The organism is Tsuneonella sp. HG094, assembly GCF_053819285.1.
In genome coordinates this window covers 505609-561621 of sequence record NZ_JBSORA010000001.1, presented here as the reverse complement: position 1 = coordinate 561621, position 56013 = coordinate 505609, and the positions used below count along the sequence as shown (strand labels likewise).

The window sequence follows — 56013 nt, the reverse complement described above, 5'->3', positions numbered from 1 at the left end:
CAGTCGGTCACGGTGTCGCCGTACATGCGCAGACCGAGACGGATGATCCCGAGCGCGCGACGAGCGTGCGCACTGTCGTGATGCCGCAATACGAAGTCCCGGTTACCGAAACACCTGGCCTCCGTCCCGAAGACCGTCCGGCGATGCGCAAAATGGTCGAAGACGGCTATCTCGACATGGAAGCGCTAGCGGCCATGGAGCGTGACGATCTCGTCGCCGCGCTCTCTATTCTCGCCGACGATTATGGCGAATGGATAAAGGAACAAGCCGCACGCATCGGGGCAGACGTCGTCGGGCATGACGAACAAGCCAAGACCGCGCTGAAGCGCTGCGACGAAATCAAGAAGCGTTTGGAAGAAGGGATTGCGGTCCTTGCGGATACTTCCGACGATAGGGCGCTCAAAGCGTTCCGTTTTGCCAACACGGCCATGGCAAAGCAGCGCATTCACAGCCTTTACGCGCTTTCGCGGCGTCGAGGTGAAGGCAAAGACCTCGCCGAATTCGAGGTGCGCAAAAACCGTTCTTGGAGGCCGTTCCAGCTTGCCTTCATCTTGCTTTCCTTGCCCTCGCTCGCCGACCCGACCCACAAGGACCGCTCCAAGCCTGTCGAAGCTTGTGCAGACTTGCTTTGGTTCCCTACGGGCGGCGGTAAGACCGAAGCCTATTTGGGAGTCGCCGCCTTCGCGATGGCGATCAGGCGTCTTCAAGGAAAACTCGGCGGTTTCGATGGAAGTCGCGGGCTTGGCGTCATCATGCGCTACACTTTGCGGCTATTGACGCTTCAACAATTCCAGCGTGCATCGACGCTGATTTGCGCCATGGAGCTTCTGCGCCAGGAAGCGATCGAAAGCGGAGACGAGTCCCTCGGGCAGACACCGTTCACGATCGGACTGTGGGTCGGAAACAAGGTCACACCCGGTACGACCAGCGACAGTCATCGTGCGATCAAGGACATCCGTGATCCCGACAAGTTCGATGCCGGCGGCACTTCACCGGCCCAGCTCACGAGTTGCCCTTGGTGTGGCTGTGAGGTGTCGGATAAGCGAGACATCGAAGTCGACACGTTCCTCAAACGCACCTCAATCTATTGCGGTGACAAGAAGGGCCGCTGCGAATTCTCCCGCGGCAAGTCGAGCAAGAAGGCTCACCCCGGCATTCCCGTCGTCGTAGTCGACGAAGAAATTTACCACTGGCCGCCATCAATGATGATCGCGACGGTCGACAAATTCGCTTTGATGGCATGGCGCGGCGAGGTCCGGACACTTTTCGGGCGCGCTACGATTGAATGTCCGCGTCACGGTTTGTTGTGGCCCGAGTCTGATTGCACCGGCAGACACCCGGCAAGCAAAGGTACGCCGCGATCGGAGCCGCGGCCGATCATGCCGCTCAGGCCACCCGATCTGATTATTCAGGACGAATTCCATCTGATAAGCGGGCCTCTCGGAACGATGGTCGGTCTTTACGAGACTGCGATCGACGAACTCTCGGGTTGGAAGTTCGATGACCTCACCATCAAGCCCAAAATCGTTGCTTCGACGGCGACCGTGCGCAAAGCACCTGAGCAGGTAAACAATGTTTTCATGCGCCGTGTCGCGGTGTTCCCGCCACATGGTTTGGATGTCGCCGACAATTTCTTTTCGATGCAAAGGCCGATCGAGCAAATTCCAGGGCGACGATATCTGGGCGTCTGTTCGCCTGGAAGTTCGCGACCAGCCATGCTCATCCGCGTCTACACGGCGTTTTTGACCGCTTCCCAAGCCTTGTTCGATCGGTTCGGCCAGGCTGCCGATCCTTATCTGACGGCCGTCGGCTATTTCAATTCACTCCGCGAGCTAGGCGGTATGAAGCGCCTCGCCGAAGACGACGTTCAGACACGATCCTATCGTGTGCAGATGAGCCTCGTCGATCGGCCCGGGCTCGCACAACGCAGCGTAAGCAATATCCGAGAGCTGACCTCACGCGTTTCGAGCCGAGATATCCCGAAATACCTCGATCAGCTTGAGGTCAAATTCAAAGCCAAGTTCGACCCTGCAAAAGGCAAATACGTCACCGAATGGGAGGAAGGCGAGGCGCGTGCGATCGATGTCGTTCTTGCCACCAACATGCTTTCGGTCGGTGTCGACGTAAACCGGCTGGGTCTCATGGTCGTCAACGGCCAGCCCAAGGGCACAGCCGAATATATTCAGGCCACGAGCCGCGTCGGTCGTTCTTCACCCGGCCTCGTCTGCACGGTGCTTACATGGGCGCGTCCGCGTGACCTATCGCACTATGAAACGTTCGAGCACTACCACGCGACTTTCTACAAGCACGTCGAGGCACAGTCGGTAACGCCGTTCTCCCCTCGCGCTATGGACCGCGGCTTGACCGGAGCGCTTCTGAGTCTCGTGAGGCTCGAAAACGACGTCTTCAATCCGAACGTGGGTGCCGGAGCCCTCGACAAGCCAGGAAAACCGGAGATCGTTCGTGCTGCTGACATAATCGGCGACCGTGCATGGAGCGTGTCACAGGAAGCGGCGATCAAAACCTTGGCATCGGACGAGCTCAAGGAACGGATCGACGAATGGGCCGACGAGGCCGGCAAGGGCGGCAGAACTCTCGCATACGAGAAGAAGGGGCCGAAGAAGGACACGATGGTCGCCCTGCTCCGTAAGCCGGGCATTCAAGCTTGGGACAACTTCACGGTCCCGATGTCGATGCGTGAGGTGGAACCGGGCGTTAGGCTCGTCATGAATACCAGTCGCTATGGGGGGGGTAGTCCGGCCTGGACTCCGCCACCGATTGGCGGCGACGACCCTGAAGAGGGGGACGCATGACGGGCGACAAAACCCCCATAGGCCAAGTTCGGCCATCGCAGCTCCTCTGGACCTATGGGCCTGGCGCACTGATCGACATGCCCAGCCTTTCTGTCGTGACGCTGGGCATCGACAGATGGGAAAAGAGCCGCTGCCAACCGATAGAAGAGGCTAGGCTTTTAGCGGCGGTTAGGAAGGAATTGGGTCCGCAAGTCGAGAGCCTGCGCATTCCGCCCTTCCAAAAGAGCGACGACATCGATGTCTGGTCCGCCGAAGCCTATATCGGCGTTCCCGTTCGCCCGTTTCCTCGCTGGCTTCGCTGCGTGAAATGCGGGCTCTTGTCCGAGTACGACCTCGGGCTCTTCGAGTGCAAAGAAAACCGATATCGCCCGGAGCAAACGCGTTTCGTTCACAAAGATTGCAAAGGCTCCAAGGGCGATCAACCTCCCAAGGATGCCGACGCCGTGCCGGCCCGTTTCTTGCTCGCGTGTCGCGCTGGGCATCTCGACGATTTTCCCTGGCACTATTTCGTCCATAGCGGACCCTCGACCTGCAAAGGGACGCTGCGCTTTTTCGAGAGCGGCGCTTCGCTCCAGACCGAAAACCTATGGGTCAAGTGTGACGAGTGCAGCGCATCGCGCAACATGGCTCACGCCTTCGGCAAGGCGGGGAAAGAGAATCTTCCCAAGTGTCGTGGTCGCCACCCCCACATGGATCAGTACGACGCCGACTGTATGGAACAGGCTCGCGGGGTTTTGCTTGGCGCTACGAACAGTTGGTTTCCGATCACGCTATCGGCGCTCGCGATCCCTCTCGCCCGCGATCCGATATCTCAGCTCGTGCAAGATGGCTGGGATTATTTCGCAGACCTGGAATCCGAAGCAGAGGTCGCGATCACGGTAAAGACTCTAAAGAAGACCGGCGCCTTGCCCGGGATTGACAAACACACGCCGAAGGCGATCTGGGAGATCGTCCAGCAATTCAAGAGCGGCGGAACGGGTGCGGGCGTTACCGAAGCCGACATAAAAGGTCCCGAGTGGGAGGTGCTGACCGATCCCAATCCGCCGACCGACTGGCCCCATTTCCTAAGCAAACCGGCCACTGTCCCGAAGGGCTTCGAAAAGCAGATGGCGAGCGTTTTGCTCCTAGAGAGACTGCGAGAAGTGAACGCACTGCTCGGGTTCACCCGCGTCGAAGCGCCAGAGGAATCGGGCAATCCCGACGAGCGACCAGCGCGTGCCGATCTATGCAAGGAGCCGCCCGATTGGGTGCCGGCAACTCAAGTTCATGGCGAAGGGATTTTCATCCGTTTCGACGACGAGGCACTCGAGGAGTGGGAAGCTCTGCCGAGCGTGCAAGAGCGGCACCAAAAGCTTCTGGCCGGGCATCGCGGATGGAGAAATTCACGCAAGCTCGACCCCGACGAGGGCTATCCAGGAATACGCTATGCGATGCTGCACACGCTATCGCATTTGCTCATTCGCGAGCTCGCGCTGGAGTGTGGCTATAATTCCGCAAGCATTCGCGAACGCATATACGCAGATGTCGATGGTGAGACGCCGCAAGCCGGCATACTCATTTACACCGCGGCGGCGGACTCGGATGGCACGCTTGGGGGACTCGTCGATCTCGGGAAACCTGAAAATCTCGGACGGCTTCTGAGCCAGGCTTTAAGCCGCGCGCAAATCTGCTCTTCGGACCCGCTGTGCTCCGAGCACGAACCGGAGAAAGATAGATCGCTCCACGCGGCCGCTTGTCACGCATGTTCCTTCGTCTCCGAGACTTCGTGTGAATTCGGGAATCGTTACATCGACAGAACTCTGCTTGTGCCCACACTTGAAGTCGCCGACGCGGCGTTCTTCGATTGAGGGTGAGACGTGGAAGAACTGCTCGACGCCATAATCGCTCTCGTGGCCAACAGTCCGCCAGCCAAGGTGGACCAGCTTGCCAAGATGATACAGGAAAGCTCCGCCGGCTCGTTGAAGTCGAGCGTTGCGGGGTGGGCAAACACGCCCGCATCGAAAACGCGCCTCGGCAAGTTGATCGTTGCGATTGATGCCTACGACGTACCCCGTCCGGAGCTTGCCGGTATGCTAATCGGCTCCAGCTACGCTTATCACAAAGCCAAGACCGAGGAGGTCGTTGATCTCGTATGGACGGGGCCATCGAGTGAGCTCGTGGCGACCAGGAAGACCGAACAAGCGTTGTTACAGGTCATCAGGGCTGCCCATACGAAGCTCTTCTTGACCAGTTTCGTTGCATACGAGGTCAAATTGATAATCAAGGCCCTAGGGCAGGCGATCGAGAACGGTGTGGAGCTCTCCATGCTGCTCGAATCCGACGGCAGTCATGGCGGAGGAGTGTCCTTCGATGTCATCGGCAAAATGAAGTCGGTTCTGCCGTCCGCCAAAATCTATTTCTGGTCGGACAAGGCCGACGCCTTTACCGGCGGTAAGGTTCACGCCAAGGTCGCTGTGGCGGATGAAAGGCTTTGCTTCATTTCCAGTGCCAACCTCACGGGCCATGCGATGGAAAAGAACATGGAGGCTGGCGTGCTCGTCCAAGGCGGAGCCCTACCGAGCAAGCTTCATCGTCATCTCGAAGCGCTCGTCACCACCAAGCAGTTGAAGCGGGTTTGAATGGATACGGTCGACCAGAAGACACGCTCACGGATCATGTCGTCGGTCGGCCAGAAGAACACCGCGCCGGAGAAATTGCTGCGAAGCGCACTCCACAGGCGAGGACTGCGGTTTCGCTTGCATGATCGCAAACTTCCAGGGAGCCCCGATCTCGTCTTTCCGAAATATCGCGCGGCGGTCTTCGTGCATGGATGTTTTTGGCACGCGCACGGTTGCTATCGTTCGACCAAGCCCAAGACCCGCGCGAAATTTTGGCAATCGAAATTCGAAGCGAACCGGCAGCGGGATTCACGAATTGTCGCTCGTCTCCGCGACAAGGGGTGGCGCGTCTTGACCGTTTGGGAATGTATCCTGAAAGGCAAAACCGCCCGACCTGTCGATGCGGTTGCCGAAGAGGTCGACCGCTGGCTGAATTCCGGCAACGCGATGGCCGAGTTGTCAGCCGCCGCCTATCCATCGGGAAATTTCAAGGTGGCGATATGACGATAGTTTGTCTTGGATGGGGGTCGCTTCTGTGGGACCCGCGCGAATTGCCGCTCGCATCGGAATGGCGGCATGACGGACCTGAATTGCCGATAGAGTTCGCCCGACAGTCTTCCGACGGACGGATTACGTTAGTGATCGAGCCGCAGGCGTCGCCGTTGAGAGTTTTTAGCGCCGAGCTTGACGTCACGTCGATGGATGACGCCCGAACGGCCCTCGCTGCCCGCGAGAAGATTACTTCTCGATATATCCATCGGTCGGTGGGCCACTGGAGCCCGCACGGGTCATCAGGTCACAAGGAATGCGAAGTCGTCGGAATGTGGGCATCGCAGAGCGATTATGCCGGTGTCGTCTGGACGGCTCTCAACCCGAAATTCCGTGACGCATTCGTCACTCCGACCTGTGCGCAGATCGTTACTTATCTCGAAGGTCTGGAAGCGGAAACGCTCAGCGACGCAGAGCGATACATTCGCCGGACGCCGTGCCCGATCCGTACTGCTTACCGCGACGAAATAGAGCGGGTCTTAGGCTGGACGCCGATAGAATGAACGAAGAAGCGCACAAGGTCATATTGGAGTTGTTTTGTGCGAGGCGGCGCTTGTCGCCCGATGATTTGCCGTCGGGGCTTGCCGATACGATCTGTGCCGTAAGTGCGCCTTATTTGCTGATGATCGAATGTCTTGACGAGCTGGGGGACGATCCGTCGCACGGGCTTTTGATCAAGCTGATCGACCGCTCTTATGAAACCGCAGCAGGAGCGCTGGCACTCATGGTAATCGGACACTTGCGGGAAGCCGAGATTCTGTCCCGCTCGGTCTTCGAGAGTTCGGTGACAACGGCCTATATCGAGCGAGAGACGCCGTCGTTGCGCCTCGCACAATTCTTCCGCTCCTATGTGCGGGAAGAGCGGGAGCAAAACCGCAAGTGGGCAAGAGAAGCCGCGAGTGCTCCGCCTGAAATCCGGAAAGATCACGAGCAGAGGATCGTTCAAAAGAACGAGGCGATGGATATCTACGAGCAGTTCATTGATGGCTTTGTCGCGCATTGCGGGATTGATCCCGAGAAGACGAAGAAATGGCCGGGGCTCATCGACAGGCTTACGGCCTTGGGGCGGCGGATCGATCACAGGACGATCTATGCCGCCATGTGCTCGCAGGCCCATCATGATGCCGAGGATGTCTTGAATTACTTCTTTGCCTTGAGTGTGGAAGGCGTGGACGGACTGGCCGAACGCATGGCGAGGGAGGCGGACACATTCAGCGTCTTCATGGTGCTTTGCGGGTTGCGCTCGTTTGTCGAAGCCATTCTCGCCGTGTCCCGCCAATTGAAGTTCCCGACCGTGACGCAGGAGGCCGTGAATTCGCTGAAGAGAATCACGGACGAACTTCAGGTCGTTGCGCCGCATCTCGATAAGGGCGGGTTTCCGGAGAACTGGATGGTGAAGGGAGCCTGACTATATGGGCGCGTCCCTGTCGGGTGCAGGCTCTCGTGAACCGAGCCTGCAGTCTCGGCCATCTGGCTTCGATCCCTCGCGCAAGAATCCTATTCATCGGTAGGGTGCCGATAATCTGTACGTTGTCGGGCCTCGGGCATTTGCAAATTTCGGATACTGAGTAGCCTATATGCTAATTTTCGGGACCTTCTTTGTCGTCCTTGAACAGGATTGCGGTGATCTTGTCACCAAAGGATTTCCCGAATGTCTTGTCGATTTTGTCTATTGATATCAGAAGCTTGGCTGGCTCGAAAAGGCGGCCATGATATTGCGGAAGTCTTGAACGGCTATCGTCCATCCTCTCCCGATATCGTTTCGCAACTGAAAGAAAGGCTTCTTTCAGCCGCTTGTCGGCCACCCGCTTCCGGTACTCGTGAACATAGCCCGTGAATGAATGATAGTCGGGCACAATGCCCGCACTCATCGCAGATGCGGAATAGATGATATCCGCCTCGACTTCTTCTGGCTGAAAGCTCTTCGGCCAGAGACCCGTTTCTCCCATGTCAAACGATTGCTTTAGAAAGTCGAGGCTCCGGCGAGACGTAACATGCCAGGATTCAAAGCTGTCACATCGTTCCTGCGCCAATGCGAGCAGAAGATCAGTGATATCCCGCACTTCAATTTCAGAATTGGGTGCGTGCACCCCGTCCATGCGGAGGTCCACATAGAACCCCGATTGTTTGAACGCATCCAGGCGCTCGAACAAACCTTCTGGCGCGGAGAAACGGTATAGCCAGCGATTAAAGGGCCCGTCAGCTTCGATGCGCTCCTTGAGCAGCGACCCATAGCACAGAATGTGTTTCTGTTTGTCGCGATGCTTGCCCAGAGCCTTCCAAAAGTCCTTCCACGCATCCGTCACGCCGCCATACTCATGTTGCAAGTAAGCGTTCGCGAGCATCGGAACTTTTGCCAATTCTTCCAGAGAAAGAACAGCGATAGAGGCTGCACGACTCCACCTGCCGTTAGCCACCATGAAACGCGCGTCATCGATCAGCGCCCGTCCGTTGCGGAAGTACGATGTCAGGGCTTCGGCCACTTCATTTTCGGGCAACGCGCCATCGCGCCGGATTGGTGAACGGTCTCGGGAAAGCCAGTTCAGAATTTCATCGTCAGTCATGATTTGCTTCGTTCCACCGTGAATCCCAACCATCAATGCCCATTGCGCACTTTCATCGCCACCTAGTCACGGAAATTGCCGCTGGAAATTCATGGTACCGTGCTTGCCCCCTTTCAGGCGTCATCCTGCCAACGTGGTTGAGTTGCCCTTAGCCCAACCGAGGAACAGTGGTCGGCATGTGGCGGTGGTTGCCCGGCACAATTTTCCGGGCTGAGGGTCGACGCCGAGGAGCGCGCAAAACGACCCAAAAGCATCGAACCACTTGGCCGTAGGCGAGAACGAATGGACGATCATCGCAGCCGCATCAGCCTTGAACCTCTCGGCCTCGATCAGGGCAGAGACTGTGCGATGCAAAAGCTGATAGTGAACTGTCCTAGGGATATCCTGCATGCCCAAACCGAGCATGTTGGCCAAGTAATCCAGCCGTTTGAGCTTGCCCGGCGAGGCATTCTCCAACCAATCACCTAACCTGCGGTCGAAGGACTCGTCGACCTTTCCCTCGATCATGACGGCTACGGTCATGGATCCGGCCCGGACGAATGCGAAGATGTCGTTCTGGCTAGCACCGCGTGATGCACCCGGTAACGGAACCTTGTGCTCGGGAAACGCGAACAAGAGGCCTGGGTCCGGTGCTATATCCTCAAGCAGGCTCCTTACCTCGCGGGGTATCCCATCCGCCGCTTCCCAGCAGTCGGCTAGCATCTTGGCAGAGTACCCATCCCGCCAATGAAGCTCCGGCTCGGCCAGCAATCGCTGCCAGTCGCTTGTCCCGCTTGTCGGTACGTAGATCGTCACTTGCCAGCCCTCTCCGTTACTTGCTCACCCCAACTCATTACCAGGGACGCTTGCGAAGCCTAACGCGTGCTCGAACCCTGCCCTCTTTGGTTCGCTCCGTCAGGATCCAATTCCAGTTGCGCATCTGAAACAGCACGAACTGGCTGAAGCTGTCAGCCTGGTCGTCATACTTTCCGTCGGGAAACGCCTGCAACTCGCGGCGAAAGTCATCAAGCCAAGGCGCTGCGCGTGGAAGCAGGAAATACCCGGCCTCGACCTCGGCGAGACAGCCGTTGAATCGTTCTTCCTTGCTCGAGACCGGCGGGATCATGAGCAGTCGCAATTTTCCGGTGGCGCGCAGATCCTGGTAAAGCGCGTAGCCGCTGCCCGCCTCTTCCATGATCACCTTGTCGGCGCGGTAGCGATTGCGCAGGTCAAGCACAGCGCGCTTGAGATCAGGAAAGTCGAGGCGCTTGCGGAAGACGTCGAGCAGGTACCATTTGCGCTCCTCGAGCTCGAAGCCCCAGGTCGTGCAGACCGAGTAATCACTGGTTGGCGCTGCAGTCATGCCCGTATCCCAGCTCTGCACCACCTTGATGAAGCGGTGGCGGGGTGGCGGCTCTTCATAGGTGCCGAACCAATCGAGGCGGATCATATTGCCTTCCGCCGTGATCGGATCCTGCTGATACTGGGCCGCGAAGGCCAGGGGCCCGAGATCGCGGCGGAGCTGCTCGAGTGTAGCCCTGTCTTCCCGGTCGGGATTGAGGAGGTCGCCAACCTGGCGATGGTGGAACCGGCCCGGACCAATTGGGATCATTTCGTCCTTCGTGGCAATCGCCGGCAGGTTCAGGTGGTGATACCCCTTCTCGAGCAGATAGGCGGGCAGATCGTCTTCGTGGAGGCGCTGCTGGATCGAGATGATGGAACCGGCCGCCTTGTCGTTGAGACGGCTGAGCAGGGTGTTGTCGAACCAGTTGCGCAACTCCTGCCGAATGGTCGGACTGCGTGCCTCGTCGGCCTTCATGCAATCATCGACGATGATGATGTCGGCGCCGAAGCCGGTGATCGAACCGCCGACCGACACGGCTTTGCGCACGCCGCCTGCGGTGGTTTCCAGTTCCAGTGCGCGGTTGCCGCGGTCGCTGATGCGCGTGGCGGGAAAGTCGCGGGCATACCACTCGCTTTCCATAATCATGCGGGTCTGGTTCGAGTGATGACGGGCCAGGTCCTGGCTGTAGCTCGCGACCATGATCCGCGCCGTGGGATCATGCCCGAGCACCCAGGCGACAAAGGCGACCGACGCGGTAATCGACTTCAAGTGGCGCGGTGGCTTGGTGATCACGAGCCGCCGGTCGGCCCCACGGTGAACCTCCATCAACGCGTGGCAAGTGGCGTGAAGGTACCATGCCATGTGCAGCGGTGGATCGCCCGGATGGAGTGTTTCGAAACATTTCATCAGGAAGGCGGGAAAGTGCTGACGCCGAGCCGCTGACAGCATGTTTGGATTGAGCTTCATTCGCCTTGCTCCTGCTCGGCCGTGAGCATCAGCCGCAGCTCCTCAAGCATCGCGAGATCGGTCGCGGTCAGGTCCTGATCGGGAGTCTGCTGATCGACACTGGCCTTCGCGTCAGGGACGGCATCGCCATACAACTTGATCAACTGCGCAAGCGCCCTTGGATTGCCCTTCATCGCCAGCTCGATCGTCTTGTGCAGGGCGGCCTCGATCCGGCTGATGCGCCGTTCGCCATTCGCTGTCCGGACCGCTACCTTCTGGGTCAGGGTGTCGCGAACGATTGTGCTGAGACCTTTGGCTGCCTTTGGACGACCCTTGGGGTTGCCAGACCTACCCGGCTTGAACCGGGTGGCGACGGGCGGTTTGCCATAGCCGACCGAATAGTCAGATCCTTCCTTCGACTGCGCCGGCTCGGTCAGCTCGGGCTCGGGGATATCGCCTTTTTCTTGTAAGACTGGACGGGACCGCGAGCGCACGGGCGGCAGAGTTGGTTGCGCTGCAGGTGAGATCTCGGGTTTGATGGGGCGGATCGGCACGGGATGTGTCCTTGCGATGGAACTGCAGGCCGCCCAGCGCGCGCAGCTGCGCACCGGGCGCCATACTCACTGGTCGATGGTGGCTTCGTCGCTGGCGCAGACTTGCTCGGCTGCGCGGACGTCGGTTTCCGCACGCTCCGCCGCGACCTCCGCAAAGCTCTGCCCGGTGCTGGCCAACACGGCCTGTTGTCCGGTCAAGTTCTGCCAGCGGCGGATCGCGACATCGACGTAGCCAGGATCGATCTCGACGCCAAAGCCGCGCCGCTTGGTCCGCTCCGCCGCCAGAATGGTCGTGCCAGACCCCATGAAGGCATCGAGCACGATCTCGCCGGGCTTGCTGACATCGCGGATCGCGTCGGCTACCAGGGCGACCGGTTTGACTGTCGGATGGTCGGCGAGGTCGGCCATCCGGTTACGTCCGAAGGTGTTGACCCCGGCATAGTCCCAGACATTGGTCCGGTAACGCCCGTGCTTACCCAGTTCGACATTGTTGGTGTGGGGTGCCTTGCCCTTCTTGGCGATCAAGACCAGTTCGTGCTTGGAGCGGTAGAGCGAACCCATCCCGCCGTTGGTCTTGTTCCAGACACACGTGTTGAGCAGCGCCAGGGCATTGGCGTCGAGTGCGGCCTGAAGTTCAGCGAGGTGCCGCCAGTCCATGCACAGGTCGAGCACCGCACCGTCCTTGAGGTACGGCAGCATCACCTTGAGGAAGCCCGTAAGGAAGGCGATGAACTCGGGGCTAGACATTTCGCCAGAGGCCATGGCGAACTCGGCGTGGCTCGTCTTCCCGAGACCACACACGTGCCCCGAGACCGGCACATTGTAGGGCGGATCGGTGAAAGCCATCGCGGCGATTTCGCCCGCAAGTAGTTCATCCCAGCTCGCCGTCTCGAGGCTGGAGGCGCAAAGCAGCCGGTGCTTGCCCAGCATCCACAGGTCACCAGGGCGGGTGACCGGATTGACGGGCACATCGAGCTGTTCGTCGGCCTCGTCTTCGGACGTCTCCGCCTTGCGGTTGTCATCGAGGAGCAAATCAACTTCCGCGGTCTCGAAACCGAGAATCTCGATCGGGGTCTCGTCCATCTCGATGATCGCGGCAATCTCCATGGCGAGCACTTCCGCGTCCCAGTTCGCCAATTCAGCCAACTTGTTGTCGGCCAGCCGGTAGGCGCGCACCTGCGCCTTGCTCCACTGGTGGGCGATGATCACCGGAACTTCGGCCATGCCAATACGCTTGGCAGCCGCTATGCGGGCTTCGCCGGCGATGATGACATCGTCCTCATCGATAAGTGCCGGCATCACAAAGCCGAACTCGTTCATCGAGGCACCCAGTTTGACCAACTGGTGCTCGGGATGCTTGCGCGGGTTGTCCTTGTAAGTGGTGAGGCTGTCGATCGCTCGGTACTCGATCGGTCCAAAGCGCTGCTCGAGAGCATCGCTCCTGTTGGACAGGACGGAGCGTTTCGTCGCTGCTGGTTTTGGCATGGTCTCTACTTTCTTGCTGGCCAGCAAGGAGGCAGAATGGGAGCAGCAGCAGATTTGCGGACAACCACCATCCGGCCCCGCAATTGCGTGGCTGATGAAGTTGTCTCCTATGCTGCTGCGTAGCGCCGGAGCGCGGTGCCAATCTGCTTCGAGAGACGCCGCAATTGTTATTGTCGAAGGCCCCTAAGTCAAGCGGGGTTTTGGCTTGCACTTCAGCGGACAGCGCAGGTCATCATGCTGACTGTCCGTATAAATTCCCTGTTATCGGTGTGAGAATTCCCTGTTCCGAAATCTCGAATTTTTCTTCTCGAACAGGGATCCATCGTGACCTGCTTTGCCTCACGCGACGTCAGATCCCTTGTCGATGCGGGCCTAGTTAGTTCACCTTTCCAGCGGAAACTTTGCCGGTCGACCCGTTCGTAGATATGGGCCATCTTCAGCGCATCCTTTGCGGAGATTACAGCAATAATCTCCGCAAACGATGCGGTGATAGATCTTGCATCTTTCCGCAATGACTGGGCTTACCACAGGGCAGGTCGAGGAGCAGCGGCGAATGGCGGTCCCTCAGGAAAGCAAGATTGCATTGCATGAAATAGGTATCAACCTCACCGCAATGGCCATCAGACAAGACAGTAGTGCGCGTCAGCCGGCCGTCGGCTGACGCGCACGAAGAACGGGGATCTCGTGATCCCCGGGTGGGCTTCATGCGGGTTCGCCGCCATTCCCACCGCCGCGCTCGATCCGCCCCATAGTGCGGCGTCTCCCGCGGTCCCCGCGCTTATCGGGTCCGGGTCCCCATCATGCCGCCTTCTGCATTTCGGCGATCTTCTGGAATTCGTGCAGTAAGTTAGCGTGCTCCTGCGCCAGGTGACGCACGACCCGAGCGTTATCCAGTAGGCTGGCGACGTATGCCGTGGCCAGCACCAGGTCGAGGTGATCGGCGCCATAGCTTTGCTCGATGAGTTTGAACTCTCGGTCGAGCCGTTCGGCTTCCTGGGTCATGAGATCGACCTGCTCGGGTGAGAGGCCACGAACAGTCTGCTGCTTGCCTTCGACCAGCTGATCGGCAGGTGTCGCGGCGACGATCGATTTCACATAGCCGAGCGAGTATTTGTTCATCGCGATCATCATTTCGGCAGCCGCGATCTGGCGCATTGGCTTCAATCGCCTCAGCTCGGTGAAGGCATTGAGCGGAACATGCTTGTCTCGCAGCAGGTCGGCAGCTTCCGGGCAGATGCCGACGAGCAGATTGCGCTTCTTGCGGATGCTGTGAATGTTGAGGTTGAGCGCGCGGGCGAGCCGCTCTTCCGAAACACCGCGCTTCACCGCCTGCAAAATCATGCGGTGTTCCTGGATAATCGCGATCCGGCTCACCCGGCGGTTGTAGGTGAAGGCTTCATCCTCGGTGGCGACGAGGCACACTACCTCCTGAACGCCCTGGGCAACCAGAATATCGATCCGCAAATGTCCATCGAGCAGGCGGAAGCGCCCTTTGGTGAGCGGATCACGAACGACAACGGGCGGCTCTATAATGCCGACTTCCGCGATCGATGCGGCGATCTGCCTATACTTCACTGATTTGCGAACGTCCGGGCGAAACTCACGCAGTGGAACGATATCCGCGATGGGAATACGCAGCGTCGAATCCTCGAACGCATGTGGCAACGATGGCTGGCGCGAGCGTGTCATGCGCCAGGTCCTGACTCTGGATGAATTCTCGCCATGAGGTTCTGTGGGAGGGTGGCCAGGTCCTCATCTTCAAGCAGGACGACATAGCGTTCGTCCTGAGCAAGGCGCCGCAGCGCTTCGATTATGATAAGCAGGCGATCCCGCGTAGCATTGGCGCGCTGGATGAGAGATCGTTTGCGATCGGTGTCCTCCTGGTAGGCCTTGACCAGAGCTTCTGCCGAGACGCGATCGTTCCTTTGCCGGTCGCTAGTGGCAAGGCCCTTTCCTCGGCGCCGGCGGGTCTCGATGATCTTGCGCGCCATGAGTAGCTTGCGACCCTTGAGCAAGCCGCGCTCGTAGGCGCTGGAAAGCGCAGCCTGTACTTCGTGGTCTTCGGACTCGGCGATCTCGACAGCAACACTCAAAGGGATGAACCCGCTCTCGACGGATCGCAGGAGGCGCTGCTCGCCCTTTTCGATGAGGCGCGAGACGCCGTGGACGTATTCGGCCGTGAGACCAGTCTTGCGCGCGATCTCCGCTTGCGAATATCCGCGCTCCTCCATTCCGCGAATATCCTGCAGCAGATCGATTGCCCGATGCTGCCTGCGGGCGCAGTTTTCGACCAGGCTGGCGATCAGACTGTCTTCAGGATCTGCGGTAACGACGAGCGCCGGCACCTCGGATTGGCCAAGCTCGACATAGGCTTCGAGACGGCCTTGGCCGCAGACGAGGTCATAGAAGGGACCACCAGCTTCGGCGCGCCTGGTGACGGTGATCGGCTTCTTGAGACCGATCTTCGCAATGTTGTCGACGATCTCCTTGAAATTGCGCTTATTGCGTATGCGCGGGTTGACCACAGTGATGCGGTCAATGGGGATCATCTCGACGCGCTGGGCAGGCAGGGCTGACATCAGGCCGCCTCCTTGAAGCGCGAACGTGCTGCCATTTGGTAGAAGGGCGCCAGCGTATCGAAGCGATAGGCATCGAGCGAGAGGCCATTGTATTCAGCAAGCCGCAGGACGGCATCGCGCATATCAAGCCGTGGCAGCAGGTAATAGTCCTTGGGGCTTTCGTTTCCGTCCTCCATCCGGATGGCGACGGTGAGGTTGGGTTTGAGCGCGGTGTCGAGGCGCAACTTCCAGCGCAGGCTGCCAGCTGATGTCTGGAAGCAACGGACAATGACCAGCGAGGCCGTGAATTCCCGGTTGATCGTCAGGAGATCGGTTGAGGGATCCCGTGTGGCAAACCCACCGGCCTTGGCGATGCCGTCGAGAACGGACTGGATGATGCTGGGATACATTTCCCGCAACCTCCGGTTGGTCTCGAGGTAGCGGTAGTCATGGTCCGGCGCGAAGCCGACCAAGGCATAGGCCCTCAGTAAACTGCCGAAGCGGGTGCGGAAGGAGCTGCTCGAGGGGCAGTCCTCTGCCTCGTCGATGATCAGGCCTGACAGGTAGCCATTGTGCTTGAGGATCGTTTCCAGGAGCTTGAGCATCTCATCGTCGGTCAACCGCGCACTTCGTTGTCGGATGATGGCCTGCGCAGCATTGAACAGGTCGGCAGAGACTATGCCTTCGAAGGCTCCGTCCGCCCGGATCCATTCTTCGGGCTCGTTGCGAACATGTGCGCCTTTGAGCTTACAGGATGTGCGGCCCCAGACATTGTTACCGATGTACTTCTCGTTGATCAGCAATTGATGGACCGAGCCGCGGGTCCAGGGACGACCGAGATCGGTTGCAATGCCATGCTGGTTGAGATCGTCGGCGATCTCCCGTTCGGTAAGGCCATCTTTGACGAATTGGCGGTAGACATCGCGAACGACTGAGATCTCATCTTGCGGTCCCGGCACCAGGACGACCCGGTCGGTGGTAATACTCTTGTGCTCGCCGTGATCGAGAAGGCCCTTCTCGGCGCCAGACTGGTCGACGAGCATGCGCCTGAGTCCAAAACCGGCTGGACCGCCTTGCCGGAAGCCGAGCCGGATCAGGTTCGCCTGGCCAGCAAAGACCTTGACCGACAGTTCACGGCTGTATTCGCCGGCCATCGCTCGCTTGACCGTCTTGATGATCGAGGAGCCGATGCTGCCATCGTTCTCGAACTGCTCTGCACAGTAATGGACCTGAACGCCGGCCCTTCGGCAACGAAGCTCGTAAGATGCTGCCTCGTCTGGATCCTGGAAGCGGCCCCACCGGCTCACGTCATAGACGAGCAATGCTGTGAAGTCCGCTTGGCCGGATTCCACGTCCTCGAGCAGCTTTTGCAGGCCTAGGCGTCCGCCGATATTGAGGCCGCTCTTTCCTTCATCGGCATAGGTCCGGACGATCTCATAGCCGCGCTGCTCGGCATATTTGCAGATCGCGGCTGACTGGTTGTCGGTCGAATATTTCTGATGTTCGGTCGACATGCGGACATATTCCGCCGCGCGCTGCTTAGGCGGTTCGCCAGGCGGTCCTAACCCATTTGTGTCCAGCCATTTGATGACCATCGCTGCCCCACAATGAGCCTGCTGCGAAAAGAGCCTTTTACAATAGGAAAGGGCGAAGCGTGGTTCTTAAAAGCGGAACTCAAGTTCCGAATTCACGGTTTGTACTGACGGATTCCGAACTAGCAGTGCATATTGGGCAAGCTCTCAAGGCTGAACTTGGAGCGACTCGCAGGGCAACAAAAACGGTGATGCGCTGGACCCACGTCAGCGATCGTACCGCGAGAAAATGGCTCCACGGCGATGCCTGCCCAGGCGGGCTACACATACTGGCGCTGGCCTCAAACTCGCCCGCGATCATGAGTTTGATCTTGGAACTTACCGGTCACGAAGGCCTTCAACTGGCCCTGGAATTGAAAGCCGTCGAACGCGGTCTTGAAGACGCGTTGACCAAGGTCCGGGCATCCATTCATGTCTTAGGAAACCAAGGCGATCACAACCGGAGCTAGAGATTTCCGGTGTCCGGTCTCACACGCTCAGTTCGCGGAAATCGATTTCCCTCTAACACCAACCAATTCCGTGTTCTGATCGATACGTTCGCTGATAACGGTGAGGGAATTCCCTGTTCGGAGTTTAGGGAAATGGGTATGAAAACTGGCGGGATTCCGGGCTTTTTGGGTTGAACAGACTACTCTGAATGGCTCTCATTTTTCGCGAATTCCCTGTAAATTCCCGCAGAACAGGGTAACTCGGTGTCCGAGACTGGTTCGCTCGGAACTGCGTCCACCACCAGTTTTCGCTGGACGAAACAGTCCGGGGGACTGTTTCGCGCGAAAACTCCCGAGCGACAGCGAAGGGTCGACTGCATGAAATCATCCGGTGGATGATTTCAGGTCGAAACTCCCGAGCGGCAGCGAAGGGCGCTGGACGAAACAGTCCGGGGGACTGTTTCGCGCGAAAACTCCCGAGCGGCAGCGAAGGGTCGACTGCATGAAATCATCCGGGGAATGATTTCAGGTCGAAACTCCCGAGCGACAGCGAAGGGCGAAGCGAGGCTCCTCATCCGCAAGGCGGGTATCGGATCGATCGGCTCGAAACCGGACTTTCCGTTAACGACCCCAAAGGGGTCAATCATCTCATAGTCATGTTGCACCTTACTTTCAGAGGCCTCAATCATTCCGCTGTCGTCCGAGGACAGACCTCGGTTCATCGAAAAACAAAATGCTTGTTCATGCCGTGATGACGGAACCACCTTTTTTGGATCACGTTTCGAAACTGCGATAAGCATTATGGAGTTCTCGAGATGCGCGTAAAGCGCGGTCGTCTTACAGATCATATCCACCTCCACGCCGAGGACATCACAGCGACTTAGGCCTTTTATGTCGCTATCTTGAATGTTCTGGACGTCGATGTTCAAACCGACGACGCGCACCTTTCCGCTGACGAACTTTGGATCGGCGGCGAAGCGGGCAGCACAAACGTCCACCTCGCTTTCCAAGCAAAGGATCGGGATACGGTGCAACGCTTCCATGCCGCCGGTCTTGCCGCCGGCGGTCGCGACAATGGGCCTCCGGGATTACGGGCTTATCACCCAGGCTATTATGCGGCATTTCTGCTCGACCCCGACGGCAATAACATCGAAGCCGTCTATCACGGCCCGGCGGAACGGTCGGCCGTTAGCGTCGAAATCACTGTCGGACAGTAAGGATGGCAAAGCGACCGCGACACCCGATTCCCGAGGATGTCCGGACAGAGCTTAAGCGGCATCGGCTCGTGACAGCTTACGAGCGAAGACCGGCCTACCAGCGCAACGATTACATTGGGTGGATCGGGCAGGCCAAGCGCGACGAAATCCGGGAAAAAGGAATTGACCAAATGATCGATGAAGATCGCCGCGGCGACGTATACATGAAATGCCCTGGAGGACCGCTGACTGATCAGAGTAACTCCTTATTGGATACCAACGGCTTTCCTGAGTTCAGCGATGTCGATTTTCGTCATCCGGAACAAGGCGACGTTCATGCGAGCCGACCGTGCGCGGTCCTCACTTTCCTCAATGTCCCATACAAAGCTCGGCACGATTTGCCATGAAATGCCGTAACGATCTTTAATCCAGCCACATGGCTGCTCTTCTAGGCAATCACGGGAGAGGTCCGCCCACAACTCGTCGATTTGGCCCTGCGTTTCGCAAGAAACATAGATTGAGGTGCTCTCATTGAATTTTCCAAAGAAGGCACCGCCGTTGACGGCATAGAACTGCTGCCGGTCCAATACGAACCTGATCGACTTCACACCCTCCGTGGGCATGATTTCGACGGATATCTCTGGCAACTTCCGCAATTCCGCGAGTTCATATGCGTCGAAGTGATTGATGCTTTCGATTCTGGACGCTCCGAACACGGAATTGAATAATCGCACGTATCGCTCGACAGCAATCTCCGCCGAACGGGCAAAGGTAAGACACGTAGTGGGCTGGGCACTTGCGGTCACTGTGGCGGCTCATCGAATGGATCAGCAGATGAGTGGTGTTCGTGCGCGATAACCCAGTGATCACCCTCCTTGCGAAGACCGAGAGTTAGTCGACAAATGGGTTCAGCAGACCCGCCGATCCGCAGAAGACCTGTCGCGAAGGCTACATCGTCTCCCGCCGTGACAGCCAACTCCTCGATTACGAACAAATCCTCAGCTGGTTCACCGAACTTGAAAAAATACTCCCATGTTTTCCGATATTCATCGAGCCCTTGCCACTGCAGAGGGCCATTGACGTCAAACATGAGTACGTCGTCAGGGTGGTTTGCGACGATTTCACTGATCTTCCCGCGCTGGACCGCGAGCGTCCAGCGCTCGATCGTGCGCGTTACTTCCGCGGTGTTTGCGTCGTCTGGCATGATGAAAAAGAATGCTGATTAGCAGGCAGGGTTCCCGCTGGCCCAGGTCACACAGCGCGGCCGGAATGCATTGAGAATCGGTACGCGCTTCTTTCAGTCTGAATAATGTAAACAGACGAGGGAGCTAAAATCTGCAATGGGTTGCCTGCGGGAGAGCTGCTTTCCCGCCTCACGAAGCGCCCACCACACTGCTGGCGGCCCAAAACGGACAGCTCGAATCTGCTAGTGGAGATGTCAGCTTACCACCCCAAAAGCGGTCGGTCACGCCAATGACCGACATCCCCGAAAGCGGCCATCCTAGCGCGCCCCTCATCTGCGCCCTGCGCGGCGAACCGGGGCTGACGCTGCCCGCCGACGAAGCCCTCAGCCCCCCACCGCCTCATCAACCAGCGCCTTCGCATCCGCGCTCTGCCAGTCGAAACCGCCGACCACGCGGGCGATCTCTTCTCCGCTCGCCGAATAGAGCACCGTCGTCGGCAGCACGCCGTCGCCGCCGAGCGCGGTGGACAAGGCATTCTCCCGGTCGAGCCACGGTTCGAGGTGGGCGAATTTCGCCTTGTCGAAGAACGGCACGACCTTTTCCGCGCCTTGCAGGTCCTGGCTGGCGACGATCACGCGCAGTTTGTCGCCATAATCGCCCGCGAGCCCATCGAGCGTGGGCATTTCCTCCACGCACGGCCCGCACCACGTCGCCCACAGGTTGAGCAGCACCGGCTTGCCGCCGAGCGCGCCGGTGTTGAGCGCCTTGCCGTCGGGGTCGGTCAGGGCGACGGCGGGCAGCAGGTCGCCCGCATGGCTGCGGTCGATCGTGCCGGTCAGCGCGCCCGTGGCGGCAGGCGACGCCTGTTCTTGCGGCTCGGCAGGCTCTTCCCTACTGCACGCGCCGAGCAGGGCGACCGAGGCGAAAAGCGTGAGCGACAGTCGGAACGACAATGACGGCAAGGGGGCGAACTCCATGTGGGGCGGGCGCTTCGCCGAGGGGCCTAGCGCGATCATGCGCGAAATCAACGCCTCGATCCCGTTCGACAAGGCGCTGTGGCGGCAGGACATCGCCGCGTCGAAGGCCCATGTCGCCATGCTGGGTGCGCAGGGTATCGTATCGGCCGCCGATGCCATCGCGATCGCCGAGGGCCTCGATCGCGTCGCCGCCGAATACGAGGCGAGCGGCGTTCCCGAGAACTGGGACCTCGAGGACATCCACATGGTCACCGAAAGCCGCCTCGCCGAGCTGATCGGCGCCCCCGCCGGCCGTCTCCACACGGGGCGCAGCCGCAACGACCAGGTCGCGACCGACTTTCGCCTGTGGGTGCGCGACGCGATCGACCAGGTCGACGCGGGTCTGCTCGGCCTCCAGCGCGCGCTGGTGACGCGGGCGGGCGAGCACGCGGACAGCATCATGCCCGGATTCACCCACTTGCAGACCGCCCAGCCGGTGACGCTCGGCCATCACCTCATGGCCTATTACGAGATGCTGCGGCGCGACCGTTCGCGCTTCGCCGATGCGCGGGCGCGGGGGAACGAGTGCCCGCTCGGCTCGGCCGCGCTGGCCGGGACCGGTTTTCCGCTCGATCGCGATGCGACCGCCACCGCGCTCGGCTTCGACCGGCCGACCGGCAACAGCCTCGATGCGGTGAGCGATCGCGACTTCGCGCTCGACTATCTGCAGGCCGCTGCCCAATGCGCGCTGCACCTCAGCCGCCTTGCCGAAGAGCTGATCCTGTGGGCGAGCCAGCCGTTCGGCTTCGTGCGCCTGCCCGATACGCTCAGCACCGGCAGTTCGATCATGCCGCAGAAGAAGAACCCCGACGCGGCGGAACTGGTGCGCGGCCATTCGGGCCGCATCGTCGGCTGCCTGACGAGCCTGATGGTGACGATGAAGGGCCTCCCGCTCGCCTATTCGAAGGACATGCAGGACGACAAGCCGCCGGTGTTCGAGGCGCATAGCCTGCTCGGGCTCAGCATCGCGGCGATGACCGGGATGATCGCCGATTCGACCTTTCGCACCGATCGGATGCGGCAGGCGGCGGAGCTTGGCTATGCCACCGCCACCGACCTTGCCGACTGGCTCGTGCGCGAGGCCGACGTGCCGTTCCGCGAGGCGCACCACATCACCGGCGCGGCCGTCAAACTCGCCGAAAGCCGCGGTGTGGCACTCGATCAACTGTCATTGGCGGACTTTCAAGCGCTTCATTTGCACATCGACGAACGCGTGTTCGCCGCGCTGTCGGTGGATGCCTCGGTCGCAGCCCGCGCCAGCTATGGCGGGACCGCGCCCGAGCGGGTAAGGCAACAGGTAGCCGCGGCGCGCGCCGCGCTCGGGATGGAGTGACGATGAAGGTCGCAGTTATCATCGGTGCAAGCTTGCTGCTCGCCGCGTGCGGGCAGAAGGCTGACCTCGAACCGCTTCCCGGACGCTCGCTGCCGCCCGCACCCTATGGCGCCAAGATCCAGCCCACGCCCGAGACGCTTCTCAAGCCCGATCCCATCGCCGCGCCCGAACGCACGGTCGAACTGCGCAAGCGGTCCGAGGAGCGCACCGACGATCCGTTCGACCTGCCGCCCGAATAGGCTGGCGGCAATAACCTGCGGCCATGCCCGCCCAAGCAAGGCTTGCTTGGCCGCCTCGCCGAACCTGGGCTAAGCGCACCGCCGATGGACTATTTCGAGCTTCGTGATGGCGTCCTCCATGTCGAGGACGTGCCCCTGCCCGCCATCGCGGAAGGGGTCGGCACCCCCGTCTACGTTTATTCGCGCGCCACGCTGGTGCGCCACGCGCGCGTATTCCGCGACGGCCTCTCGGGACTGAAGGACCCGCACATCGCCTTCGCGGTCAAGGCCAACCCGAACCTCGCGGTTCTCAAGGTGCTGGCGAAGGAGGGCTTCGGCGCCGACGTCGTCAGCGGCGGCGAACTGACCCGTGCGCTCGCGGCGGGAATCCTGCCCCGGGACGTGGTGTTCTCGGGCGTCGGCAAGACCCATGCCGAGCTGATCCAGGGGATCGCTGCGGGCATCGGTCAGTTCAATCTCGAAAGCGAGGAAGAAGGCCACGAGTTGTCGCGCATCGCTCAGGAACGCGGTGTGCAGGTGGCCTGCGCGCTGCGCGTGAACCCGGACGTCGATGCGCGGACCCACGAGAAGATCTCGACCGGCAAGCGCGAGAACAAGTTCGGCGTTCCGCTCGACCGGGCGGCGGCGATCTACGCCGCGCTCGCCGCACTGCCGGGCCTCGATATGCGCGGGGTGGCGGTCCACATCGGCAGCCAGCTCGCCGAGCTGGAACCGCTCGAAACCGCCTTCCTCAAGCTCGGCGAGCTGATCGGCGAACTGCGCGCGAACGGCCAGTCGGTCACCCATGCCGACCTCGGCGGCGGCATCGGCGTGCCCTATCGCAAGGGTGAAGTATTCCCGACCCCTGCCGAATACGGTGCGATGGTCGCGCGCGTGACTGCCGGTTGGGACGTGCGCCTGATGTTCGAGCCCGGCCGCGTGATCGCGGGCAACGCGGGCGTGCTGCTCACCCGCGTAATCCGCTCCAAGCGCAGCGGCAACGGTCCGCCGTTCGTGATCGTCGATGCGGCGATGAACGACCTCGCCCGCCCCGCGATGTACGGCGCATGGCACGATTTCGACGGCGTGACGCCGACGGGAGAGCGGATGACCGCGCACATCGTCGGCCCGATCTGCGAGACCGGCGACACCTTCGCGATGGACCGCGAGATCGACTCGCTGGCGGCGGGCGACCTCGCGGTTTTCCGCACCGCGGGCGCGTACGGCGCGACGATGGCGTCGAGCTACAACAGCCGCGGATACGTTGCCGAAGTGTTGGTGGACGGCGACAGGTTCGCGGTGGTTGCGGACCGCATCATGCCGCATTCGATCATGGACGCCGAGCGGGTACCCGAATGGCTCTGAGCAGCCTCCCGCTGTTCCACAGGATCGGCGGGCAGCGGGTGGTGGTGCTGGGCGACGGTGACGCCGCGGATGCCAAGCGGCGGCTCGTCGAGCGCGCCGGCGGGACCTGCTGCGGCGAGCCCGAGGCGCACCATGCGCGGCTCGCGTTCGTGGCGATCGACGATCGCAAGCAGGCGGAGGCGGCGGCAATTCGGCTGCGCTGCAAGGGCTTGCTGGTCAACGTGACCGACCGGCCCGAGCTGTGCGATTTTACAGTGCCGAGTGTGCTCGACCGCAATCCGGTGCTGATTGCGGTCGGCACCGGGGGCGCCTCGGCAGGACTCGCGAAGCAGGTGCGTCTGCGGCTCGAGGCGATCCTTCCCCCGACGCTGGGGACCCTGGCTGACGCCCTGTACCGCGCGCGCGACGCCCTGCGAACTCGCTGGCCCGACCCGGCCGAGCGACGCCGCGCCATCGATGGAGCGCTGACGACCGGCGGCCCGCTCGATCCGCTGCGCAGAGATTCCGCCGCGCGCCTGGACGCGTGGCTGGAAGCCGAACCGCTTCAAGCCAATGACGACGAAGTGCTCGCCATCGTGCTCACCAGCAACGACCCCGACGATCTCACTTTGCGGCAGGCGCGCTGGCTGGGAGAGGCCGACACGGTGCTGCACGATGCCGGCGTGCCGGCGGCGATCCTCGACCGCGCCCGCGCCGACGCCGTGCGCGGTCCCAGCGACGGAACTCCCGCCGGTCGGACGGTGGTGATCCGCTCGCGTGACTGAATGCTACGCCGCGCCGATCGCCTGCAGGCGGCTGATCAGCGAGGCATCGTCGAACGGCTTGATGACGTACTCGTCGGCACCGGCGGCAATGCCCTTGTGGATGTCGCGCGCGCCCGAATTGGTCGTGCAGAAAACCACGCGCGGCGGGCGCTGGGTCGGAATGGCGCGCAGGGCGGTGACGAATTCGATCCCACTCATGACCGGCATGTTCCAGTCGGTGATGACGAGGTGCGGCATCGCGGCACGGCATCGGGCAAGGCCCTCTTCGCCATTCTCCGCCTCGATCACTGCATAGCCGATGCCTTCGACGATGCGCCGGGCGACCTTGCGGATCATCCGCGAATCGTCGACCAGCAGGCAGGTGCGCTGCGCCGGCTGCGGTGCTTCGGGCGCGCGCGGCTCGGCTGCGACGACACGCGGCGGCGGTGCCCCGTCGGTGGGGCCGAGGCGCTTGATCAACCCGTGAATGACACGAACTCCTCTTCGCCATAGACGGGCCGGTCATCCTCGGTGAATTCGGTGTCGCCGATCGGCTGCTGAGCTGGGGCGGGCGCGAGATTGGCTTTCTCGCTCGGCGTCATGCAGACGTGGAGGTAGGGCACCCAGACGTCGCCGAAATCGGCCTTCTGATACCACAGGTCGAGCACGTCATAGCTTGCCCAGCAGCCATCCGGCTCGAGCAGGCGGATGCCTTCACCGATACGGGGAACGGCGGCAAACCTGATTCGATGCTGGGACTGGTGGGTCTCGTTCTGGATTTCGACTTCGATCACCGGCTCGGTACCTCTTGCGACTGAGGCACCCTAGGACGAATTGGTTGCCGAATTCCCAACGAGCATTGGCGAGTTAACCACCCGCGGAAACCCTGGCGTTCGCCCTAGACCAGCGATTTGGCGTCCTTGCCGAGTTCCGCGAAGTAGCGCGCCAGAGCATCGGCCGCCTTATCGCTGAGCTGGATAAAGGCCGGGCGGCGGTCGCTGTCGTCCTCTACCCGCTCGAGCAGGCCCGCCTCGGTCATCTGCGCGATCCACCGAAGCGCCGTGGTCGGCGGCACGCCGCTGGCGATGCACAGCGAAGTGACCGATACGCGGGTGTGCTCTGCCCGCGCAGCGGTCAGGTCGAGCAGGATGTCCCACGCGGGATCGGCGAACAGGTCGGTGCCGAGGAACTGCGCGCGGAGCTTGCGCTGGCGGATAATCTTCCGGACGAGACGCGGATCGGGCAGCGGCGGCCGCGGCGCCCGGATGAGTTTGCGCTCCGCCTCGCCCTGCGCTCGGAATTCGTCGGCCGGCGATTCGAGCCGGAAGGCAGGCGGACCATCGGACAGGCGATCGATCTGAGCGGCGATCTGGGCAACCTGCTCGGTAAGGCGGAAAAGCGTCAGCCGATCACCCTCGTCAAGTTCGCGAACCCTCATTCGCGGCATCTTGGTCAAGGACCGGGCAAGGGCCAATACGCGTTCCCCCTTAGTGGGTTCGACCAGAAGTTCCGACTTCGACATCTCGAGACACGCGAAAACGGCTTCCAATGCGTCGAGCGTAGTGCTGACCACCACCGGCGTACCGCTCGCAGCCGCGCGCAAGTCGAGATGGACCAGCGCGGCCAGCGTGGCCCCGTCCTGCACCGGGCAATCGACCAGCATCACGTCTGCGGCAAGCGTCGGGGGCGATCCATCCAGTTCGGCGAGCAGGTCATAATCCGCGACCCCGAACCCGGCAGTCCGCGCATCGTCGCGCAGGTCCGCAGCCGAGGAGGCGCGGACCGAATAAACCCCTGCAACGCACGCGAGTGCGTCGCCGCCGAACGCGGGCGAAGCCGCCGCGCCGGCGGAACCGTAGGCGAAATCCGCCTGCCTCATCCGGACATCTCCATAGCAACCCAGGCGAACAAGAGTAGAACAAACTCCGCCCAAGTCAACCGCGCCTACGGCCGGATGGTGATCGGTGTTCCGTTGGGTATCGCCTGCCAGAGCACCTCGATCTCGTCGTTCGAGACCGCGATACAGCCGTCGGTCCAGTCCCCCGGCACCCGCCCGGGCGGCAGCGCGTTGGGCTGGCCGTGGATGAAGATCGCCCCGCCCGGCGAGCGACCCCGCTCGCTGGCATAGGCACGATCGGCGGCGTTGGGGTACGATATGTGCAGGCTCAGATGATACGCGCTCTGCGGATTACCGTAATCGATGATGTAGCGCCCCTCAGGCGTGCGCTCGTCGCCCTCGAACTGTTTGTGACCCTCGGGCGCATCGCCAAGCTGGATGCCTTCGACCGTCCACGTGGGCCGCCCGTCGCGGTAGAGCGTCAGCGTGCGATCGGACTTGTCGACCAGCACCATGTCGGCGACCGGGATCGTCGCTTCCTGCGCCTGCGCGCAGGCGGTGGTCAGCAGCAAGACGGCGGCGATGCGAGCCGCGCGCATGATCAGTCGATGAACGGATCGCGCACGAGGATAGTATCCTCGCGCTCGGGGCTGGTGGAAACCAGCGAAACGGGCGTCTCGATCAGTTCCTGCACGCGGCTGATATACTTGATCGCCTGGGCCGGCAGGTCTGCCCACGAGCGCGCGCCCGCGGTCGTTTCGTGCCAGCCATCCATCTCCTCGTAGATAGGCTCGACCGCGGCCTGGTCCGCGGAGTGGCTCGGGAAATAGTCGAGGATACGGCTCTTTCCGTCCTGGTCGCGCAGGCGATAGCCGGTGCAGATCTTCACGGTGTCGAAGCCGTCGAGCACATCGAGCTTGGTGAGCGCGATGCCGGTCACGCCCGAGATCGCGCAGCTTTGCCGCACGAGCACTGCATCGAACCAGCCGCAGCGGCGCTTGCGCCCGGTGACAGTCCCGAACTCATGGCCCCGCTCGCCCAGCTTCTGGCCGGTTTCGTCTTCGAGTTCGGTCGGGAACGGGCCGCTGCCGACGCGGGTGGTGTAGGCTTTGACGATGCCGAGCACGAAGCCGGTGCTCGACGGTCCCAGACCGCTCCCGCTCGCCGCGGTGCCGCTGACGGTGTTGCTGCTCGTGACGAACGGATAAGTCCCGTGATCGACGTCGAGCAGCACGCCCTGCGCGCCCTCGAACAGGATCTTCGCGCCCGCCTTGCGCACCTTCTTCAGGCGCTTCCACACCGGCTGCGCATACTGCAGCACGTAAGGCGCGATTTCGGCGAGGTCGGCGAGCAAGCGGGCACGGTCGACCGGCGGCTCGCCGAAGCCCGCCCGCAGCGCATCGTGGTGCGCGCAGAGGCGATCGAGCTGTGGGTCGAGCTGGTCGAGGTGGGCAAGGTCGCACACGCGGATCGCGCGGCGGCCGACCTTGTCCTCGTAGGCGGGGCCAATGCCGCGCCCTGTGGTACCGATCTTGCCCGAGCCCGCCGCCGTTTCGCGCAAGCCGTCGAGATCACGGTGGATCGGCAGGATCAACGGACAGTTGTCGGCGATCGCGAAGTTGTCGGGGTTTATCGTGACGCCCTGCCCCTCGAGCTTTTCGATCTCGCTCATGAGGTGCCAGGGATCGAGCACGACGCCGTTGCCGATGATCGACAGCGTTCCGGTGACGATGCCGCTCGGCAGCAAGCTCAGCTTGTAAGTGGTGTTGCCGACAACCAGTGTGTGGCCGGCGTTGTGTCCGCCCTGGAAACGGACGACCGCGTCGGCGCGGCTGGCGAGCCAGTCGACGATCTTGCCCTTGCCCTCATCGCCCCACTGGGCGCCGATTACGGTGACGTTGGCCACGATTGCTCCTGCAGCGGGAAACCCGCGCGGCCCTAGGCAAACGGCGGGCGCGAGGCAATGGCAAGCGGCGCGACACTGCGCGACAATCCGTTGCTCGACAGATAGCCGGGCTAGGTGTCACTTTCCTTTCCCGAGCCGGGTCGCATCGGATCGAGGACGAAATTCATGCGGGCGATGTCGATCATTAAGGCCATCGCGATCAGCGGAGCGATGGGCGGACTGGGTCTCGCGGCAATCGCCCAAGCACAGGCGCAGGGACGCATGTCACCCGAATGCCGGCGCGAGATCGTCCGGATGTGCGGGCGCGACCGGGGCGCGATCCGCGAATGCCTACGCGACAAGGCCGCGAGCCTTTCCGAGGACTGCCGCGCCGAATTGCGCGAGCGTATGGGCGCGACGCGCGAACCGGGTGCGCGGTCAGGCCATCGGGCGAACGGCGAGCAGGAAATCGCCTATGGCAGCGATCCGCTCCAGCGACTCGATTTCCATGCCGCAAAGGCGACCGGCGCGGCGCCGCTGGTCCTGTTCGTCCACGGCGGCGGCTGGAAGCGCGGCGACAAGGACAACGCCACCGGCACCTTCAAGGCGCCGCATTATACCGGCCTCGGCTATCATTTCGCGTCGACCAACTATCGCCTCGTGCCCGCGGCAACAGTAGAGCAGCAGGCTGCCGACGTCGCTGCGGCGCTGGCGGCATTGCTGAAACGGGCCGATTCGCTCGGTATCGACCGGCGCAGGGTCGTGCTCATGGGCCACAGCGCCGGGGCGCACCTCGTTGCGCTGGTCGGCACCGACCCGCAATACCTGCGCGCGGTGGGGCTTTCGCCCACTGACGTGGCCGGGATCATCCCGCTCGACGGCGCCGGGTACGATGTGCCGGCGCAGATGGGCGAGAATGCCGTGCTGCTGGGCGATACTTACGAGCAGGCCTTCGGCACCGACCCTGCCCGCCAGCGCGCCGTATCGCCGACTTTCAACGCGGCTGCACCGAACGTGAGCGAATGGCTGATCGCCCACGTCGAGCGTGCAGATGCCAAGCGCCAGAGCGATGGCCTCGCCGCCGCCCTGCGGTCGTCCGGCGCGAAGGCAGAGGTGCGCGCCTTCGCCGGTCGCGGGCTGCAGGGCCACGCGGACATCAACCGCCGGATGGGCGACCCGTCCTATCCTGCGACACCGGTCGTCGACGCGTGGCTAAAGGATCTGTTCGGTTAGCCCAGGGTAGGGCCTTTGACGCCTCGTTAGGCATCAACCACAAATCGGGACGGCGTCTTCGAGTTCTCGGGGCGCTATCCAGATGCTCTGTAGCGCGGCGAACGGTTCTGCTTTTCACTTCCGCCCGGCTCGCTCGAGCTCGAAGCGGCCTGATCCGGGGTCAAAGGGGCCGCGGCCCCTCGCCCGAAAGGCGGTGCGTGCAACCGAGCGCGCAGGGGTCTTCGTCGTGGCCGAGCGCGGCGACCGTCCGCCAACCGATCGCCCGCAGCCGCGCGGCAGCGCCTGGATCGTGGCCCAGCGGCAGGTAGAGCAGGTCGCCCGCAGCCTTGTCGCCGAGCGCATCGACCAGCGGGTCGATGTAGAGCGAGAAGCCGGTCGCAGGCTCTTCCGACCCGCCAAGCAGGTAGGTCCCGCCACGGCCGAGCGTACCGCGCACCCCTTCGGCATAAAGCGTAAAGCCGAACCAGCTCTGGTACTGGAACCCGTGGCGTTCGGCCGGGTCCAGAGTGACCCGCGCCAGTCCGCCGACCCGCGCGGCGATCGCCCTCAAGCCATCGAGACGACTGGCCAGCACTCCGCCCACGTCGATCGCGGCAAGGCGCGCGACGGCATCCTCGAAGGGACCGGCGGCGTAGAGCAGCGGCAGGTACGCCTCGCCGCCCGCATCCTTGAGCGCGCCCGCGTCCTTCGCGTCGAGTTCGCGGCGCACGTCGTCGATCCGATCGGACGGGAGCGGCAGGGCATTGCTCGACAGCACGTCAACGAGGTCGGGCAAGGTGAAGTCGACCGAAATCCCCTTGGCCCCTGCCGCGGCGAGCGCCTCGATCGCCAGCACGACCACCTCCGCCGCAGCCGAAGCGCTGTCGCTGCCGATCAGCTCTGCGCCGAGTTGCAGGCGCTGTCGCGCAGGGTCGAGCTGATCGCTCGCAATGACAGCCACCTCGCCCGCGTAGCACAACCGCAGCGGGCGCGGAGCGGCGGCAAGACTGGTCGCGGCGATGCGCCCTACCTGCACCGTGATGTCGCTGCGCACCGCGAGTGTGCGGAGCGAGGCAGGATCGGTGAAGCGGACCATGCGCCGGGTCGCGACCCCGCTCATGCGGGTCGCCATCGAGCGTTCGAACTCGATCAGCGGCGGGATCACCCGGTCGTAACCGTGGGCATCCATCGCATCGAGTGCAGCCCGCCGCGCCGCCGTAAGCGCGCGCGCCGAGGCCGGCAGGCGATCCTCGAGCCCCACGGGCAGCAGGTCGGCGGTTGGGTCGGTCAAGTTCGTCACCCCGGCAGCATCACCCCCGCCATTGCGGGGGTGATGCGGATTTGCAAGACGGCGTGGCCTAGAACGCCAGCGCGCGAACGGTCTTCACGCCCTGGAGTTGGCAGGCCTTGTCGATCACCTCCTTCGGGATCGCCTGGTCGACGCTGAGCAGCAGCACGGCTTCCCCGCCCGCATCGCGGCGGCCGAGGTGGAAGGTGCCGATGTTGATGCCACTTTCGCCGAGCAGGGTACCGATCCGGCCGATAAAGCCAGGCGCGTCTTCGTTGACAATGTAGAGCATGTGGCCCGACAGCTCGGCCTCGATCCCGATGCCGAAGATCTCGACCAGCCGCGGCGCGTCGGTACCGAACAGCGTGCCCGCAACCGAGCGGTCGCCCTGGCTGGTGCCCACGGTCACGCGCAGCAGCGTGTTGTACGCCCCCTCGCGTTCGTGCCGGATCGAGCGCACGTCCAGTCCGCGTTCCTTGGCGAGGAACGGCGCGTTGACCATGTTCACGCTGTCCGAATACTGCTTCATGAATCCGGCGAGCACCGCCGCCTCGAGCGGCTTACCCGCCAGTTCCGCTGCGGCACCCTCGCGCTCGATCGAGATCTGCGTGAGGTTGCCGTGCGCCAGTTGGCCGACGAGGCTGCCGAGGTTCTCTGCGAGCTTCATGTAGGGCCGCAGCTTGGGCGCTTCCTCTGCACTGAGCGACGGCATGTTGAGCGCGTTGGTCACGCCGCCGTTGACGAGATAGTCGGCCATCTGCTCGGCCACCTGCAGCGCGACGTTGACCTGCGCTTCGGTTGTCGATGCGCCGAGGTGCGGGGTGCAGATGAAGTTCTTGGTGCCGAACAGCGGCGATTCCTTCGCCGGCTCGGTCGCGAACACGTCGAGCGCGGCACCGGCAACCTGCCCGCTGTCGAGCGCGTCCTTCAGCGCCGCTTCGTCGATCAGACCGCCGCGTGCGCAGTTGATGATGCGCACACCTTTCTTGGTCTTCTCGAGCCTTTCGCGGCTGAGGATGTTGCGGGTCTGGTCGGTCAGCGGCGTGTGGAGCGTGATGAAGTCGGCTTTGGCCAGCAGCGTTTCGAGGTCGGCCTTCTCGACCCCCATCTCGATCGCGCGGTCCTCGGTCAGGAACGGATCGTAGGCGACGACTTTCATGCGCAGTCCCAGCGCGCGGCTGGCGACGATCGAGCCGATGTTGCCTGCACCGATAAGCCCGAGCGTCTTGCCGGTCACCTCGACGCCCATGAACCCGTTCTTGGGCCATTCGCCTTGCTGCGTCAGTTCGTTCGCCTCGGGAATCTGGCGGGCGAGCGCGAACATCAGCGCAATGGCGTGCTCGGCGGTCGTGATCGAGTTGCCGAACGGGGTGTTCATCACGACCACGCCCTTACCGCTCGCATAGGGAATATCGACGTTGTCGACACCGATGCCGGCGCGGCCGATAACCTTGAGGTTGGTCGCCGCGTCGAGGATTTCGCGGGTGACCTTGGTCGAGGAGCGGATCGCGAGGCCATCGTACTCGCCGATGCGGGCGATGAGTTGTTCTGGCGTTTCGCCGGTGATCACGTCGACATCGCAGCCGCGCTCTTCGAAAATCTTGGCGGCGTTGGGGTCCATCTTGTCGGAAATGAGGACTTTGGGCTTGGTCATTTCAATTCTCCGTCATCCCAGCTCAAGCTGGGATCGCTGTCGGCTAAGTCGTACCTTGCGGCACGCGGTCCCAGAGTTCGCTGGGACGACGAGTCAGGCAGTCGCCGCGTAGGCCCAGTCGAGCCACGGGCCGAGCGCCTCAATATCGGCGGTCTCGACCGTCGCGCCGCACCAGATGCGCAGGCCCGGCGGAGCATCGCGGTACCCCGCGACGTCGTAGGCCGCGTCGTGCTCCTCGAGCAGCTTGGCCATGGCCTTGATGCGCGCCTCGTCGGCACCCTCGACCGTCAGGCAGACGCTGGTGTTCGAGCGGCTCGCCGGATCGGCAGCCAAGTGGCCCAGCCAGTCGCGACCTTGCACGATTGCATCGAGCGCCGCCGCATTGGCGTTTGCTCGCGCTTTCAGGGCGGACAGGCCGCCCAATGACTTGCCCCATTCGAGCGCGAAGATGGCATCTTCCACCGCAAGCATCGACGGGGTGTTGATCGTCTCGCCCTTGAACACGCCCTCGGCGAGCTTGCCCTTGGAAACCAGGCGGAACACCTTCGGCAGCGGCCACGCGGGCGTATAAGTTTCCAGCCGCTCGACTGCGCGCGGGCCGAGGATCAGCACGCCATGCGCGCCCTCGCCGCCGAGCACTTTCTGCCAGCTGAAGGTCAGAACATCGACCTTGTCCCACCCGATGTCCTGCGCGAACACCGCGCTGGTCGCGTCTGCGATGGTCAGGCCCTCGCGGTCGGCGGCGATCCAGTCAGCGTCCGGCACGCGCACACCGCTGGTGGTTCCGTTCCAGGTAAAGATCACGTCGTCCGCGAAGTTCACCTGCGACAGGTCGGGAAGCGCGCCGTAGTCTGCGCGAATCACCGTCGGATCGATCTTGAGCTGCTTGACCGCGTCGGTCACCCAGCCCTCGCCGAAGCTCTCCCACGCCAGCGTGGTAACACCTCGCGCACCGAGCATGGTCCACATCGCCATCTCGACCGCACCGGTGTCTGAACCGGGCACAATGCCGATGCGATGCGTATCAGGCACCTCGAGCACTTCGCGGATCAGGTCGATGCAGTACTGCAGGCGCGCCTTGCCGATCTTCGAGCGATGCGAACGCCCGAGCGATTCGGTGGCCAGCTTGTCGGGGGACCAGCCCGGCGGCTTTGCGCAGGGACCGGAAGAAAAGAACGGACGCGCAGGTTTGCGCGCCGGAAGCGTAAGCTCAGTCATGTAGTCTCTCCTTGCAGAGAGCTCGCGCGGCGTTGGGACCGCGTGGCCCGTCGGCCGCACTAATGTTGCGGCGCAACGAGTCAAGCACGCAATGGTATTATGCGGCGGGGCGGTGCCGTGCGCGGCCCGTTGCCGCCTCTCGCCAAACGCGTGTGACGCTCATATGGCCGCGCGATGCAGGTATCGGGCCTCCGCATCGCGCTTTTGAGCGGCAATTACGCCATGACGGTGGACGGTGCCAACAAGGCGCTGAACCGGCTGGTCGACTATCTGCAGCGCCACGGAGCCGAGGTGCGTGTCTATTCTCCGACGATCGAGCATCCGCCGTTCGAGCCCAAGGGCACACTCGTCAGCCTGCCTTCGATCGCAATTCCGGGGCGCAGCGAATACCGCGTACCGACCTGGCTCGGCCAGCGCGTCCGCGCCGACCTCGCCGCGTTCGATCCGCACCTCGTCCATATCTCATCGCCCGACTTCGCCGCGCGTGAGGCCGCAAAGTGGGCGCGTGACCGAAAGCTGCCGGTGGTCGCCAGCGTCCACACGCGGTTTGAGACATACCCGCGCTATTACGGCCTGGGCTTCCTGGAGCCGATGCTCGAGGCGTGGTTGCGCAAGCTCTATCGCCGCTGTGACGTGCTCCTGACGCCGAGCCCGAGCATGATCGACACGCTCCGCGAGCAGAAGATGAACGACGACATCGCCCTGTGGTCGCGCGGGGTCGAACACACGGTGTTCAATTCCAGGCGACGCGATGAGGCGTGGCGCAACGAGCTCGGTTTCTCGCCGGACGATCTCGTCGTCGGCTTCCTCGGCCGTCTCGTGCTGGAAAAAGGCCTCGACGTGTTTTCCGACGTCATCGGCGAACTCGACCGTCGCGGTGTGCCGCACAAGGTGCTCGTGATCGGCGAGGGACCGGCACGCGCAACCTTCGAGGACAAGATGCGCGGCGCCGTCTTCGTCGGCTTCCAGGGCGGTGAGAACCTTGGCCGTGCGGTCGCTTCGATGGACGTACTGCTCAACCCCAGCGTCACCGAGACGTTCGGCAACGTCACGCTGGAGGCGATGGCCTGCGGCGTGCCCGTCATCGCAGCCGACGCGACCGGTGCGGCGAGCCTCGTCGAGGATGGGGTCAACGGCTACCTCGTCGGCCCGCGCGACATCGCCGCATATGCGGACCGCATCTCAGGCTACGCCGACGACCCCGCCCTGCGCCGAGCGCACGGCGCAGCAGGCGAATCCCGCGCACAGGCGTTCGAATGGGACACGATCAACCGTGCGGTGGCGGATACCTACCTGCGGGTGCTTTCGGCCCGGCGACGCTAGTTCAGCGCAACACGCCCGTCGCGGCCTGCCGCCGGGCGTACCACCATTGCAGGACGATCGCGACGATGATCACGATCGGCATGTACTTGCCCATCGGGTCGGCCGCCATTTGCGGAGGCAGGTCGATGGTGAACTGGTAGGCAAAGCTCAGAACCGCGCCGACGAGCGAGACCAGGAACGCCGTGACCGCATGGCGCGACCGTATCAGAAGCAGGATCGAGCCGAGGACCGAACCCCACACGCCGATCGCCCATAGCGCACCCGCCCATGCGGGAAAGCTGTCGAAGAAAGCGAGCAGTTCAGGCAGCGGCATGTTCATCTGCTCCGCGACCATCCCGAGATACCCCGGATCGCGCAGCATGGTCATCGTGTAGTCGTAGCCGCCAAAAGCATTCCACAACAGCGACAGCAATCCGACCGCCCACAAGTGCCATGGTGTCCCCGCCCGCGCCGGCACCGTATCGATCGCGTCTTCCATATGCCCCTCCACGTTTGCGACCCCCGGGCGCAATCATACTCTCGCGCACGGGTGGTCGCAATCGCGGCGAGGAATCAGCCGTCGTGCCAGTCGAACGCGAGCGGTGCCTCGCGAAATGCGAAGCGGTCGAGATGCCGGGCGAGCGCGCCCTTGAGACCTTCGAGCTGACCGGGTTCGCTGGCATCGATCGAGCATTCGAGCGTACCGGCGGCGGCGACCATCGTCACCGTCCCGTCACCAGCCCAGTTCGCCCCGCGGGCATCGCGCGGAAACACGATGGTGCCGCGGGTCTTGTCGAACTCAACCGCAAGGTTGTGCTGCCAGTGCTTGCATAGCTGCTGGAGATATTTCGACGCGTTGTCCGTGAGTACGGAGGCTTTGCTCGAAACACTCACAGTCGTTCGATCCGCTTGGCCATCTCGTCGATCATGTCGACGATCTGGTTGATGGCGTCCTCTCCCAACTCACCTGCGCGTGCCTTGTGCTTCAGCACCTGCGCGAGGTTGCCCATCGCGCGGGCGAGGTGCGGCGAGCGGCCGCGATGCTGGCGCTCGCCGTGGTCCGATAGGCGCGCGAACAGCGCGGCTACTTCGTCTGCCTTGTCGGCCAGTTCCTGCTCGCCCGCCCCCGTGATCGCGAACGGCTTGCGCGCGCTGGCGTCGTCGGCCTTTTCCTCGATCACGCCTTCGTCGGCGAGGAGTTGCAGCGTCGGGTAAACCGCACCGGGGCTCGGGGCGTAACCGCCGCCGGTCAACTCCTCGATCGCCTTGATCAGCTCGTAGCCGTGGCGCGGCTGGTCCGCGATCAGCTTGAGCAGCGCGAGGCGCAGCTCGCCCTGGCCGAACATCCGGCCGCGCCGTCCACGGGGACCGCCGCCGTCACCGCCCCAAGGGCCGTTGGGACCGAACGGACCGCCGGGTCCCCACGGACCATTCGCCCCGAACGGACCGTTCTCACCGAACGGGCCGTGATCGCCCCATCCTCCGCCAGCGCCTCGAGCCGCCATCTTGGCGGCCATCGCCGCCTTCATCGCGCGCTTCACGTCGTGCTGAAATCCATGTCGCATCTAAAATCCTTTCTTACGATGCCTCACGATATATCTTAGATGCATCGAAATTCAAGACCCCTCGCGGTCCGCCCCTGTATTTCCTACATGGAGAGTCGATGGCCGACCTGTTCCCCGACACCGTTGCCGCGACCGCGCCCGGCCCCGACGAGCCGCGCGAGGATGCCCCGCTCGCCGACCGGCTGCGCCCCCGCGCGCTCGATGAAGTGGTCGGGCAGGAACACCTTACCGGCCCAGAGGGTGCGATCGGGCGGATGGTGGCCGCGGGTAAGCTCTCCAGCATGATCCTGTGGGGCCCGCCGGGCACCGGCAAGACCAGCATCGCCCGCCTGCTCGCCGACGCCGTGGGCATGCGCTTCGCCGCGATCAGCGCGGTATTCAGCGGTGTAGCCGACCTCAAGAAGGCATTCGCCGAGGCCGATCGCGCGGCCGAGATGGGCCAGCGAACCCTGCTGTTCGTGGACGAGATCCACCGCTTCAACCGCGCGCAGCAGGACGGTTTCCTGCCCTTCGTCGAACGCGGCACCGTCACCCTGGTCGGCGCGACGACCGAAAACCCGAGCTTCGAGCTCAATGCCGCGCTGCTCAGCCGCGCGCAGGTGCTCATCCTCCATCGGCTCGACGCGGCGGCGCTGGGCCGGTTGCTCGACAAGGCGGAGGCGCTCGAAGGCCCGCTCCCCCTCACGCCCGAGGCGCGCGAGGCGCTGGTTGCGAGCGCCGACGGCGACGGGCGGTTCCTGCTCAACCAAGCCGAAACGCTCTACGCCGCCAAGATCGCCGCTCCGCTCGATCCGTCCGAACTCGGCACATTCCTCCAGCGCCGCGTTGCGGTCTACGACAAGGACCGCGAAGGGCACTACAATCTCATTTCCGCGTGGCACAAGGCGCTGCGCGGGTCCGACCCGGACGCCGCGCTCTACTACATGGCGCGGATGCTGGTTGCGGGCGAGGAGCCGCTGTTCGTACTCCGCCGCCTCGTTCGCGCGGCGAGCGAGGACATCGGCCTTGCCGACCCGCAGGCGCTCGTCCAGTGCCTCGCCGCCAAGGATGCCTACGAGTTCCTCGGCAGCCCCGAGGGCGAGCTCGCGATCGTGCAGGCGTGCCTCTATTGCGCGACCGCGCCCAAGTCGAACGCCGCCTACATGGCGTTCAAATCGTCGTGGCGCAGCGCGAAAGAGACCGGCAGCCTGATGCCGCCGCAGAACATCCTCAATGCGCCGACGAAGCTGATGAAGAACATCGGCTACGGCAAGGGCTACGCCTACGACCATGACGCCGAGGACGGCTTCTCGGGCGCGAACTACTGGCCCGACGAGATGGAGCGGCAGACGTTCTACGCCCCAGTCGAACGCGGGTTCGAACGCGAGGTGCGGAAGCGCCTCGACTACTGGGCCAAGCTGCGCGCCGAGCGCGGGGAATGAGGGCCGACAGGTTCCGACACTTCCTCGCGATTGATTGGTCGGGTGCGGCGGGCGAGCGGCAGAAGGGCATCGCGCTGGCACTGGCCGACGGCGACGGCGGGCCGCCGGTGCTGGTCGATCCCGGTCGCGGCTGGTCGCGCGGCGAGGTGCTCGATATCCTGCGCGATCACCTCCCCCCAGATACGCTCGTCGGCTTGGACCTCGGCATCGCCCTGCCCTTCGCCGATGCTCGCGCATACTTTCCCGGTTGGGAGGCAAGCCCGCCCGACGCGCGCGGACTTTGGCGGCTGATCGACGAGATCTGCACCGCCGACGAGCATCTTGCGGCATCGTCGTTCTGCGCGCACGGCGACGCGGCGCGGTATTTCCGCCACTCCGCCGAGAACGTCGGCGACCGCTTCCATCTTGCCGGTGCCCTAACCCGTGAAGGCCGCTTTAGGCGCAGCGAGCACGCCCAGCGCGCACAGGGCGTCCGCCCGGTCAGCAACTTCAACCTCGTCGGCGCGGCGCAGGTCGGCAAGTCGAGCCTGACTGGGATGCGGATGCTCCATCGGCTCGGTGACTGCATCCCGGTCTGGCCGGTCGACCCGCTGCCCGAAAGCGGCTCGGTCATCGTCGAGATGTACACCTCGATCGCCGCCCGCGGTGCGGGGGTGCGCAAGGGTGCGAGCAAGATCCGCACCTACGAAGACCTCGCCGACCGCCTCGGCGAACTCGGATCGCCACCGGTCGCCGGCAGCGGCCCGATCGACGATCATTCGTCCGACGCGCTGGTCACCGCGGCCTGGCTCCGCACGGTCGCGCATCGACCCGAATACTGGCACCCCGAAGGCCTCACCCCCGAAATCGCACGCACCGAAGGCTGGACTTTCGGCGCGGTCTGAACGAATGCGCGAGCCGGAGCCGGCTTAGCTCAGTTGGTAGAGCACCTGATTTGTAATCAGGGGGCCGCGGGTTCGAATCCTGCAGCCGGCACCATTCCTTCTTGAATTTTGGTCCTACCGCTCCGCTACTTGAGGACCCAAAATTCAGACCATGTCCTCCGGCCGCACCAGCCGGTCGAAATCCGCTTCGCTCACCCCCGCCGCCAGCGCCGCTTCGCGCAGGGTGCTGCCCGACTTGTGCGCCGCCTTGGCGATCGCTGCCGCCTTGTCGTAACCGATCTCGGGCGCGAGCGCGGTCACGAGCATGAGGCTGTTCTCCACCCCGCGCGCGATAGTGTCGCGGCGCGGCTCCAATCCGCCAAGCAGGTGATCGGTAAAGCTCGCCGCCGCATCGCCGAGCAGCCGGACCGAGCGCAGGAAGTTCCACGCCATCACCGGACGATAGACGTTGAGTTCGAACTGCCCCTGCGACCCGGCGAAGGTGATCGCGGCGTGGTTGCCGAACACCTCGATGCAGACCTGCGTCAGCGCCTCGACCTGCGTGGGGTTGACCTTGCCCGGCATGATCGAGCTGCCCGGCTCGTTTTCGGGCAGCGCCAGTTCGCCCAGCCCCGCCCTCGGCCCCGAGCCGAGCAGGCGGATGTCGCTGGCGATCTTGTAGAGGCTCGCCGCCGCCGCATTGAGCGCGCCGTGGGCGAACACCAGCGCATCCTGCGCGGCGAGCGCTGCGAACTTGTTGGGCGCGGTCACGAACGGCAAGCCCGTGATCGCGGCGACCTTCGCCGCCACGAGCTCGGCGAACCCGTCGGGCGCGTTGAGCCCGGTGCCCACGGCGGTGCCGCCCTGCGCCAGTTCGTAGAGGCCGGGCAGCGTCAGCTCGATCCGCTCGATCGCGGCGGCGACTTGCGCCGCGTAGCCCGAGAACTCCTGCCCCAGCGTCAGCGGGGTTGCGTCCTGCGTGTGCGTGCGGCCGATCTTCACGATGCCGTCCCATTGCGCCGTCTTTGCCGCGAGGTCGGCGTGCATCGCGCGCAGCGCCGGAAGCAGGTGCCGCGTCACCTCGCCCGCCGCCGCGATCGTGATCGCGCTCGGGAACGTGTCGTTCGAGCTCTGGCTCATGTTGACGTGATCGTTCGGATGCACCGGCGTCTTCGACCCGATCTCGCCGCCGAGCATCTGTATCGCGCGGTTGGCGATCACCTCGTTGGCATTCATTTTCGACTGGGTGCCCGACCCAGTCTGCCACACGACCAGCGGGAATTCGTCGTCCAGCTTTCCTTCGATGACTTCCTGCGCCGCGCCGACGATCGCATCCGCCAGTTTCGGATCGAGCACACCGAGCTCCCGATTGGCTTCCGCCGCCGCGCGCTTGATCGTGCCGAGCGCGCGGACCAGCGGCAGCGGCATCCGTTCGCCGCCGATGCGAAAGTTCTGCAGGCTGCGCTGCGTCTGCGCGCCCCAGAGATGGTCGGCCGGAACCTCGATCGATCCGAATGTGTCGGTTTCGGTGCGGGTGGTCATGGGCGGGACTTGGGCCTCGCGGTCGTCCGGCGCAAGGCGATGCGTGTCACCCGGCAGGTGACGCGCGGGTGACGGTCGAAGCGCCGGGGCTGCGTCGCGCCTCCGCGGCGCGGGTGACACCGGGGTGACGGCGTCACCCGTTTTCGGTTGTCCACGCGCCAGGTCGGCGAGGAGCGCGCGCGCATCGGCCGCCTTCGCTTCGCGCTGGGCAGCGTCCCATTGCCGCGCAAATCCCGCCTCCCGGTCAAGCAGGCGATAGGCACTCTGCCGCGACATGCCCACGCGGCGGCAGGCGAGCCGTACGTCGGCCCCCGTACCGAGGCTGTCGAGAAACGCCTGCCGCCGAAATGCCGTCCAACCGCCCGCGCGTTGCTGGGAGCCGAGGCCGGTCGAGGTAGTCGAAACCATGATCCGCTGCTCCGTTCGGAAAAAGGCGAACCGGGATCGGTATGCATGGATGGGCGTGTAGGAAAAGGGATTCCAACATGGAAAGCAGACTGTCAGCAAACGACCCCTTTGCGGACTTTCCGATCTACTGGTCCACGAATTTCCCCTGCTCACAAGCGGCCAGAGCCTCACGGGCGAGATTGTCCAGAAAATCGTCCTCTGAGGGTTCGGTCCAAGGTCGCAATAGCTCCACCAAAGATGGATCAGCGATCAGCGTCACAGCTTCAAAGACAGGCATAGTGACATGATCGCTCATCAGCGCAATTCTTGCGAACGGAAGAGCAAGCGCCGGGTTTCGCTGCGCAAGTCCTAACAGAGCCTCTGCTCTGACAGAATCGTCTTCGTCCTGTGCAGCGGCGATAAGCGCATCTCGAACCTGCGGCGTGTCTACTTCTTGCTGTGAAAGCAGAAGAGTTGCCCAATCTCGGTTTGTTCGATCGTCATCCCGAGTCATAGCTATCAATCGCTGAAAATTTGCGTCTGCAAATGAGCTGCCGAATAGCGGCACTTCTTCGGCCGCTACCGCCTCTAGAAAATCGGATGTTGGGCGATAAAGCTCGGCCATGAACTAACCAATACGTTCGATTCCGAATGGCGGCTAGCCACCCCAAATGCAGACATTCGACCCCAACGAACTCGAAGCCTGAATGCGGACAGTCTGCTTTCAGCCAAACTGGCAAAAAAGCTGCCTGTCAGCAAACGACCCCATTGCGGACATCTCCGCCTTGCTGGGCCTTCGGGAATGTGCACACCGCCTGTTGGTTTTCTAGCATGACTCGACGGGTCGCAATATATAGCAAACGCTTATGGCTCGGGAATTCGCAAAAGACGTCAGCATGGTCAGTGCGATCTCTATCGTCCCGCCGATCTTGGAAGTGATCTGCCAAGCGACAGGCATGGGGTTTGCTGCAGTGGCTCGCGTTACCGAAGATCGGTGGATCGCCTGTAGTGTCCGCGATGAAATCGGTTTCGGAATCGAGCCCGGAGGCGAACTTCAGATCGAAACTACGATTTGCAACGAAATCCGCACCCACAGGGAGCCGGTCCTTATCGACGACGCCGATTGTGACCCGCAGTATTGCGATCATCACACACCGAGAATCTACAGTTTGAGAAGCTATATTTCCGTCCCGATCATCCTGTCCGACGACAGCTTTTTCGGCACGCTTTGTGCAATCTCTCCAAAACCTGCCCAAGTGAGCAAGCCCGAGATTGTCGGGATGTTCAAGCTCTTCGCCCAGATGATCGGCGACCACATCGAAGCCAGCCAGTCGCTCGTCGAAAGCAAGACGGCGCTCCTTACGGAACAGGAGACATCGGCCCTGCGGGAACAGTTCATCGCGGTGCTGGGTCACGATCTGCGCAATCCGCTTGCCGCCATAAAGGGCGGGATGCGGATGCTCGAAGGCGAGACACTGAGCGAAAGGGGCAGGAACGTCGTGGGATTGGTCAATGCTACCGTCAGTCGGATGGCGGGCCTGATCGATAACGTCATGGACTTCGCACGCGGGCGGCTTGGCGGCGGTATTACCCTCGATTCAACACAACAGCGAATCGATGCCACAGTGCAGCAGGTCGTCGATGAATTGCGGGCGACCTATCCGGACCGGGAGATCGCCATCGATCTCAGGCTCGAAACGGAAGTTCGCGCCGACCATGGTCGGCTTGGGCAATTGTTTTCCAATTTGCTGGGCAATGCGCTCATGCATGGAGATCCGGTTGCACCGATCCGGGCCGTTCTGGATCGTGAGGGTGATCACCTCACATTCGAAACGATGAACTTCGGCAAGCCGATCCCCGCCGCCGCGATGGAGAACCTTTTTTCACCGTTCGAACGGGGGGAAGCTCGATCAAGCCTTCAGGGACTGGGTCTCGGCCTCTACATTTCTTCGCAGATCGCTAAGGCGCATGAGGGTAGTCTGACTGCAAAATCCGAAGGTCAGGAAACTACGTTCACATTTCGGATGCCCATCGGCTGAGGCGAACACTTACGTGAAGAGAGGTTCAGTGGAGCAACCGCACCCAAGGAAGTCCGCTTCCCACCCCAATTGCAGACATTACACCGCCTGAGCACGAACTCCGAAAGCTGCCGCTCAGGGAGCCTCACCCCCGTCCGCGATACCCTGCGACGCCTTGATCCGGCACCCACAGCCCCTCGGGCGGAGCGCCGGTCTGCCAGAACACGTCGATCGGGATGCCGCCGCGCGGGTACCAGTAGCCGCCGATGCGGAGCCAGCGGGACTTCATCTCGTCCACGAGACGCTGGCCGATGCCGACGGTCACGTCCTCGTGGAACCCGCAGTGGTTGCGGAAACTGCCGAGGAACAGCTTGAGGCTTTTCGATTCGACGATTGTGTCGCCCGGCGCATAATCGATCACCAGGTGCGCGAAATCGGGCTGGCCGGTCACCGGACAGAGCGAGGTGAATTCGGGCGCGGCGAAGCGCACCAGGTAGAGCGTGCCCACGCGTGGGTTCGGTACGTAATCGAGCACCGCCTCTTCTGGGGACGCGGGCAGAGTGCTCGTCTGGCCGAGGTGGCGCGGGACAGGTGTGTCGCTCATGCCGCGCATCTGGCGCGAATCGCCACGTGACACAAGGCGGTGGTGGACTTGCGCAATTCAGTGCCTATTCAGCGCTTCCGACGCTTTGGGAGCGTCGAGCCGAAACCATGAAGAATCGCGCCCTAACCAGTCTGTTCGCCCTTGCCATCGGTGCCGCTGCCGCGCCGGGGCTGGGCCAGGAGTCCGCCGCGCCGGGCGGTTTTCGCTTGCCGACAGCGACGCCGACGCCGACCGACGTGCAGGGCCCGGTCGATCCCGACGCGCCGATCCTCACGCGGCCCCGCGCGCCGACCCCTACGCCGACGCCGCGCGCCACCGCCGCGCCCGCTCCCACGCCGACGCCGGTCGCCACGCCCACCCCGCGCGCGGTGCTGCCGCCGCGCAACAGTTCGCTGCCGCCGCGCTTCACCCCGCCCGCTGCCCCGACCGCGCTGGAATCGGAAGCGGTGGTCGACGGCGCGACGCCGTTCCCCTCCACCGCTGCGCCCGCACCCGGTCTTGATCTTCCGCTGCCGTCGGTCGAGCCAAGCACGCCCACCGTTGCCGAGACGCCCGCCGCGAGCGAGGACGGCCTGCCCGGTTGGCTCTACGCGCTAGGCGGCCTGCTCGTCGCGGGTGCAATCGGCGGTGCTTACATCGTCCTGCGTCGCCGACGGGAGGGCGCAATCGACGAGGCGCCGGTGATCGAGCGACCGCCGCTCGGCGCTTCCCCCGCAGCCGCATCGCCTGCCGCAGCATCGCCTCCTGCAGCCGCGATCCAGGCGGGTCCACCGCTGGTGATCGAGGCGCAGGTCCAGCAACTTGCGCGCAGCATGATGTTTGCGACCCTGACCTACGAACTGCGCGTGACCAACCGCGGCCCGGTTCCGCTCGAGAACGTGAGCTTCGGCGGCGACCTCGTCACCGCGCACGCACGTGTGCCGACCGAGCAGCAGCTCGCCGACCCCGCCATGCCGCTCACCCCGGTGCAGTCGCTCACCCGGCTCGATCCGGGCGAGAGCGCCTCGTTCGCGGGCGAATTCCGCCTGCCGGTCAATGAGATTCGCCCGATCCCGCACGGCAAGGCGGTCGTCTATGTCCCGCTGCTGCGGGTCCGCGCCGATGCCGACGGGATGGACCCGATCGCGCGGACATTCATCGTCGGATTGAAGACCCCGGGCAGCGGCCAGCGGCTGCAACCGTTCCGGCTCGACGAGATGCCGCAGACCTACCACGCGGTCGGCCAGAAGGCGTTGGACTAAGGCGCTCGACTGACCGCTGGCAATGGCGGTGCGCGGCGGCTAGCGTCGCGCCTATGGACAGCCTCGTTTCCACCCACTGGCTTGCGGACGCGCTCGGCGACGACGACCTCGTCGTGCTCGACGCGACCGCCCACGCCACCGAGCCGGGCCGCGATGCCCGCGCGGAGTTCGCCGCTGGACACATTCCCGGCGCGCGGTTCCTCGACCTCCCCAGCTTCAAAGACGACGCTTCGTCCGTGCCCAACGCGCTGCCGACCGCGCCTCAGGTAGCCGAGCGAATGGCGGCGCTGGGCGTGTCGCGAGACAGCCGCGTCGTGCTCTACGACGACAGCGCGGTAAAGACGTCCGCCCGCGCGTGGTTCATCCTGCGCATGAACGGGTTCCCGAACGTCGCCATACTCGACGGCGGGCTCGCGAAATGGAACGCCGAAGGCCGCGCGATCGAGACCGGCGAGGCGACCGCACCGGCGGCTCCGCTCGAACAGCTCGATGCAGACTGGTCGCGGGTCAGGTCGAAGGCGGAAGTCCACGCCAACATCGACACCCGCGCCGAGCAGGTCATCGATGCGCGCGACGACGGGCGCTTCACCGGCGCGACGATCGACACGGTGCACAACCTTCCCGGCGGCCACATCCCCGGCGCGCGCAACCTGTTCTACAAGGACCTCTATCACGACGACGGGACCTTCCGCTCCGAAGCGGACCTGCGGGCGGCCTTTGCCGCAGCGGGGGTCGACATCGCGCGTCCGATCGTCACCTCGTGCGGCAGCGGCGTGACTGCGGCGATACTGCTCTTCGCGCTCCATCGGCTCGGCGTGGAGGACGCGGCGCTCTATGACGGGAGCTGGAGCGAGTGGGCCGCCGACCCCGCCAGCCCGATCGAAACCGGAGCAGCGGCCTGACCATGGCAAAAGGCACGTCGGATAAGTCGCCGGCGACCAGGCTCGTTACCGCCGGAAGGCGCAGCGAATGGACCGGGGCCGCGGTCAACCCGCCGGTCTGGCGCACCAGTACGCACCTCTACGCCGACAGCGCGGACCTTGCCGTAGGCCGACCCAATGCCGACGGGCACTTCTACTACGGTCGGCGCGGCACGCCGACGCAGTGGGCGCTGGCCGAAGCCCTGACCGAGCTCGAGCCGGGGGCGACGGGCACGATCCTCTACCCGAGCGGCGTGGCGGCGATCGCGGGGGCATTACTGACGGTGCTCTCGCCGGGCGATGTGCTGCTCGTCACCGACAACGCCTACGAACCGACGCGGACACTGGCGAATTCGCTGCTCAAGCGGATGGGCATCGAGGCGCGCTTCTTCGACCCGCTCGACCTTGCCGCCTACGAGGCATTGTTCTGCGAGCGGACGAAAGCGGTCATGCTGGAGGCGCCCGGCAGCCTGTCGATGGAGGTGTGCGACGTGCCCGCCCTCGCCCGCATTGCGCGGGAGAGTGGCGCGGTGAGCGTGATGGACAACACCTGGGCCTCCCCGCTCGGGTTCCGGCCGCTGGCGCATGGCTGCGACATCTCGGTGATGAGCCTGACCAAGCATGTCGGCGGCCATTCGGACCTGATGATGGGCTCCGCGAGCGCGGGCCGCGAGCTGTACGCGAAGCTTCGGCTGAACGCGCAGGTGCTCGGCACCGTGGTCTCGCCCGACGACGCCGCACTCGCTTTGCGCGGCCTGCGCACGATGGGCGCACGACTGAACCAGTCGACTGCCGCCGCTCTCGAAATCGCCCGCTGGATAGAGGGTCGGCCCGAGGTCGCGAGCGTCCTTTGCCCGATGCTCCCCGGCGCCTCCGGCCACGACCTGTGGATGCGCGACTTCACCGGCGGCTGCGGCCTGTTCAGCGTGATCCTTGCAGACGCCGACGAAGCTGCCCGCGCGCGCTTCATCGACGCGCTCGAGCTGTTCGGCATCGGCTATAGCTGGGGCGGGTTCGAGAGCCTCGTCGTGCCCGCCGATCCTGCGCGCATCCGCACCGCGAGCGCCTGGCCTCCCACCGATTTGCCTTCCGGTGTTGCCCTTGGCGTAAGGTTCTCGATCGGGCTCGAGGACCCCACGGACCTTATCGCCGATCTCAAACGCGGGTTCGCGGCGATATGACCGCCGGGCAAGCGAACACCGCCGGGGCCGCCGACGACCTGCGCCGCGCCGTCGGAGGCGAGAGCGTGACCGTGGGCCAAGTCGTCGACACGCTCGATAGCTGGGGCACCGACATCGGTTCGTGGCACGTCTCGGTGTGGAGCGCGCTGGTCTTCGTGGCCGTGCTCGTCGGGCTCTATTTCGCAGCATGGTTCCTCGGAAAGGCGGCGCGGCGCGTGCTGCGCCGGCTGACGAAGTTCGACGAGACCCAGCGCCTGCTCGCGGAAAAGATCGTCACGATTCTCGTCTGGGCGATCGCGATCCTGCTGGGGATCGACATCCTCGGCATCGACCTCACCGCGCTCGCGGTGTTCTCGGGCGCGTTCGGCCTTGCCATCGGTTTCGGCCTGCAGAAGACCTTCGGCAACCTGATCGCGGGGATCATCCTGCTGATGGACCGCTCGATCAAGCCGGGAGACGTGATCGCGATCGCCGACGCGGCGGGCAATTCCACCTTCGGACAGATCCGCAAGATCGGGATCCGCGCGGTCTCGCTGACAACGCGCGACCAGAAGGAATACCTGATCCCGAACGAGAACCTGATGATCAACCAGGTCGAGAACTGGTCCTATTCGTCGAAGAACGTGCGGGTGCAGGTGCCGGTCGGCATCGGCTATGGCTGCGATATCGAAGCGGTCGAGAAGCTCATGCTCGAGGCGGCGAAGAGCGCGACCCGCGTCCTCACCACACCGCCGCCGGTCGTCTGGCTCGACAGCTTCGGCGAGAGCGCGATCCAGTTCAAGATCCATTGCTGGATCAACGACCCCGAAGAGGGCGTGGGCAACGTGCGATCGGACGTGCTCAAACGGCTCTGGGCGCTGTTCAGGGAGCACGGCATCGAAGTGCCGTTCCCCCAGCGCGACCTCAACCTCAAGGACAATGCCCAGTTCCGTGCTTTGGTCGAAGCCATTGGCGCGCGGGAGAAAACGCCGGAAGCATAGCTTCTTGGCTGCCAATCCCTGATTTCAAAATCGCGCCTTCCCGCTCTGACAGGCAATCTGGCTGGAAGGTGGCGCAGGCCGGGCGCATTTCGCCGCCATGGCAAGAACCGGAACCGTTTACCTCGTCGGCGCTGGGCCGGGTGATCCCGACCTGCTGACGCTGCGCGCCGCCCGCCTGATCGGGCAGGCGGACCTCATCGTGCACGACGGGCTCGTCGACCCCGCGATCCTCGCGCTCGCCCCGCCGGGCGCAGAGCTGGTCTCGGTCGCCAAGAGCCGGGCACGCCACACCCTGCCGCAAGGCGCGATCAACGCGCTGCTGGTGCGCGAGGCACTGGCCGGGCGGGACGTCGTCCGGCTGAAGGGCGGCGATCCGCTGGTCTTCGGTCGCGGCGGCGAAGAGGCGGAGGATTGCCGCGCCGCGGGCGTGCCGGTCGAGATCGTCCCCGGCATTTCGGCCGCGAACGGTGCCGCCGCCGCCGCGCAGATCGCCCTCACCCACCGCGACGCATCGAGCGTAGTCAGCTTCGTCGCGGGCCAGTGCAAAGGGCTGTCCGAACAGGACTGGGCGGGCCTTGCCGGCAAGGGCCGCACGCTGGTGATCTACATGGGCGTCAAGACCGCCCCGCAGATCGCCGAGAAGCTGATGGCCGATGGCCTTGCCCCCGACATGCCGCTGGCGGTAATCGAGAACGCCTGCCGCCCGCAGATGCGCGTGCTCCGCGGCCCGCTTGCTGCCCTGCCCGACCTGGTGGAGCGAGAGCAGGTGCAAAGCCCGGCCCTGATCGTGATCGGCGAAGTGACCGCGCGCGAGGATGCGGCGGTGGCCCGGCTTGCGGAGGCTGTGCTGTGAAGATCCTCACCGGTAACGACCTCAAGTCCGGCGCGGTCACCTGGTGGACCGGCTACGACTGGTCGCTTCACGTCGAGGACGCGGTCGACGCGGGCCCCGAAGCCGAAGCGATCCTCGCCCGCGAGGAAGCCGCCCGCCGCGTCAACGCGCCCTACCTGATCGACGGCGAGAAAACCGAAGGCGGCGTGCGCCCCGCGCACATCAAGGACCGCATTCGCGCGCTCGGCCCGACCGTGCGGCCCGACCTGACCCTCAAGCCCGCCGACCCGAAGGCCGGCAACTGGGTGATCTGAAACATGTATAAGTACGACCAGTGGGACCAGCAGATGGTCGACACCCGCGTCGCGGAATTCCGCGACCAGGTGGAACGCCGCCTCGCGGGCAAAATCACCGAGGACCAGTTCAAGCCACTGCGGCTGCAGAACGGGCTCTACCTGCAGCTCCATGCCTACATGCTGCGCGTCGCGGTGCCCTATGGCACGCTCGACAGCAGGCAGATGCACGCGCTGGCCGACATCGCGGACAAGTACGACCGCGGATACGGCCATTTCACCACGCGGCAGAACATCCAGTACAACTGGATCAAGCTGGACGAGACGCCCGACCTGCTGGCCGATCTCGCGGCGGTCGAGATGCACGCCATCCAGACCAGCGGCAACTGCATCCGCAACATCAGCTCGGACCATTTCGCCGGCGCCGCGGCGGACGAGGTCGTCGACCCGCGTCCCTATGCCGAACTGCTGCGCCAGTGGTCGAGCTTCCACCCGGAATTCCTGACCCTGCCGCGCAAGTTCAAGATCGCGGTCATCGCCTCCACCACCGACCGCGCGGCGATGAAGCTGCACGACATCGGTATCCGCATCGTGAAGAATGACGCGGGCGAAATCGGCGCCGCGTTCTACGTCGGCGGCGGCATGGGCCGCACTCCGATGATCGCGCCGTGCATCAACCCGTTCGTGCCGATCGACAGCCTAGTCACCTATTCGGAGGCGTGCCTGCGGGTCTACAATCGCTACGGACGCCGCGACAACAAGTACAAGGCGCGGATCAAGATCCTCGTCCACGAGCTCGGCGCGGAGGAATACACCCGCCAAGTCGAGGAGGAATTCGCCCACCTCCAGACGCTCGGCATCGAGCCACCCGCGGCCGAGCTCGAACGGATTATCCCGTTCTTCGCCGACCCGCCATTCGAGAGCGGCCTGTCGGACGAGATCGACCGGTCGGACCCCGACTTCGCGCTGTGGGTCGATACCAACACCCATCCGCACAAGCAGGCGGGCTATGTCGCGGCGGTCATCAGCCTCAAGCCCGTCGGCGGCATCCCGGGCGATGCCAGCGCGGCGCAGATGCACCTGATGGGCGACCTTGCGAAGCAGTACTCGTTCGACGAGATGCGCGTGACGCACACGCAGAACATCGTCCTGCCGCACGTCCGCAAGGCCGACCTCCATGCTCTGTGGACCGCACTCGACGAAGCGGGCCTCGGCGTCGCCAATTTGGACCGCGCGGGCGACATCATCGCCTGCCCCGGCCTCGACTATTGCAGCCTCGCCAACGCGCGCTCGATCCCGGTCGCGCAAAAGCTCTCCGAGCGGCTCGCGCCGGTCTCGCAGGAACTGGGCGAGCTGAAGATCAAGATCTCGGGCTGCATCAACGCCTGCGGGCATCACCATGCAGGCCACATCGGTATCCTCGGCGTCGATCGGAAGGGGACCGAGAACTACCAGCTGCTTTTCGGCGGCAGCGAGGCGGACGACACCTCGCTCGCCAAGATTGTCGGCCCCGGCTTCGACGAGGCGGGTATCGTCGACGCTGTCGAAACCGCGACCGGTGTCTACCTCGCCAAGCGGACCGAGGGCGAACGCTTCCTCGACACCTATCGCCGCATCGGCATCGAACCGTTCAAGGAGGCGCTCTATGGCTGATCTCATTCGCCTGCGCGACGACGAGGCGGTCGACCATCCGGCCGTCACCGTCGACTCCTATCTCGACCAGACCAATGCCGCCGCAGTCCGCATCGAACCGGGCGACGACGCCCGCGCGTTGCTGCCGCATCTCGACGGCCTCAAGCTGATCGAAGTCAACTTTCCGAGCTTCACCGATGGGCGCGGCTACAGCTCCGCCCGCCTCCTCCGCGAAGCGGGCTACACCGGCGAATTGCGCGCGGTGGGCGATGTGCTGGTCGACCAGGTCGGCCTGATGCGCCGGTGCGGGTTCGACGCATTCGAGGCGGACAAGGCGCTCGACCGCACCGATTTCGAGACCGCGTTGACCCGCTGGGACAACGTCTACCAGCCCGCCGCCGACTCTTTGGGTGATGGGGGCCGCGCCCCGATCTGGGCGCTGCGGCACTCGGGCCTTCGTGGCTGACTTGGGCATCGCGCGCATCGTCGACCGGATCGACCCGGCCCCGCGCTTCACCGCGGCCGATGCCGCGCGCCTGAACGCCGAGTTCGCCGATGCCGACACCGCAAGCGTCCTCCACGCTGTCCTGCGCGATGGAATCGCCGGGCGCGTTGCCACCGTCTCCAGCTTCGGCGCGGAAAGCGCGGTGCTGCTGCATTTCGTGGCGCAGGTCGCGCCCGACACGCCAGTGCTGTTCCTCGACACCGGCAAGCATTTTGCCGAAACGCTTGCCTACTGCGACGAGCTGGTCGCGCATCTCGGCCTCGCCAACCTCGTCGTGCTGGAGCCCGATGCCGACGACCTCGCGAAGCGCGACGAGACCGGGCTGCGCTGGTCATACGACCCGGATGGTTGCTGCGAGATCCGTAAGGTCCGTCCGCTCGCCAAGGCGCTCGCTGCGTTCGATGCCTCGCTGACGGGGCGCAAGGCCTTCCAGTCGAGCACCCGCGCGCACCTGCCCCGCTTCGAACTCGACACCACAGACCCGATCGGTCGGCTCAAGATCAACCCGCTGATCGACTGGAGCGCGGCCGACATCGCCGATTTCATGGCCGCCGCCAAATTGCCGGCGCACCCGCTGGTGGCGGCCGGCTTCCCCTCGATCGGCTGCTCGCCCTGCACCAGCCAGGTCGCCGAGGGCGAAGACCCCCGCGCCGGACGGTGGAAGGGCTGGGACAAGACCGAGTGCGGCATCCACACCCCGGTCCCGCTCGGCCCCGACGGCGAACTGCCGCCCGGCTACGAACCGTTCCTGTAGGATAGACGCAAGAAAGGCCCCGGAGCGAACCCCGGAGCCCTCCATTGTCTCGCACGAATCAGGCCGGGACGCGTTCGACGGTCGCGGTCTTGCCTTCGGGGTTGGTCGAGGTCCACACGCCCTTGGCGTCGACCGCCTCTTGGTTGCAGACTTCCTTCGCGCCTTCGCCGTCCTTGGTGTAGCAGTACTCGCTCTGCGACTTCTGCACCCACTTGCCGGTTTCGACGACCTTGCCGTCGACCGTATCGACGTAGGTGCCGTCGGCCTTCACCTCTTCCATCACGACCTTGCCGTCGGCGGTGGTGATCTTGAAGTTGCCAGGGGTCGGCTTGCCGTCGGCGGCCATCGGCTCGGCGACCGCTGCGGTTGTCGGCTCCGCGGTGGCCGTCGCCTCGGGCGCGGGCGCTTCGGACTTGCACCCCGCGAGCGCGACGACGGCGGCAGCGATAAGCAGTTTCTTCATGTGATTTCCTTCCCTTGAACTATGGATGCGGCCGTTCAGCCTTCGATGCGGACGACCGTCGCTGTTTCGCCGGTCACCGGGTTCTTCGAGGTATAGACCCCGTCGACCATTTTCTCCTCGTAGCAGACCTCTTTCGAGCCGGGTTTGTCGGAGGTTTCGCAATATTGCTCGGGCGACTTCTGCACCCACTTGCCTGTGTCCGTTACCTTGCCGTCGGGGGCAGTGATCGCAAAGGTGCCGTCGGGCTTGACCTCGGCGTTGAACTTCTCGCCATTGGCCGAGGTGACTTCGAACTTGCCGGTCGAAGGCTTGCCGTCGGCGGCCATCGTGGTCACCGTCTCGGTGGTCATTGCCGTCGGCTCTTCGGTGGCGGCGGTTTCGGGTTCGGGTGCAGGCTTCGAGCACGCGGCCAGAGCGGCGATCGCGGCTACCGTCACGAACTTCTTCATAAGGCTATCCTTTCGCGATGGATCGGGGCGGGCTTTCCCGTCCTCCGACTCGCGACCCCCGGGCGCGGAGCTTAGGCCTAAGCGCCCGCGAGACAAGCGAACTTACAGCCAGCCCCTCTCGCGGTACCAGCGCGCGGTCGCCTTCAGGCCATCGCGGGTGTTGATCCGGGGCCGCCACACCTCGGCGGGGACGTGCAGCGACGGACGCGCGACCCAGTCGGGATGCGTCATATAGCCGACCCGGTCCGCAGTCAGCCGCGCGCGCGAGCGGCGCACAAGCCGATCCGCGCGCGAGGCGTGCGCAAGCACGCCGCGCGGCAGGTGGACCACCCACGGCCTGCGACCGACCGCCCAGCCGATGAGCCGCGCGAGTTCGCGATGGCTCCATCCGCCTGCGTGCCCGTCGTCGGGCTCGAAAGTCTGATGCGTCACCGCATCACCCGAGGGCAGCAGCGCGACCAGCAACTCGGCAAGGTCCTGCACGTGGATCAGCGAGCTGCGGCCCGGAGGCGGCACCGGCACGATCCCGCGCCCCGCAAGCTTGAACATCTCGAGATAGTCGCGGTCCCACGGGCCGTAGACGCCGGGCGGACGCACGATCGTCCAGTCCAGCCCGCTGGCCGCGACCAGCCGCTCCGCCCGCTCCTTCGATGCGCCGTATGCCGACAGCGCCGGTTCGCGCGCCGCGAGCGAGGATACGCACACGAAGCGCGGCACGCCCGCCTCGGCTGCGGCCTTCACGACCGCCATGGTGCCCGCGACGTTCGCCGCTTCGAAGGCGGCGGCATCGGGCGCGGTGGTCAGCCCTGCGACGTGGATCACCGCCTCGGTGCCCGCGACGAGCTGCGCCAGCGCCATGTGGTCTGCAAGGTCACCCGCGATCCACTCGGTGCTGCCTCGCTCCTGCGGCACCTTGCGCGCGAGTGCGCGCACGCCGATGCCCGCACGCCCCAGCGCCGCGAGCGTCGCCTTGCCGACGAAGCCCGTGCCGCCCGTCAGTGCGACGAGACGCTCGCTCACAGCAGGACCATGTGATCTCGGTGGACGACGGCAGCGCGGGGCGCGTAGCCGAGAAGCCCCGCCTGCTCGCCTGCTTTGCGCCCGGCGATCGCGCGGCATTCGGCGGCGGTGTATTCGACGAGACCCTGCGCGAGTCGGTCGCCCTTCGCGCCGTGAATGGTCACCAGGTCGCCGCGCGCGAACTCGCCATCGACCGCGACCATGCCTGCCGCGAGCAGGCTGCTGCCCTGGCCGAGCGCCGCGGCGCAGCCATCATCGACCGTCAGCACGCCCGCTGGCGCGATCCGTCCGCCGAGCCAAGCCTTGCGTCCGCCGTCGCGGCGCTGCGCGACGAACACGGTCCCGAGGTCGTTGTCGATCGCGTGGGCCAGCGGTCGCTCGCGTGTGCCGTTGACGATCGCGAGCGCGATCCCCGCCCGCCCCGCGATCTCCGCCGCCTGCAGCTTGGACACCATGCCGCCCGAACCCATGCCCGAACCCGAACCGGCGCCCGCCATCGCGCGCACGCTCTCGTCGATGCCGCGCACTTCGCGCACGAGTTCGGCCGACGGGTCCTTGGGATCGCGGTCGAACAGGCCATCGACATCGCTCAGCAGCACGACCGCGTCCGCTCCCGCCGCCTGCGCCACGCGCGCGGCGAGCCGGTCGTTGTCCCCGAAGCGGATCTCCGCGGTGGCGACGCTGTCGTTTTCGTTGACCACCGGCACCGCGCCCTGTTCGAGCAGGCGGGCGAGCGTGGACGAGGCGTTGAGGTATCTGCGGCGATCCTCGAGATCGTCGAGCGTGAGGAGGAGTTGCGCGGCGACGAGGCCTTCACCCGCGAGCAGCTCCGCCCAGGCCCCCGCCAGCGCAATCTGGCCGACCGCGGCCGCCGCTTGCGCATCGGCGAGGCTCGCCCGGCCGCCACCCGCAAGTTTCAGCCTCGCAGCCCCGAGTGCGATCGCGCCCGAACTGACCACGACGACCTGCTGCCCGCGCGTGCGCGCCGCGGCGATTTCGCCCACCAGCGCGGCGAGCCATTCGCGGCGAAGCGCCCCGCCGCGCTCGACCAGCAGGGCCGAGCCGACTTTCAGCACCAGTCGCGGACAGGCGGCGGCATCGGCCAGTTGGGGGATCGCGGAGAGTGTCATGCGAGGGGCCGCTTAGCGCGCCCGGCCCGCCAGTCCAACACCATCCCCGCTTTGGGTGGCCCTAGATCGGCGACCAGTCGCCGCCCTCTTCGGGCACGTCCTCGACCTCCACGCCCTTGGTCTCGGTCGCGGTGCGATCGGGAAGGTAGGAGAGCGCGGCGTCGAGCAGCGCCTCGACACCCTCGCCCGTGGCGCCGGAAATCGGGAACACGGCAGCGGCGCCCGCTGCGAGCAGTTCGTCGGCGAAATCGCCCGCCAGCTCGGTATCGGCCAAGTCGATCTTGTTGAGCGCGATCAGGCGCGGCTTGTCTTCCAGCCCTTCCCCATAAGCCGCCAGTTCTTCCTCGACGATCGCGAGGGCCTCCGCCGGGTCGACGCCCGAGATGTCGATCAGGTGGATCAGCACGCGGCAGCGCTCGATATGGCCGAGGAAACGGTCGCCGATGCCCGCCCCGTCCGCCGCGCCCGCGATCAGGCCGGGAATGTCGGCGAGCACGAACTCGCGACCTCGGTGGCGGACCACGCCGAGCTTGGGAACAAGCGTGGTGAAGGCATAGGCGCCGACCTTGGCCTGCGCGTTCGAGACCTGGTTGATGAAGGTGCTCTTGCCCGCATTGGGAAGGCCAACGAGGCCGACGTCGGCCAGCAGCTTCAACCGCAGCCAGACCCACGCCTCCTCGCTGGGAATGCCCGGCTGGTGCTGGCGCGGGGCGCGGTTGGTACTGGTCTTGTAGCTCGCGTTGCCGCGGCCGCCCATGCCGCCTTCGAGCAGGACGATACGCTGGCCGACTTCGGTGAAGTCGGCGAGCACTTCTTCCTTGTCCTCGGACAGGACCTGCGTGCCCACTGGCACCTCGATTACCAGGTCGGGCGCGCTGGCACCGGTGCGGTCCTTGCCCATCCCGTGCCCGCCGCGCGCGGCCTTGAAGTGCTGGGTGTAACGGAAGTCGATCAGCGTATTGAGGCCCTGCACCGCCTCGAACACGATGTCACCGCCCTTGCCGCCGTTGCCGCCGTCGGGTCCGCCATACTCGACGTACTTCTCGCGCCGGAACGAGACGGCGCCCGGGCCGCCCGCACCGGACTTCACATAGATCTTGGCTTGGTCGAGGAAATGCATATTCGGTCCGCTAGCCTATCAGCGCGGAAAAGTCGTGTCCGCCCGAATTGTCTGGTCCAGTTTGCCGAGAACGGCTTCCGGTCGAGCCGAAAATGGTGCCGACCGAGAACCGGCGCGCAGCGGCCTTCAGGGTCGTGAGCACCGGAAGCGGAGGACGGTGCCATTTGCAGGCCGACCGGAAGCCGTTATCGGCGAACTGGTGGAGCCGAGGGGGATCGAACCCCTGACCTCGT

General features: G+C 64.1%; 57 protein-coding genes, 2 tRNA genes and 1 pseudogene (2 of these 60 cut by a window edge). 28 read left to right on the top strand and 32 right to left on the bottom strand.

Annotated elements, in window-relative coordinates:
* From drmA to ACWPMX_RS02775, 6 genes are all read left to right on the top strand, one after another.
* A protein-coding gene (gene drmA, locus ACWPMX_RS02800) for a DISARM system helicase DrmA (protein ID WP_455698527.1) crosses the window boundary here: on the top strand, window positions 1-2813 show its 3' portion. It extends 1255 nt beyond the left edge of the window; 2813 of the gene's 4068 nt are visible here — the last part of the coding sequence; its start codon lies beyond the left edge, outside the window; the stop codon is at window positions 2811-2813.
* Complete coding sequence (gene drmB, locus ACWPMX_RS02795) at window positions 2810-4660, top strand: DrmB family protein (protein ID WP_455698526.1); 1851 nt, start codon at window positions 2810-2812, stop codon at window positions 4658-4660. Before drmA ends, drmB begins: the two co-directional genes overlap by 4 nt.
* Window positions 4661-4669: 9 nt before the next feature.
* Window positions 4670-5431 (top strand): DISARM system phospholipase D-like protein DrmC, encoded by a 762-nt coding sequence (gene drmC, locus ACWPMX_RS02790; protein ID WP_455698525.1) that lies wholly within the window; start codon window positions 4670-4672, stop codon window positions 5429-5431.
* On the top strand, window positions 5432-5914 hold the full coding sequence (locus tag ACWPMX_RS02785) for a very short patch repair endonuclease (protein ID WP_455698524.1): 483 nt from the start codon (window positions 5432-5434) through the stop codon (window positions 5912-5914).
* A 134-nt stretch (window positions 5915-6048) separates the two neighbouring features.
* Window positions 6049-6462 (top strand): hypothetical protein, encoded by a 414-nt coding sequence (locus tag ACWPMX_RS02780; RefSeq protein WP_455698523.1) that lies wholly within the window; start codon window positions 6049-6051, stop codon window positions 6460-6462.
* Window positions 6459-7367 (top strand): DUF5677 domain-containing protein, encoded by a 909-nt coding sequence (locus ACWPMX_RS02775; RefSeq protein WP_455698522.1) that lies wholly within the window; start codon window positions 6459-6461, stop codon window positions 7365-7367. Before ACWPMX_RS02780 ends, ACWPMX_RS02775 begins: the two co-directional genes overlap by 4 nt.
* 172 nt (window positions 7368-7539) lie before the next feature.
* Here ACWPMX_RS02775 and ACWPMX_RS02770 read toward each other — a convergent pair whose 3' ends face one another.
* The 8 genes from ACWPMX_RS02770 to ACWPMX_RS02735 all read right to left on the bottom strand — a co-directional run bounded on the left by ACWPMX_RS02770 (window position 7540) and on the right by ACWPMX_RS02735 (window position 16984).
* Window positions 7540-8523: an AbiV family abortive infection protein gene (locus ACWPMX_RS02770; RefSeq protein ID WP_455698521.1), complete on the bottom strand. Its 984-nt coding sequence runs from the start codon at window positions 8521-8523 to the stop codon at window positions 7540-7542.
* A gap of 120 nt (window positions 8524-8643) precedes the next feature.
* The gene (locus tag ACWPMX_RS02765; RefSeq protein ID WP_455698520.1) at window positions 8644-9318 is read right to left on the bottom strand and encodes a DUF6946 family protein; all 675 of its coding nucleotides are present in this window, start codon (window positions 9316-9318) and stop codon (window positions 8644-8646) included.
* 37 nt (window positions 9319-9355) lie between these two features.
* Window positions 9356-10813 (bottom strand): phage terminase large subunit, encoded by a 1458-nt coding sequence (gene terL / locus ACWPMX_RS02760; RefSeq protein ID WP_455698519.1) that lies wholly within the window; start codon window positions 10811-10813, stop codon window positions 9356-9358.
* The gene (locus ACWPMX_RS02755; RefSeq protein ID WP_455698518.1) at window positions 10810-11346 is read right to left on the bottom strand and encodes a DUF5681 domain-containing protein; all 537 of its coding nucleotides are present in this window, start codon (window positions 11344-11346) and stop codon (window positions 10810-10812) included. Before ACWPMX_RS02755 ends, terL begins: the two co-directional genes overlap by 4 nt.
* A 66-nt stretch (window positions 11347-11412) precedes the next feature.
* On the bottom strand, window positions 11413-12831 hold the full coding sequence (locus ACWPMX_RS02750; protein ID WP_455698517.1) for a site-specific DNA-methyltransferase: 1419 nt from the start codon (window positions 12829-12831) through the stop codon (window positions 11413-11415).
* A 798-nt stretch (window positions 12832-13629) separates the two neighbouring features.
* Entirely contained in the window at window positions 13630-14520 is an 891-nt protein-coding gene (locus ACWPMX_RS02745) for a plasmid partitioning protein RepB C-terminal domain-containing protein (RefSeq protein ID WP_455698516.1), read from the bottom strand.
* On the bottom strand, window positions 14517-15380 hold the full coding sequence (locus ACWPMX_RS02740) for a plasmid partitioning protein RepB C-terminal domain-containing protein (RefSeq protein ID WP_455700716.1): 864 nt from the start codon (window positions 15378-15380) through the stop codon (window positions 14517-14519). The genes ACWPMX_RS02745 and ACWPMX_RS02740 overlap by 4 nt, the downstream gene beginning before the upstream one ends.
* A gap of 29 nt (window positions 15381-15409) precedes the next feature.
* Entirely contained in the window at window positions 15410-16984 is a 1575-nt protein-coding gene (locus ACWPMX_RS02735; RefSeq protein ID WP_455698515.1) for a recombinase family protein, read from the bottom strand.
* 59 nt (window positions 16985-17043) lie between these two features.
* Between ACWPMX_RS02735 and ACWPMX_RS02730 the strand changes: the two genes are divergently transcribed.
* Window positions 17044-17430: a hypothetical protein gene (locus ACWPMX_RS02730; protein ID WP_455698514.1), complete on the top strand. Its 387-nt coding sequence runs from the start codon at window positions 17044-17046 to the stop codon at window positions 17428-17430.
* Between the two features lie 380 nt (window positions 17431-17810).
* On the opposite strand, the gene ACWPMX_RS02725 is transcribed toward ACWPMX_RS02730, so the two are convergent.
* Window positions 17811-18452, bottom strand: a complete 642-nt coding sequence (locus ACWPMX_RS02725) for a hypothetical protein (RefSeq protein WP_455700803.1) — start codon at window positions 18450-18452, stop codon at window positions 17811-17813.
* Here ACWPMX_RS02725 and ACWPMX_RS02720 point away from each other — a divergent pair.
* Window positions 18375-18626 carry a VOC family protein gene (locus ACWPMX_RS02720; RefSeq protein WP_455700715.1) on the top strand — a complete coding sequence of 84 codons (252 nt, stop codon included), beginning with the start codon at window positions 18375-18377 and terminating at the stop codon, window positions 18624-18626. The two genes, ACWPMX_RS02725 and ACWPMX_RS02720, sit on opposite strands and share 78 nt — an antisense overlap.
* Before the next feature lie 2 nt (window positions 18627-18628).
* Window positions 18629-18796, top strand: a pseudogene (locus tag ACWPMX_RS02715) (YdeI/OmpD-associated family protein); the annotation flags it as partial.
* Window positions 18797-18871: 75 nt separating this feature from the next.
* On the opposite strand, the gene ACWPMX_RS02710 reads toward ACWPMX_RS02715, so the two are convergent.
* From ACWPMX_RS02710 to ACWPMX_RS02700, 3 genes are all read right to left on the bottom strand, one after another.
* Window positions 18872-19411 carry a VOC family protein gene (locus ACWPMX_RS02710; RefSeq protein ID WP_455698513.1) on the bottom strand — a complete coding sequence of 180 codons (540 nt, stop codon included), beginning with the start codon at window positions 19409-19411 and terminating at the stop codon, window positions 18872-18874.
* The gene (locus ACWPMX_RS02705; protein WP_455698512.1) at window positions 19408-19809 is read right to left on the bottom strand and encodes a YybH family protein; all 402 of its coding nucleotides are present in this window, start codon (window positions 19807-19809) and stop codon (window positions 19408-19410) included. Before ACWPMX_RS02705 ends, ACWPMX_RS02710 begins: the two co-directional genes overlap by 4 nt.
* Before the next feature lie 363 nt (window positions 19810-20172).
* Window positions 20173-20751: a TlpA family protein disulfide reductase gene (locus tag ACWPMX_RS02700; protein WP_455698511.1), complete on the bottom strand. Its 579-nt coding sequence runs from the start codon at window positions 20749-20751 to the stop codon at window positions 20173-20175.
* 13 nt (window positions 20752-20764) lie between these two features.
* On the opposite strand from ACWPMX_RS02700, the gene argH reads away from it, so the two are divergent.
* The 4 genes from argH (at window position 20765) to ACWPMX_RS02680 (ending at window position 24485) form a co-directional block, all read left to right on the top strand.
* Window positions 20765-22138, top strand: a complete 1374-nt coding sequence (gene argH, locus ACWPMX_RS02695) for an argininosuccinate lyase (protein ID WP_455700714.1) — start codon at window positions 20765-20767, stop codon at window positions 22136-22138.
* Window positions 22139-22140: 2 nt separating this feature from the next.
* Complete coding sequence (locus ACWPMX_RS02690) at window positions 22141-22377, top strand: hypothetical protein (RefSeq protein ID WP_455698510.1); 237 nt, start codon at window positions 22141-22143, stop codon at window positions 22375-22377.
* An 84-nt stretch (window positions 22378-22461) separates the two neighbouring features.
* Window positions 22462-23721 (top strand): diaminopimelate decarboxylase, encoded by a 1260-nt coding sequence (gene lysA / locus ACWPMX_RS02685; protein ID WP_455698509.1) that lies wholly within the window; start codon window positions 22462-22464, stop codon window positions 23719-23721.
* A complete protein-coding gene (locus ACWPMX_RS02680; RefSeq protein ID WP_455698508.1) occupies window positions 23712-24485 on the top strand; it encodes an NAD(P)-dependent oxidoreductase in 774 nt (257 codons plus the stop codon). Before lysA ends, ACWPMX_RS02680 begins: the two co-directional genes overlap by 10 nt.
* A 3-nt stretch (window positions 24486-24488) precedes the next feature.
* Here the strand turns inward: ACWPMX_RS02680 and ACWPMX_RS02675 are convergent, their stop codons facing one another.
* From ACWPMX_RS02675 to ACWPMX_RS02655, 5 genes are all read right to left on the bottom strand, one after another.
* Window positions 24489-24944: a response regulator gene (locus ACWPMX_RS02675; protein WP_455698507.1), complete on the bottom strand. Its 456-nt coding sequence runs from the start codon at window positions 24942-24944 to the stop codon at window positions 24489-24491.
* On the bottom strand, window positions 24941-25258 hold the full coding sequence (locus ACWPMX_RS02670) for a hypothetical protein (RefSeq protein ID WP_455698506.1): 318 nt from the start codon (window positions 25256-25258) through the stop codon (window positions 24941-24943). The genes ACWPMX_RS02675 and ACWPMX_RS02670 overlap by 4 nt, the downstream gene beginning before the upstream one ends.
* 104 nt (window positions 25259-25362) lie before the next feature.
* Complete coding sequence (locus ACWPMX_RS02665) at window positions 25363-26343, bottom strand: winged helix DNA-binding protein (RefSeq protein WP_455698505.1); 981 nt, start codon at window positions 26341-26343, stop codon at window positions 25363-25365.
* A 65-nt stretch (window positions 26344-26408) separates the two neighbouring features.
* Window positions 26409-26900, bottom strand: coding sequence for a L,D-transpeptidase family protein (locus tag ACWPMX_RS02660; protein ID WP_455698504.1), 492 nt, complete (start codon window positions 26898-26900; stop codon window positions 26409-26411).
* Between the two features lie 2 nt (window positions 26901-26902).
* The gene (locus tag ACWPMX_RS02655) at window positions 26903-28207 is read right to left on the bottom strand and encodes an adenylosuccinate synthase (RefSeq protein ID WP_455698503.1); all 1305 of its coding nucleotides are present in this window, start codon (window positions 28205-28207) and stop codon (window positions 26903-26905) included.
* A gap of 387 nt (window positions 28208-28594) precedes the next feature.
* Between ACWPMX_RS02655 and ACWPMX_RS02650 the strand changes: the two genes are divergently transcribed.
* Window positions 28595-29419 (top strand): alpha/beta hydrolase, encoded by an 825-nt coding sequence (locus ACWPMX_RS02650; RefSeq protein ID WP_455700713.1) that lies wholly within the window; start codon window positions 28595-28597, stop codon window positions 29417-29419.
* A 160-nt stretch (window positions 29420-29579) separates the two neighbouring features.
* Here ACWPMX_RS02650 and ACWPMX_RS02645 read toward each other — a convergent pair whose 3' ends face one another.
* The 3 genes from ACWPMX_RS02645 to ACWPMX_RS02635 form a co-directional block, all read right to left on the bottom strand.
* The gene (locus ACWPMX_RS02645; protein WP_455698502.1) at window positions 29580-30689 is read right to left on the bottom strand and encodes an ATP phosphoribosyltransferase regulatory subunit; all 1110 of its coding nucleotides are present in this window, start codon (window positions 30687-30689) and stop codon (window positions 29580-29582) included.
* Between the two features lie 67 nt (window positions 30690-30756).
* Window positions 30757-32340, bottom strand: a complete 1584-nt coding sequence (gene serA, locus ACWPMX_RS02640) for a phosphoglycerate dehydrogenase (RefSeq protein ID WP_455698501.1) — start codon at window positions 32338-32340, stop codon at window positions 30757-30759.
* A 93-nt stretch (window positions 32341-32433) separates the two neighbouring features.
* Window positions 32434-33558, bottom strand: a complete 1125-nt coding sequence (locus tag ACWPMX_RS02635) for a phosphoserine transaminase (protein ID WP_455698500.1) — start codon at window positions 33556-33558, stop codon at window positions 32434-32436.
* Window positions 33559-33732: 174 nt separating this feature from the next.
* Here ACWPMX_RS02635 and ACWPMX_RS02630 point away from each other — a divergent pair, with 174 nt between their 5' ends.
* Window positions 33733-34881, top strand: a complete 1149-nt coding sequence (locus ACWPMX_RS02630; RefSeq protein WP_455698499.1) for a glycosyltransferase family 4 protein — start codon at window positions 33733-33735, stop codon at window positions 34879-34881.
* A 1-nt stretch (window position 34882) separates the two neighbouring features.
* On the opposite strand, the gene ACWPMX_RS02625 is transcribed toward ACWPMX_RS02630, so the two are convergent.
* The 3 genes from ACWPMX_RS02625 to ACWPMX_RS02615 form a co-directional block, all read right to left on the bottom strand.
* The gene (locus ACWPMX_RS02625) at window positions 34883-35359 is read right to left on the bottom strand and encodes a hypothetical protein (protein WP_455698498.1); all 477 of its coding nucleotides are present in this window, start codon (window positions 35357-35359) and stop codon (window positions 34883-34885) included.
* Between the two features lie 74 nt (window positions 35360-35433).
* Complete coding sequence (locus ACWPMX_RS02620) at window positions 35434-35754, bottom strand: DUF2218 domain-containing protein (protein ID WP_455698497.1); 321 nt, start codon at window positions 35752-35754, stop codon at window positions 35434-35436.
* Complete coding sequence (locus ACWPMX_RS02615) at window positions 35751-36425, bottom strand: PadR family transcriptional regulator (RefSeq protein WP_455698496.1); 675 nt, start codon at window positions 36423-36425, stop codon at window positions 35751-35753. The genes ACWPMX_RS02620 and ACWPMX_RS02615 overlap by 4 nt, the downstream gene beginning before the upstream one ends.
* A gap of 98 nt (window positions 36426-36523) precedes the next feature.
* On the opposite strand from ACWPMX_RS02615, the gene ACWPMX_RS02610 reads away from it, so the two are divergent.
* The 3 genes from ACWPMX_RS02610 (at window position 36524) to ACWPMX_RS02600 (ending at window position 38824) form a co-directional block, all read left to right on the top strand.
* Complete coding sequence (locus ACWPMX_RS02610; RefSeq protein ID WP_455698495.1) at window positions 36524-37846, top strand: replication-associated recombination protein A; 1323 nt, start codon at window positions 36524-36526, stop codon at window positions 37844-37846.
* A complete protein-coding gene (locus tag ACWPMX_RS02605; RefSeq protein WP_455698494.1) occupies window positions 37843-38730 on the top strand; it encodes a hypothetical protein in 888 nt (295 codons plus the stop codon). Before ACWPMX_RS02610 ends, ACWPMX_RS02605 begins: the two co-directional genes overlap by 4 nt.
* Before the next feature lie 18 nt (window positions 38731-38748).
* Window positions 38749-38824 (top strand) — tRNA-Thr (locus ACWPMX_RS02600).
* A gap of 50 nt (window positions 38825-38874) precedes the next feature.
* Here the strand turns inward: ACWPMX_RS02600 and fumC are convergent.
* Window positions 38875-40251, bottom strand: coding sequence for a class II fumarate hydratase (fumC, locus tag ACWPMX_RS02595; RefSeq protein WP_455700712.1), 1377 nt, complete (start codon window positions 40249-40251; stop codon window positions 38875-38877).
* A 532-nt stretch (window positions 40252-40783) separates the two neighbouring features.
* On the bottom strand, window positions 40784-41263 hold the full coding sequence (locus ACWPMX_RS02590; RefSeq protein WP_455698493.1) for a HEAT repeat domain-containing protein: 480 nt from the start codon (window positions 41261-41263) through the stop codon (window positions 40784-40786).
* A 271-nt stretch (window positions 41264-41534) separates the two neighbouring features.
* Between ACWPMX_RS02590 and ACWPMX_RS02585 the strand changes: the two genes are divergently transcribed.
* The gene (locus ACWPMX_RS02585; RefSeq protein ID WP_455698492.1) at window positions 41535-42677 is read left to right on the top strand and encodes a GAF domain-containing sensor histidine kinase; all 1143 of its coding nucleotides are present in this window, start codon (window positions 41535-41537) and stop codon (window positions 42675-42677) included.
* Between the two features lie 124 nt (window positions 42678-42801).
* Here the strand turns inward: ACWPMX_RS02585 and queF are convergent, their stop codons facing one another.
* A complete protein-coding gene (gene queF / locus ACWPMX_RS02580) occupies window positions 42802-43260 on the bottom strand; it encodes a preQ(1) synthase (RefSeq protein WP_455698491.1) in 459 nt (152 codons plus the stop codon).
* 107 nt (window positions 43261-43367) lie between these two features.
* Here queF and ACWPMX_RS02575 point away from each other — a divergent pair, with 107 nt between their 5' ends.
* The 9 genes from ACWPMX_RS02575 (at window position 43368) to ACWPMX_RS02535 (ending at window position 51598) form a co-directional block, all read left to right on the top strand.
* On the top strand, window positions 43368-44501 hold the full coding sequence (locus ACWPMX_RS02575; protein ID WP_455698490.1) for a hypothetical protein: 1134 nt from the start codon (window positions 43368-43370) through the stop codon (window positions 44499-44501).
* Between the two features lie 53 nt (window positions 44502-44554).
* Window positions 44555-45403 carry a sulfurtransferase gene (locus ACWPMX_RS02570; protein ID WP_455698489.1) on the top strand — a complete coding sequence of 283 codons (849 nt, stop codon included), beginning with the start codon at window positions 44555-44557 and terminating at the stop codon, window positions 45401-45403.
* 2 nt (window positions 45404-45405) lie between these two features.
* The gene (gene metC / locus ACWPMX_RS02565) at window positions 45406-46602 is read left to right on the top strand and encodes a cystathionine beta-lyase (RefSeq protein ID WP_455698488.1); all 1197 of its coding nucleotides are present in this window, start codon (window positions 45406-45408) and stop codon (window positions 46600-46602) included.
* Window positions 46599-47582 (top strand): mechanosensitive ion channel family protein, encoded by a 984-nt coding sequence (locus tag ACWPMX_RS02560; protein ID WP_455698487.1) that lies wholly within the window; start codon window positions 46599-46601, stop codon window positions 47580-47582. Before metC ends, ACWPMX_RS02560 begins: the two co-directional genes overlap by 4 nt.
* 97 nt (window positions 47583-47679) lie before the next feature.
* Window positions 47680-48435 (top strand): uroporphyrinogen-III C-methyltransferase, encoded by a 756-nt coding sequence (gene cobA / locus ACWPMX_RS02555; protein ID WP_455698486.1) that lies wholly within the window; start codon window positions 47680-47682, stop codon window positions 48433-48435.
* Window positions 48432-48728 carry a DUF2849 domain-containing protein gene (locus tag ACWPMX_RS02550; RefSeq protein ID WP_455698485.1) on the top strand — a complete coding sequence of 99 codons (297 nt, stop codon included), beginning with the start codon at window positions 48432-48434 and terminating at the stop codon, window positions 48726-48728. The genes cobA and ACWPMX_RS02550 overlap by 4 nt, the downstream gene beginning before the upstream one ends.
* 3 nt (window positions 48729-48731) lie before the next feature.
* Entirely contained in the window at window positions 48732-50360 is a 1629-nt protein-coding gene (locus tag ACWPMX_RS02545; RefSeq protein WP_455698484.1) for a nitrite/sulfite reductase, read from the top strand.
* Window positions 50353-50805 (top strand): DUF934 domain-containing protein, encoded by a 453-nt coding sequence (locus ACWPMX_RS02540; protein ID WP_455698483.1) that lies wholly within the window; start codon window positions 50353-50355, stop codon window positions 50803-50805. Before ACWPMX_RS02545 ends, ACWPMX_RS02540 begins: the two co-directional genes overlap by 8 nt.
* A complete protein-coding gene (locus ACWPMX_RS02535; RefSeq protein WP_455698482.1) occupies window positions 50753-51598 on the top strand; it encodes a phosphoadenylyl-sulfate reductase in 846 nt (281 codons plus the stop codon). Before ACWPMX_RS02540 ends, ACWPMX_RS02535 begins: the two co-directional genes overlap by 53 nt.
* A 58-nt stretch (window positions 51599-51656) precedes the next feature.
* On the opposite strand, the gene ACWPMX_RS02530 is transcribed toward ACWPMX_RS02535, so the two are convergent.
* From ACWPMX_RS02530 to ACWPMX_RS02505, 6 genes are all read right to left on the bottom strand, one after another.
* Window positions 51657-52061: a hypothetical protein gene (locus tag ACWPMX_RS02530; RefSeq protein WP_455698481.1), complete on the bottom strand. Its 405-nt coding sequence runs from the start codon at window positions 52059-52061 to the stop codon at window positions 51657-51659.
* Between the two features lie 35 nt (window positions 52062-52096).
* Entirely contained in the window at window positions 52097-52510 is a 414-nt protein-coding gene (locus ACWPMX_RS02525) for a hypothetical protein (protein ID WP_455698480.1), read from the bottom strand.
* 102 nt (window positions 52511-52612) lie between these two features.
* Window positions 52613-53530 (bottom strand): NAD-dependent epimerase/dehydratase family protein, encoded by a 918-nt coding sequence (locus ACWPMX_RS02520; RefSeq protein ID WP_455698479.1) that lies wholly within the window; start codon window positions 53528-53530, stop codon window positions 52613-52615.
* A complete protein-coding gene (proB, locus tag ACWPMX_RS02515) occupies window positions 53527-54660 on the bottom strand; it encodes a glutamate 5-kinase (protein WP_455698478.1) in 1134 nt (377 codons plus the stop codon). Before proB ends, ACWPMX_RS02520 begins: the two co-directional genes overlap by 4 nt.
* A 61-nt stretch (window positions 54661-54721) precedes the next feature.
* On the bottom strand, window positions 54722-55780 hold the full coding sequence (obgE, locus tag ACWPMX_RS02510) for a GTPase ObgE (protein ID WP_455698477.1): 1059 nt from the start codon (window positions 55778-55780) through the stop codon (window positions 54722-54724).
* A gap of 197 nt (window positions 55781-55977) precedes the next feature.
* Window positions 55978-56013: transfer RNA gene (locus ACWPMX_RS02505), tRNA-Ala, on the bottom strand; it runs 40 nt beyond the window's last position.

Excerpts from the sequence above, each read along its gene's own strand:
- drmB (WP_455698526.1), top strand. The coding sequence starts at position 2,810 with ATGACGGGCGACAAAACCCCCATAGGCCAAGTTCGGCCATCGCAGCTC.
- ACWPMX_RS02785 (WP_455698524.1), top strand. The coding sequence starts at position 5,432 with ATGGATACGGTCGACCAGAAGACACGCTCACGGATCATGTCGTCGGTC.
- ACWPMX_RS02775 (WP_455698522.1), top strand. The coding sequence starts at position 6,459 with ATGAACGAAGAAGCGCACAAGGTCATATTGGAGTTGTTTTGTGCGAGG.
- ACWPMX_RS02770 (WP_455698521.1), bottom strand. The coding sequence starts at position 8,523 with ATGACTGACGATGAAATTCTGAACTGGCTTTCCCGAGACCGTTCACCA.
- terL (WP_455698519.1), bottom strand. The coding sequence starts at position 10,813 with ATGAAGCTCAATCCAAACATGCTGTCAGCGGCTCGGCGTCAGCACTTT.
- ACWPMX_RS02750 (WP_455698517.1), bottom strand. The coding sequence starts at position 12,831 with ATGCCAAAACCAGCAGCGACGAAACGCTCCGTCCTGTCCAACAGGAGC.
- ACWPMX_RS02745 (WP_455698516.1), bottom strand. The coding sequence starts at position 14,520 with ATGACACGCTCGCGCCAGCCATCGTTGCCACATGCGTTCGAGGATTCG.
- ACWPMX_RS02740 (WP_455700716.1), bottom strand. The coding sequence starts at position 15,380 with ATGATCCCCATTGACCGCATCACTGTGGTCAACCCGCGCATACGCAAT.
- ACWPMX_RS02735 (WP_455698515.1), bottom strand. The coding sequence starts at position 16,984 with ATGGTCATCAAATGGCTGGACACAAATGGGTTAGGACCGCCTGGCGAA.
- ACWPMX_RS02725 (WP_455700803.1), bottom strand. The coding sequence starts at position 18,452 with ATGGAAGCGTTGCACCGTATCCCGATCCTTTGCTTGGAAAGCGAGGTG.
- ACWPMX_RS02705 (WP_455698512.1), bottom strand. The coding sequence starts at position 19,809 with ATGCCAGACGACGCAAACACCGCGGAAGTAACGCGCACGATCGAGCGC.
- argH (WP_455700714.1), top strand. The coding sequence starts at position 20,765 with ATGTGGGGCGGGCGCTTCGCCGAGGGGCCTAGCGCGATCATGCGCGAA.
- ACWPMX_RS02690 (WP_455698510.1), top strand. The coding sequence starts at position 22,141 with ATGAAGGTCGCAGTTATCATCGGTGCAAGCTTGCTGCTCGCCGCGTGC.
- lysA (WP_455698509.1), top strand. The coding sequence starts at position 22,462 with ATGGACTATTTCGAGCTTCGTGATGGCGTCCTCCATGTCGAGGACGTG.
- ACWPMX_RS02680 (WP_455698508.1), top strand. The coding sequence starts at position 23,712 with ATGGCTCTGAGCAGCCTCCCGCTGTTCCACAGGATCGGCGGGCAGCGG.
- ACWPMX_RS02665 (WP_455698505.1), bottom strand. The coding sequence starts at position 26,343 with ATGAGGCAGGCGGATTTCGCCTACGGTTCCGCCGGCGCGGCGGCTTCG.
- ACWPMX_RS02660 (WP_455698504.1), bottom strand. The coding sequence starts at position 26,900 with ATGCGCGCGGCTCGCATCGCCGCCGTCTTGCTGCTGACCACCGCCTGC.
- ACWPMX_RS02650 (WP_455700713.1), top strand. The coding sequence starts at position 28,595 with ATGGGCGCGACGCGCGAACCGGGTGCGCGGTCAGGCCATCGGGCGAAC.
- serA (WP_455698501.1), bottom strand. The coding sequence starts at position 32,340 with ATGACCAAGCCCAAAGTCCTCATTTCCGACAAGATGGACCCCAACGCC.
- ACWPMX_RS02635 (WP_455698500.1), bottom strand. The coding sequence starts at position 33,558 with ATGACTGAGCTTACGCTTCCGGCGCGCAAACCTGCGCGTCCGTTCTTT.
- ACWPMX_RS02630 (WP_455698499.1), top strand. The coding sequence starts at position 33,733 with ATGCAGGTATCGGGCCTCCGCATCGCGCTTTTGAGCGGCAATTACGCC.
- ACWPMX_RS02625 (WP_455698498.1), bottom strand. The coding sequence starts at position 35,359 with ATGGAAGACGCGATCGATACGGTGCCGGCGCGGGCGGGGACACCATGG.
- ACWPMX_RS02615 (WP_455698496.1), bottom strand. The coding sequence starts at position 36,425 with ATGCGACATGGATTTCAGCACGACGTGAAGCGCGCGATGAAGGCGGCG.
- ACWPMX_RS02610 (WP_455698495.1), top strand. The coding sequence starts at position 36,524 with ATGGCCGACCTGTTCCCCGACACCGTTGCCGCGACCGCGCCCGGCCCC.
- ACWPMX_RS02605 (WP_455698494.1), top strand. The coding sequence starts at position 37,843 with ATGAGGGCCGACAGGTTCCGACACTTCCTCGCGATTGATTGGTCGGGT.
- fumC (WP_455700712.1), bottom strand. The coding sequence starts at position 40,251 with ATGACCACCCGCACCGAAACCGACACATTCGGATCGATCGAGGTTCCG.
- ACWPMX_RS02590 (WP_455698493.1), bottom strand. The coding sequence starts at position 41,263 with ATGGCCGAGCTTTATCGCCCAACATCCGATTTTCTAGAGGCGGTAGCG.
- ACWPMX_RS02585 (WP_455698492.1), top strand. The coding sequence starts at position 41,535 with ATGGTCAGTGCGATCTCTATCGTCCCGCCGATCTTGGAAGTGATCTGC.
- queF (WP_455698491.1), bottom strand. The coding sequence starts at position 43,260 with ATGAGCGACACACCTGTCCCGCGCCACCTCGGCCAGACGAGCACTCTG.
- ACWPMX_RS02575 (WP_455698490.1), top strand. The coding sequence starts at position 43,368 with ATGAAGAATCGCGCCCTAACCAGTCTGTTCGCCCTTGCCATCGGTGCC.
- ACWPMX_RS02570 (WP_455698489.1), top strand. The coding sequence starts at position 44,555 with ATGGACAGCCTCGTTTCCACCCACTGGCTTGCGGACGCGCTCGGCGAC.
- metC (WP_455698488.1), top strand. The coding sequence starts at position 45,406 with ATGGCAAAAGGCACGTCGGATAAGTCGCCGGCGACCAGGCTCGTTACC.
- ACWPMX_RS02560 (WP_455698487.1), top strand. The coding sequence starts at position 46,599 with ATGACCGCCGGGCAAGCGAACACCGCCGGGGCCGCCGACGACCTGCGC.
- cobA (WP_455698486.1), top strand. The coding sequence starts at position 47,680 with ATGGCAAGAACCGGAACCGTTTACCTCGTCGGCGCTGGGCCGGGTGAT.
- ACWPMX_RS02545 (WP_455698484.1), top strand. The coding sequence starts at position 48,732 with ATGTATAAGTACGACCAGTGGGACCAGCAGATGGTCGACACCCGCGTC.
- ACWPMX_RS02540 (WP_455698483.1), top strand. The coding sequence starts at position 50,353 with ATGGCTGATCTCATTCGCCTGCGCGACGACGAGGCGGTCGACCATCCG.
- ACWPMX_RS02535 (WP_455698482.1), top strand. The coding sequence starts at position 50,753 with ATGGGGGCCGCGCCCCGATCTGGGCGCTGCGGCACTCGGGCCTTCGTG.
- ACWPMX_RS02530 (WP_455698481.1), bottom strand. The coding sequence starts at position 52,061 with ATGAAGAAACTGCTTATCGCTGCCGCCGTCGTCGCGCTCGCGGGGTGC.
- ACWPMX_RS02525 (WP_455698480.1), bottom strand. The coding sequence starts at position 52,510 with ATGAAGAAGTTCGTGACGGTAGCCGCGATCGCCGCTCTGGCCGCGTGC.
- proB (WP_455698478.1), bottom strand. The coding sequence starts at position 54,660 with ATGACACTCTCCGCGATCCCCCAACTGGCCGATGCCGCCGCCTGTCCG.
- obgE (WP_455698477.1), bottom strand. The coding sequence starts at position 55,780 with ATGCATTTCCTCGACCAAGCCAAGATCTATGTGAAGTCCGGTGCGGGC.